Here is a 41,915-nt window from a genome sequence, read left to right as displayed (position 1 = left end):
CGTCGGCCCAGCCGACCAGCGAGGAGTAGGAGGCCGCGGTGCGCCCGTCACTCACCGCGAGCGCCGCCGGGGTGCGCAGCGCGAACTCCCGCACCCGTTGCGGCACCGAGCCGCCCGGTGCGCCGGCCGGTCCGGTGCCGGCCCGCGCCAGGCGGGCGCGTTCGGCGTCGGTGGCCAGGTCCAGGCGGCCCAGCGGGGTGTCCGGGTCGGCGTCGGCCAGGCGGCGCAGGAAGGTGCCGAAGCGGTGCAGGTGGTCGGTGACCTCCTGTGCGCCGTAGAGCGCGGGGTTGCCGTTGAGGTGCAGTTCGACGCCGTCGTCGGGGCCGTCCAGGACGGTGATCATCAGGTCGTCGACGATCCCGGTGGAGAGGTTGTTCAGCCGGGCCTCGCACGGGCCGAGCCGGAACTCCGGGGTCTGCGGGAGCACGTTGACGAACGGGCCGAACGGCCGCCGGTCGTCGGCCCGCAGGCCGATCGCGCGGCGGATCCGGTCGGCCGGGTAGCGCTGGTGGCGCAGCGAGCGGGCCAGTGTCCGGGAGGTGTCGCGGAGCAGTCCGCCCACCGTGGTGGCGGGGCCGACCCGGGCCGGCAGCGGCAGGTAGTTGGCCACCATGCCGGGCACCGAGCGGGCGGTGGCGGTCAGCCGGGCGGTCATCGGCAGGGTGAGCAGCACGTCCGCCAGGCCGGCGGCCTTGCCGGTGTACGCGGCGGCGGCGGCGATCGCGAAGGTCGGCCAGGTCACCTCGGCGGCGCGGGCCGCCGCGCGCAGCGCCCGGGCGGTGGGCGTGTCGAGCGCGAGGCTGCCGCGCAGGAACGCGGTGCCGGGCACCGGTGCGCCCGCGGCCAGGCTGGTGGGCCCGGCCGGGCCGCTCAGGTGGCCCTCCCAGAACGCGCGGTCGCGCTCCACCGCGGCCGACCCCAGGTAGTCGGCCTCCTCGCGCAGGAGCAGTTCCAGTCCGGGCAGCGCGCCGTCCGCGACCGGCTCCCCCGCGGCCCGCGCCCCGTAGACCTCGCTGAGCCTGCGGTAGACCGCGAGGCGGCTGTAGCCGTCGGAGAGCAGGTGGTGCATGGCCAGGTAGAGCAGGGAGCGGTCGGCGGCCACCCGGAACAGGACGGCCCGGAACAGCACGCCGCCGAGCAGGTCGAAGGGCCGGTGCAGGTCCTCGTCCATCAGCCGCAGCGCCTCGCCCACCGGGTCCCGGCGGCCCGCCAGGTCGACGGTGCGCAGCGGGAGTCCGTCCAGCGGTTCGATCCGCTGGACCGGCAGGCCGTCCGCCTCGGAGAACCTCGCCCGGGTGCACTCGGCCTCGTCCGTCACCCGGGTGAGGGCTTCGACGAGCAGCCGGTCGTCCAGCGGGCCCCTGATGTCCAGGTAGTCCGCCATGTTGTAGGCGAGGCGTCCGCTGGCGAGCTGCTCGTCGAACCAGATGCCGGTCTGGGCGCCGGTCAGCGGGAGGGTCGAACGGGTGGGCGAGGTCATGACGTCTCCATCGGGGTACTGCGGGCTGGTGAGGACGGTCCGGACCGGGGTGTCAGCGGGCCTCGGCCCGGAGCGGGTCCTGGAGCACGTCGGGGCCGTACAGGTCCGTCACCCACGTGTCCTGGTAGACGGTGTCCAGGTAGCGGTCGCCCAGGTCGGGTGCGATGGCGACGGCCGACTCGCCGCCGTCCAGCGGGTGTTCGGCCAGGAAGGCGACCGCCCCGCTCACCACCGTCCCGGTGGACCCGCCGAACAGGAAGCCGTGGCGGGCCAGCCGGCGGCAGGCCCGGATGGTGTCGGGCTCCGCCACCATCACCACGTCGTCCACCACGGACTCGTCGAGCAGCGCGGGCCGCACGCCGGTGCCGAGGCCCGGGATGTGCCGCGGCTCGGGCGGGCCGCCGAAGGTGACCGAGCCGACCGCGTCGACCGCCACGATCCGCACCGACGGCTTCTGTTCGCGCAGGTAGCGGGCGCAGCCCATCAGCGTGCCGGTGGTGCCCGCGCCGACGAACAGCACCCCGAGGTCGGGGAAGGCCTTGAGGATCTCCGGGCCGGTCAGCCGGTAGTGGGCCTGCCAGTTGTTCGGGTTGGCGTACTGGTTGAGCCAGAGGAAGCCCTCGTTGTCCGCGCAGAGCCGGCGCACGTGCCGGATGCGCGCCCCCAGCAGCCCGTCGACCCGGTCCGGCTTGGTGATGACGTGCACCTCGCTGCCGAACACCTCCATCAACTGGCGGGCGCCGAGGGTGCAGCGGGAGTCGGTGACGCAGATGAACCGGTAGCCGCGGCTGGCGGCGACCAGGCTCAGCGCCACGCCCAGGTTCCCCGAGGAGCTCTCCACCAGGGTCGACCCGGGCCGCAGCCGGCCCGACCGCTCGGCGGCGCTCACCATCGCGTGCGCGGCCTTGAGTTTGATGGAACCGGCGAAATTGAAGCCCTCGCACTTGAGCATCAGGCGTTGTCCGACGACCGTTTCGAGATTGACGAAAACGTCCTCGGCATTGAATTCGTGCGGAGCGGAGATGACTTGAATGGGACACCGTCCACGTCGATATCGCCGGCGGGATGATTTTCGGGCCGGCTCGGTTACAGCGGTGGATGCCTTCGTCGGTCACGCGTCGTGGAATTCCTTGCAGCGCCTGACCTCACGATCATTTCAAACGGCGCTGACAGGCAGTTGACCAGGCGCTGACCGATTGCGGCTTGCTTGCTTGGCCATGGGGGCATTGCTAGCTTGTGGCCGGAGGGTTTCCGGCCCGGCGGCCGGGACTGACGGGGAGACACGGGGGACCGATCATGCGCCTGGTACTCGCGGAAGACCAGTTCCTGCTCCGTGAGGGCCTGTCCCGGCTGCTCGAACTGAACGGTTTCGACATCGTCGCCGCGGTCGGGTCGGGCCCGGAGCTGACCAGGGCGCTGGCCGAGCACGAGCCCGACGTCGCGCTGGTCGACATCCGGATGCCGCCCACCCACACCGACGAGGGGCTGCGCGCCGTCCTGGAGGGCCGCCGACTGCGGCCAGGACAGCCCTCGTTGCTCCTCTCCCAGTACGTCGACCAGCTCTACGCGCAGGAGTTGCTGGCCGACGGCGACGGCGGGGTCGGCTACCTGCTCAAGGACCGGGTCTTCAACAGCGACCAGTTCATCTCGGCCCTGCACCAGGTCGCCGCCGGCGGCACCGTGATGGACCCGAACGTCGTCTCCCGGATGCTCAGCCACAGCTCGCAGGACCAGCAGATCGCCCGGCTCACCGAGCGCGAGCGCGAGGTGCTCGGCTACATGGCCGAGGGCCGGTCCAACGCCGCCATCGCCGCGGTCCTGGTGATCACCGAGAAGGCCGTCGCCAAGCACATCAACAGCCTGCTCGCCAAGCTCGACCTGCCGCCGTCCAGGGACGACAACCGGCGGGTGATGGCCGTGCTCGCCTACCTCAACCGGGTCTGACCGGGCGGGGTGCGCGCCGCCGCCCGCGCCGCCGGCTCACCCGTCCACCCGGCCCGACAGCAGGCCCTGGAACAGGTTCAGGTGCTGGATGTTGCGGGTGCCCTCCATGAACTCCACCCCGCGCGCGTCGCGCACCAGCTTGTCCAGCAGCGGGTGGGTGGCCCGGGCGGCGGGCGCCAGCAGCTCGGCGGCCTCCAGCGTCACCTCCTCGGCCAGCCGGCAGGCCCGGGCCTTCGCCGCCGAGGCGAGGTACCCGTCGCCGGTGGCGTCCACGGCGGCCGCGGCCCGGTGGACGAGGGCGCGGGTGGCCCCGATCCGCCGGCCGATCCGCTCGATCCGCTCCCGGGCGGCGCCCCGGGCCGCGGCCCGGTGCTCCAGCAGCAGGTCGTGCGCCGCGCCGGCGACGCCCAGCGCGAGGGCCGCCACCGAGGGCCGCAGCCGGTTGAAGACCTGGACGGAGGCCCAGATCCCGCGCCGGGTCGGCGACAGGTGCCGGCCCAGCACCCGCTCCGGGTCGACCCGCACCCGGTCCAGCGTGACGGCGCAGATCCGGGCGCCGCGGACGCCGAGCGAGCCGAGCGGTTCGGCCCGGTAGCCCGGGTCGCCGGTGTCCACCAGGACCGCCGTGACGCCGAGCGGGCCCGGCCGGGTGCGGGCGAAGACAGCGGCGATCCGGGCCCGCGAGGCGTTGCCCACGTACCGCTTGGCGCCGGTCAGTTCGAGCGCGCCGTCCCCGGCCGGGCGCAGCGCGGTGTCCAGGGCCGAGGCGTCGGAGCCCCGGTCGGGTTCGGTCAGGGCGAAGCAGGTCCAGGTGGGCTCCGCGAGCACCCGCCCGTAGAACCACTCCCGCTGGGCCCGGTCGCCGAGCTGTTCGACCAGGACGCCGGACATCGAGGGGCCGGGCGCGGCCAGCGTCATGCCGATGTCGCCGCGGGCCAGTTCCTCCAGCACGACCGCGCGTTCCAGCGCGGTGGTGCCCTCGAACCGGTGCGGTCCGATCCGCAGCGGCGGCCGGCCGAACTCGGCGGGGACGCCGAAGGTGCCCATGAAGCGGACGCCGGGCAGGTCGAGGTGGTCCGCGATCCGGTCGGGGTCGCGGTCCAGGTCGAGCGCGGCCGCCGCGAACCCGGCGCCCCACTCGCGGGCCTGGCCGCGCAGCGCGGCCAGGCGGCCGTCCGGCGCGGTCACCGGTCCTCCTCCGCGGGCAGGTGGACGTCGGCCAGCAGCTCCGAGACGTGCGCGGTGGCGCCGGGCCCGTCGGCCAGGTAGCCGTGGGCGCCCAGCAGCCGCAGCAGGGCCCGGCCGGTGTCGGTGAGCTGGCGGTGCAGGTCCCGCAGCGCGGGGCCGGTCAGGTCCGGCGGCGCGGTGGCGTCCAGCAGCGCGGCGAGCTCCAGCTGGTGCCCGAGCGCCTCGGCCAGCTGGCCCTTGACCAGCTGCTGCATCAGGACGGTGCTCCCGCCGCTGGCCCGGCCGGCCAGGTGCGCCAGGCAGGCGTCGCGCAGGCCCTGGACCAGGCCGAGCCGCAGCCGCAGCAGCGCCGTCCGGTCGACGGCCGCCGCCCCGGCGCGGGCCGCCCGCGGGTCGTGGACCAGGACGACCGCGCCGCCGGGGAGCGGGTAGCGGCGCACCGGGTCCGGGCGGGTGTCCGGGCCGGTGTCCGGGCCGGCGTCCGGGCCGGTGTCCGGCTCGGGCAGCAGCGTGTGGCCGGTCGGCCCGAACGGCGGGGTGCCGCCGTGCGCCTCCAGCAGCAGGCGCAGCGCGGGGAGCAGCCCCTCGGTCCGCGCGACCCGCTGGAGCTCCGGTGCCTGCGCCGGAGCCGGAGCCGGGGCCTGCGCCGCCGGGGCGTGCGCCGTGGCGGTCACGGTGCCGGGGCGGGGTCGACGCGGCACACCGACAGGTCGCCCAGGGCGGGGTCGTACTCGGCCAGCAGGACGGGCGCCCCGGTGGGCAGCCCCTCGGCGAGCAGGCTCAGCGGGGCGGTGCACGGGTAGCCGGCCGGCGCCCGCCGGGCGACGGGTCGGCCGGGGTCGGTTCCGGGGCCGGCGTCGAGGCCGGGTCCGGCCAGCAGCGCCGCGGTGCCCCGCGGGTCCAGTTCGGCGGCCAGTTCGCGCAGCGCCCGGCCGGCCTGCCGCGGGTCCAGTCCGCCGGCCTGGCGCACCCGGTAGCCGTCCGGCCGGCCGGCGTCGACGGCCTCCAGGACCAGGGCGGCCGCGCTGTCGCCGGCCAGGTGCAGCGGTCCGTCGGCCGGGAGCCGGTAGGGCAGCAGCGTCTGGTCGAAGGCCAGCACCAGGGCCCGCCGGAAGCCGTGCCGGTGGGCGTAGCTCTGGGCCAGCGCGAGGGCGCTGAACGGCGCGGAGCGGCCCTGGTCGGTGACCGCGAGCAGCAGCGGGCGGCCGGGGAGCCGCTCGGCGAGGGTGGGCGCGGTCAGGGTGGTGGGGAGCAGGTCCGGGGTGGCGTAGGCCAGGACCATCAGGTCGGTCGCGGGCTGGGGGCCGAGCCGGTCGAGCAGGTCGGCGCCCATGTCCTGGAACCGGTTGCCGGTGGCGCCTTCGAGCACCGCCCGGTCCAGGGCGAGGCCGGCGTGGCCGGTCTGGTCGAGGAGGTACGTCCGGTCGACGGGGCTGTCGAGCCGGGCGGTGCCGGTCGGGAAGAACCCGTGCGCCGCCGCGGTCACCGCGAGGCCCGGGTGCCGGGCCGGGCCGCGCGCGGCGGCACCGGCCCGCTCCGGTGCTGAGACGGACATCCTCAGGCGTCCAGCTCGGCGGTGATGAAGTCGGCCAGCGACCGGACGGTGGCGAAGTGGCTCATCTCCAGCTCGTCGGTGTCGAACTCGCCGTCCAGCAGCTCCTCCAGGCGCAGCAGCAGGTCGAGCACGCCGGTGGAGTCCAGGCCCAGGGTGTCGAAGAGCTTGGTGTCGGGTGCCAGGTCGCCCAGGTCGCGCTGGAGCACGGCGCCGAGCGCCTCGGTGATGGCGGCGACCACTCTGGTGCGGTCGGTGGTCTCGATGGTGTCGGTCATGTGGATCGCGCCCTTTCGTGGCGTGGAGGCGTGGTGGCGTGGTGGCGTCGCGGTGGCGGGCCGCCGGGTCGCGGGTCAGTCCTGCTCGACCAGGCGCTGCTTGCGCAGCAGGTCCTCGGTGCTGTCGGCCTCGCGCACCAGGTGGGCCCGGCCGTCCTGGACGAGCACCTCGGCGGGGTGGCCGTGGCTGAGGAAGAGCACCGGCGAGGCGCTGGGCCCGTAGGCCCCGGAGCGCTCCACCCCGAGCAGGTCGCCGGCCCGCAGGTGCGGCAGGCGGACCTTCTTGCCCAGGGTGTCGTTGGGGGTGCAGAGCGGGCCGGTGACGTTCCAGACCTCGTCGGCCGGCTCGTCGTAGCGGTTGAGCAGCCGGATCGGGAAGTTGCGCTTGACGAAGGAGCCGATGCCGACGGCCGCCATGTGGTGGTTGGTGCCGCCGTCCGCGACCGCGAAGTTCTCGCCCATCGAGGTCTTCGTGTAGCGGACCCGGACCACGTACGTGCCGCTCTCCGCGGTCAGGTAGCGCCCGAGCTCCATGATCATCCGGGTCCGGGGGTGCGCCTCGGCGAACTCCGCCAGCACCGGGTTGACCTCGCGGGCCAGCAGGGCCAGGTCCAGGTCCCGCTCGCCCTCGAAGTAGGAGACGCCGAGGCCGCCGCCGATGTCGACCATGTCGAGCGGGAACTCGTGGTGGGCGGCGATCCGCCGGGCCAGTTCCAGGATGCGGACGGTGTTCTGCACCACCGCGTCCTCGTTCAGGATCCGGGTGCCCATGTAGACCTGGACGCCCATCAGCCGCACGTGCTCGTACTGCTTGCCGAGCGGGGCGCCCTCCAGCAGCCGGGCCTCGTCGATGCCGAACTGGCGCGGCTTGCCGCCCATGGTCAGGCCGGAGCCCTTGACCGCGAAGCTCGGGTTGACCCGCAGGGCCACCGGGGCGACCAGGCCGAGCCCGGCGGCCAGTTCCTCGATCAGCTCCAGTTCGGGCAGCGACTCGCAGATGACCGCGTAGACGCCCTGGGTCAGGCACTCGGTCAGTTCGGCGCGGCTCTTGCCGGGCCCGAGGAAGACGATGTCCCGCGGCGCGACGCCGGCCCGGCGGGCGGTGAGCAGTTCGGCGAGCGAGGAGACCTCGGCCCGGGCGCCGTGGCGGTGCAGCAGCGCGCAGACCGCGATGTTGGGGTTGGACTTCATCGAGAAGAACACCTCCAACCGCGGGTGCAGCAGCGCGCGCAGGTCGGTGATCCGGCGCCGCAGCGCCTCGCCGTCGTACACGTACAGCGGGGTGCCGAACTCCTCGGCGAGGGCGGTGGCGTCCAGGCCCTGGACCTGGAATTCAGCGCTCATGCTGGTCCCTTTCGACTGCGGCCGGGGGCGGGCCCTGGGGCCGGGCGGGGGTGGGGGCGGCGGCCGCGGCGCGGCCGAGCCGCTCGGTGACGGCGGCGTCCAGCGCGGCGAGCTCCGGCGCGGAGCCGCCCATCAGGAGGCCGTAGAGCCGGCCGTTGAACGGCGTGCCCGCGGCGGCGCCGGCGTTGACCGTGGCGAAGTTGTTGACCACCAGGCCGGTCCCGCCGGGTTCCCGGAGCAGCAGCCCGTCCAGCAGGTCGCGGACCGCGCCGAACGGCAGCGGCTCGGTGAGCGTCAGCGGGTAGTGCCGGGCCAGCGCGGTGCGGCCCGGGCCGAGCAGCTGCTCCTGGAGCCGGACCTGGTAGGTGGACATGTTGTTGCGCGCGTTGATCTCGATGACCGGGTAGAGGCCGCCGTCCGGGTCGGTCATCGCGTCCACGCCGACCACGCCGTGGAAGCCGTCGGCGGCGAGCCGGGAGCCGAGCAGTTCGGCGGCGCGGCCGAGTTCGGCGAGCTGTTCGGGGCGGAGGTCCGGCGGGAAGCGGTGGCCCAGGTGGACGCCGTTGGCGGTGATGGCCTCCTTGACGAAGTCCAGGTGGACCGAGCCGTCGCGGCCGATGGTGAACTGGTAGTTGAGGTCGGCGGCCTTGGCCACCCGCTCCTCGATCACGAAGGCGATCCGGTCGGTGCCGGCGGCCCGGGCGGCGTCGGCCACCATCCGCCGGGTGCGCTCCAGCCGCCGGGCGCTCTCGATCACCGCGATGCCCTTGCCGGAGACCCCGAGCGCCTCCTTGAACAGCAGCACGGCGCCCTCGTCCAGCAGCGCCGCCGCGGCGGCGACCGCCTCGTCCAGCTCGGCCGTCGTCCCGCAGGCCCAGCCGCGCGGCTGGCGCAGGCCCAGCTCGTCGGCGATCCGCCGGCTGTGGACCTTGCTGTTGACGGCCTTGCACAGGGCGGCGGGCGGCCCGGCGATCCCGATGCCCGCCTTGGCGGCCAGGTCCTCCTCCAGGGCGGAGACCCCGTGCGGGAGCAGCCGCGCGCCCTGTTCGCCGAGCCGGGCCAGCACGGCGAGCAGCCCGGGGTCGGCCAGCGCGTCCTGGGTGACGGTGTTGCCCGGCAGCTGGTCGGCCACCACGTGGACGGTGGGCAGGCGCAGGCCCAGTTCGCGCAGGTAGTGGAGGTACTCCCGGTCGGGGGCGGTCTTCAGCACCACGTGGTCGTCGGCGCCGCCGAGCAGCAGCGCGAACTCGTCCATCCGGTTGACCACCGCGGTGTTGCCGGCCGAGGTGAGCCGGGGCAGTCCGATCTCGCCGCGCGCCCACTGCTCCTCGACCTCGAAGTTGCCCAGGAACACCAGGGCGGCGCGGCCGTCCTCGGCCACCGCGACCTTCAGCCGCTGGTTGAATCCCGGTTCGGTCATGCCCTGTTCTCCCGTCGCGTTCACGTTCAGTGCTCCACGACCATCGCGGCGAAGCTCGCGCCGACCCCGACCGAGACCATCAGGTAGCGGTCGCCGGGCCGGAGCCGGCCGAGGGCCTGGGCGCTGGCGTAGTTGATGAAGGGGTCCGCGCCGAAGCAGTGGCCGGTCCGCGGGATGTTGTCCAGGAAGATCCGGTCCACCCCGACGCCGAGGCGGTCGCTGAAGCGCACCCAGGCGATCCGGTTGACGTTGTGCGGCAGTACCAGGGCGAGGTCGGCGGTGGTCAGGCCGGCGTCGGCCAGCGCCTCGTCGATGACGCCCATCAGCATGTCGGGGTAGATGTCGCGGAAGGCGGCGAAGCCCTCGTCGGTCATCACCAGGTTGGGGTCGCCGACCGAGACGGTGCGGGTGGCGAAGCCGAGCACCCGGTCGCGGGTGGCCGCGGCGGAGACCAGCACGGCCGCCGTGCCCTCGCCGGTGATGCCCATGCCGGCCAGCACCTGGGCCACCTGGGTGTACGCCTTCTCGCCGACCAGCACCAGGGCCAGCGCCTCCGGGTCGGGGTCCTCCGCCAGCAGCATGCCGGCCACGTCGACGGCCACCAGGCCGGAGGCGCAGGCCTGTTCGGTCAGGGCGAAGGTCTTCGCGTGCCGCAGTCCGGCCTCCCGGCGCACCTCGTGCAGCGGGCTGAGCGGGTACGGCGAGAGGAAGCGCTGGGTCCGCGGCCGGAGCACGTAGCGGACCTTGTCCTCCCGGCCGCGCAGCGCGGTCAGCTTGCCGACGGCGGCCAGCAGGCTCTCGGTCTCGCTCTCGGTCTCGTCCCAGCAGACCTCGGACAGGCCGAACCCCCGTCCGTAGCGCCGCAGTTCGGTGTCTGTCAGGCCCAGCGCCCGCTGGCGGTCCGCGATGGACACCTGGGTGGGCCAGTGGGTGGATACCTCGATCAGTGAGGTCACGGCTAGCCGGCTCCTCTCAGCCGCAGTCGACGGTCCGGCGTGGTGATCCGGGGCGGACACCGTCGTGGGTGCCGGGCGGTCGCCTGGACCGGCACCGGCCGGGTGCCGTGCCCCTGCACGGCTGGTCCCCGGGGCGGTGCGCCCAGGGGGACGGGGATCAAGCTAGTGGACCGAATTGACAAACGACTGACCGAATACTGACCACGCGACGATCGAGGATGACCACGGGGCCGGCCGCCCACCGGGCCGCCGGGGCGAGCTAACGCATCATCAACTCGCTTGCCTGCCAAGGAAGATGATCAGCTAAGCTGCGATGGCTCATCGGACGAGGCGGGCCGGAGCCGCTCGCCGGCGCACGCGCGCCCCCGACCCGGCCACCGACCCGGCCACCGGCCCGGCCACCGACCGGACGCCGCCACGGAGCACCCCACCCCCCCTTCGAACCGAGGAACGCCATGTCCCAAGAGAGCCTGCTCTTCCTCAACCGACCGGCCGTGCTCGCCTGCCTGGAGAAGCTCGACCCGGTCGAGGTGGTGGCGGAGGTCCTGCGCGACCAGGCCGCCGGGCGGACCGAGATCCCCACCGAGGGCTACCTGCCGTGGCACAACAGCAACGGCGCCTACAGCCGGGCCATCGCGATGCTGGGCGCCCTGCACCGCGAGGAGGGCTCGGTCTACGGCATGAAGCTGATCAACGCGGCCGTCGACAACCCGTCCCGGGGCATCGAGCGGGCCGGCGGCCTGAGCTTCGCCTTCGACCCGGAGACCGCCCGGCCCGGGCTGATCGCCGAGGCCGGCTACCTGAGCGCGATCCGGACGGCCGCGTACACCATGGTCAGCCTGCGCGAACTCGGCCCCGAGCGGTGGGACGGCCTCACCCTGCTCGGCACCGGCGCGCTGGCCCGGGCCCACCTGGACCTGCTGGTCCGCACCTTCCCCGAGGCCCGCCGGGTGACGGTGTTCGACCTGTCCGCCGAACGCTCGGCGCAGCTGGTCGCCTGGGCCGCCGAGCGGCACCCGGGGCTGGCCGTCACGGTGGCCGCCACGGCGGCCGAGGCGGTCGCCGCCTCCCCGGTCACCGTCACCCTGACCACCAGCGACGACCCGTACCTGCCGGCCTCCTGGATCCGGCCGGGCAGCTTCCTGGCGCACGTCTCGCTGGGCGACCTGACGGAGGAGGTCTTCCTCGGCGCCGAGGCCGTGTACGGGGACGACCTCGACCTGATCGAGGAGAACCCGCGCCGGATCCTCGGCCGGCTGCTCCAGGAGGGGAGGGTGACCCGGCCGGGCACCGCGTCCGCGCCCGGCACCGGCCCGGGGCGGCCGATCGACGGCACCCTGGGCCAGGTGCTGCTCGGGCGGGTCCCGGCCGTCCGGCCCGGCCCCGGCTACGTGGTCAGCAACCCGTTCGGGATGTCCATCCTGGACGTCGGCATGATCGACGCCGTCCGGCGCACGGCCCTCGAACTCGGCGTCGGGCAGCGGCTCGACCTGCTCTGACGGTACGCCGACACTCCGGCACCCCCGCGTGACGCCGCCTGACGGGGTATCAGGTAGCGTCCGCGGGGCGGGTGTTGGAGGTTTACCGGGCCCCCGGAATCGGCAAGGAATTCGACTGATCGTGTTAGGTTGATCCGGGCCGCATTGCCGACTGCGGTCGGCGCCGGCGGTCGGCCCGCGCCTGCTCACCCAGGAAATACTCGGTACACGTCCGCCCCCTCAGGAAGGGCGCGGGCGATTCGGACGGACACGACGGGGGAATTCGATGATCGACCACTCGGCCCTTTCTCCACCCGGGCGCCCGGGCCGCCCGGTCCCGCTACCGGGGCAGTGTCACCTTCTGCCGTAGCGCTGCGCCACGAAAGCACGCTACGGGCGGGCCATTGGCCCGCCCGTCGGCCTTAGGCCGCATCCCACCGCACACCACCCCATTGACCGGTTGTAGGGATCAGCGCCGCCCAGTGGAGACAGGCCGGGCGACGCATGCGCAGACGTGTCCTTATTGCGGTCAGAGCCTCGGAATCGGGTCGCAGAGAATGAGATATTACCACCCAGTAGAAAGCCGGTTCGACGCCAGGAACCGGGTATCCATCGAAATCCTCGGATCGCTGCGGGTGTCGATCGAGGACCGGCACGACGGCATCGGCGCGAACCGGGTGCGGACCCTGCTCGCGGTGCTGAGCTTCAGCCCGGGCGAGGTCGTCTCGATGGACGTCCTGATCGAGGAGCTCTTCTCCGACCAGGCCTCGAAGAACCCCAAGAACGCCCTCCAGGCGAACATGCGCCGGCTGCGCACCTCCCTGGAGGCGGTCACCGGCGTCCCCGGGAACCTGCTGGTGCCCACCTCGGCCAGCGGGTACCTGCTCGACCTGCCACCGGAGGCGGTCGACGCCCGAAGATTCGACGCGCTGGCCGCCCGCGGCGCCGCACTGCTGCGCGACCAGCCGTACGAGGCGGCGCAGCGGCTGGAGGAGGCGCTGCGGCTCTGGCGCGGACCGGCCCTGCTCGACGTCTCCGGCGGGCTGCGCTGCCACAGCCAGGTCAACCGGCTCAACAGCCGCCGGCTGGACGCCCTGGAGGACCTCTACGAGGCCCGCCTGAGCGTGGGCGCCGAGGGCAACGCGGTCAACGAGCTGGAACAGCTGGCCTGCGAGCATCCGGAACGGGAGCGGATGTCCGAGTTACTGATGCTCGCGCTCTACCGGGCCGGCCGCCAGGGCGAGGCGCTGGCGACGTTCCAGCGGGTCCGTTCCTGGTTGAACAACGAACTCGGACTGGAACCCCGGAAGAAGATGCGCGGTCTCCAGCAGGCCATCCTGGCCCAGGACCCGTCGATCGACGCCGGCCTGGTCTGGGCCGACGCGCGGTGACCGGCTGAGTCCCCCTTCCGTCCGGCGGGCCCCTCCGGCTGCTCCGGCAGCCGGAGTGCTCACGGCACGTCCAGCGGGCCGTCGAGGTCCCACTCGGCCAGTTCGATCCGCCCCGGGGTCTCGACGGCCAGGGCCGCCGCGTACCCGGGGCCGGGACGCAGGTCGGCCAGCGCGATGGCCGGCGCGCCCGCTCCCCCGGCCCCGGGGGCGCCGTCCCAGGACAGCAGCGCCGCGCGCTGCCCGGGCGCGGCCAGGGTGAGGCCGCGCAGCGGCACGGAGAGCCCGCGGCCGACCGCCTTGAGGACCGCCTCCTTCCTGGTCCAGTAGACGTGGTAGGCCGCCGGCCGGTCCTCCGGGCGGATCTCCCGGAAGTCCGCCAGCTCCCGTTCGGAGAGCACCCGGGGCGCCAGCCGGTCCACCTCGCGGGCGGCGACCCGCTCCACGTCCACCCCCGGCTCGGCGTGCTCGGCGACGGCCAGCACCACCCGCCCGCCGGAGTGCGAGAGCGAGAACCGCGCGGCGGCGCCGGGCACCCGCGGTTTGCCGTGCGGGCCGCCGCAGTACCGGCACCGGCGGCTGAACGCCACCGCCCTCGGCGCCACCCCGGTGGCCCGGCCCAGCGCGGTGCGGACCAGGGCCCGGGCGGTGGCGTACCGGGCCCGGTCCTCGGGCGCGGCCAACTGCCCGTACCGGGCCCGTTCCTCGTCGGACATCAGGGCGCGCACCCGGGCCCGGTCGACCACCGGCGACCAGAGCACCCGGCAGCTGACCGCGTTCGGCTGTGCCATCGCGCTACGCGGCCCGGTGGCCGGTGAGTTCCAGGAACACGTCGTCCAGCGAGGGGCGGCGCTGGGCGAGGCCGCTGACCTGGATGCCGGCCGCGTGCAGCGCGGCGGCGGCGGCCGAGACCCCGGCCAGCCCGTCGTTCAACTGCACGCCCAGCACGCCCCTGCGGTCGTCCCGGGTCAGCTCGCCGACCATCAGCGGGTTCAGCGCGGAGAGCGCCGCCGGCAGGTCGGCCGGATCGGCCACGGTGACCTCCAGCCGCTCCTGGCCGACCTTGCGCTTGAGTTCGTCGGCGGTGCCCTCGGCGGCCACCACGCCCTTGTCGATCACCACGATCCGGTCGGCCAGCTCGTCGGCCTCCTCCAGGTACTGGGTGGTCAGCAGGACGGTCACGCCGTCGGCCACCAGGTCGCGCACCACGGACCACAGGACCAGCCGGCTGGACGGGTCGAGCCCGGTGGTCGGCTCGTCCAGGAAGATCACCTCGGGGCCGCCGACCAGCGTGCTCGCCAGGTCCAGCCGGCGGCGCATGCCGCCCGAGTAGGCCCGCAGCGGCTTGTCGCCGGTGTCCGCGAGGTCGAATCGCGCCAGCAGCTCGTCCGCCCTGGCCCGGGCCCCGGCCCGGCCCAGGCGCAGCAGCCGGCCGAGCAGGACCAGGTTCTCGCGGCCCGTCAGCTCCTCGTCCACCGCGGCGTACTGGCCGGACAGCCCGATCCGGCGGCGCACCTCGCGCGGCGCGGCGGCGACGTCGAACCCGGCCACCGCGGCCCGGCCGCCGTCCGGTCCGAGCAGGGTGCTGAGGATGCGGACCGTCGTGGTCTTGCCCGCCCCGTTGGGACCGAGCAGCCCGAGCACGGTGCCCGCCGGGACGTGCAGGTCGATCCCCTTGAGGACCTGCTGGTCCCAGTAGTTCTTGCGGAGGCCCTCCGCCTCGATCGCCGCCTGGGCCGCCACGGCTCAGGCCCCGCGCTCGATCAGGCTGAGCGGCCGCAGGTCGGTCCAGTTCTCGTCGACGAAGCGCACCGCCTCCTCCCGGGGCACCGAGCTGAGCGCCTCGCGCCAGCCCGCCGGGACCTCGGCGAAGGCGGGCCACAGGCTGTGCTGGTTCTCGCCGTTCACCAGTACGTGGAACGTGCCGTCGGGATCGTCGAAGGGGTTGCTCATCGGGGTTCCGTCCTGTCCGTCTTCCAGGGTCAACTCCGTTGACCACTATGCTCCATGGCTGCTGACGCGGAACTGACGAACGGCTGATCGCCGCCGTCCGCCGGAGCCGGGGCGGGGTCCTCGCGACCCCGCCCCCTCCGACGGCCGCCGGGCCGGTCAGACGTCCACCGGCTCCTGGTGCGCCCCGTCGCTGCGCCGCGGCAGGTCCGCGGTGACCGCCCGGCCGGTGCGCGAGGGCCACCAGTTGGCCCGGCCCAGCAGGGTCATCGCGGCCGGCAGGACGAAGATCCGGATCACCGTGGCGTCCAGCACGATGGCCACCGCCAGCCCGACGCCGATCTGCTTCAGCTCGATGAAGGTCAGCGTCCCGAAGGTGGCGAACACCGCCACCATGACCGCGGCCGCGCCGGTCACCACGCCGGCGGTCCTGGTGATGCCGTCCAGCACCGCGTTGCGGGTGGTCATGCCGGCCACCACGCCCTCCCGGATCCGGCTGACCACGAAGACGTGGTAGTCCAGCGACAGGCCCGACAGGATCACGAAGAGCAGCACCGGCACCCAGGAGACCACGTGCCCGGTCGAGTGGTAGTCGAGCAGCCCGTCCGCCCAGGTGTGCTGGAAGACCAGGCACAGGAAGCCGAACGAGGCCGCGACCGAGAGCAGGTTGAGCACCACGGTGGTCAGCGCCACCACCACCGAGCGGAACGCCAGCACGATGATCAGGAAGGTCAGGGCGAACACCACGCCCATCACCATCGGCAGCCGGTCCTTCAGGTTGGCGGTGTAGTCCATGTCGTCCGCCTGGTCGCCGCCGACCGCGTACTCCAGGCCCGGCAGGTCCTTCAGCGCCGCCGGCACCAGCACGTCCCGCAGCCGGTCGACCGAGTCCCGGGCCGGGGAGGTGCCCGGCGGCGTCGGCGTGCCCGCCTCCAGGACGGCGCCGCGCCCGTCCGCCGAGACCCGGACCGTCGGCGGGATGTCCCTGGCGAACAGCGGCTCCCGCCCGAGCTGTTCGGCGAGCTGCTCCAGCCGCCCGCGGACCGCCTCCTGCTGCCCGGCCGGCGTCTTCACCGCCACCACGTCGGTGTTGGCGTTCGACGGGAACGCGGCGAGCAGCCGGTCGTAGCTCTGCATCGTGGCCAGGGTGCGCGGGTAGTCCGCGATCTGGGTGGCCTTCAGGTCCATCCCCAGCGCGGGCAGCGCCAGCGCCACCAGCGCGCCGACCGCGAGCACCAGCGAGACCAGCGGGTGCCTGGTGGCCGGGCGCAGCAGGAAGTTCCAGGCCCGCGGGTTGCTCCGGCTCCGGGTGAGGCGCCACACCAGCGGGATCCGCGGCCGGTCGACCGCCCGGCCCAGCTTGACCAGCAGGGCCGGCAGCACGGTGACGGCCGAGAGCATCGCCACCGCGACCACGATGATCGCGCCGGTGGCCATCGAGGCCAGCATCAGGTCGCCGGCCAGGTAGAGCCCGGCCATCGAGACCAGCACCGCGACGCCGGAGACCACCACCGAGTGGCCGGAGGTCGCCGCGGCGATCTCCACCGCCGAGGTCGCGCCGTAGCCCTTGGCCGTCTCCTCGCGGAAGCGGCGCAGGTAGAAGAGGCAGTAGTCGACGCCGACCGCCAGGCCCATCAGCACGATGACGTCCGTCACCGTGCCCGGGTCGGGCACCACCTGGGAGGCCAGCGCCCACAGGCCCAGGGTGGAGGCCACCGCGGTCAGGCCCAGCAGCACCGGCACGCCGGCCATCACCACGGCGCCGAAGATCAGCGCCAGGATGACCAGGGTGACCGGCACGCTGATGGTGGTCGCCCTCTGCAGGTCCTTGCCGAGCCAGTCCTGGAAGTCGCTCTTGATCGAGGCTTCGCCGACCTCCTCGACCCGCAGGTCGGGGTGCGCCCGCTGGACCGCCCGGGTGGCCGCCAGCAGCGGCGCGACCCGGTCGTTCGCGGTGTCGGGGTCGCCCTTGACGGCGACCTGCAGCAGCAGGACCCGCTGGTCGGCGGAGGGGATCGGGTCGGACACCGAGGCGACCCCGTCGAGCGCGCCGAGCTGCTGCTTCAGCTCGGCGGCGGCCGCGGCGGACGCGTCGTCCAGCCGGCCGTCGAGCGGGCCGACCAGCACGTTCTCGGTGGCCGGGCCGCGCAGGCCGTTCTCGTTGACGATCCGGTCGGCGGTGGCCGCCTGCCCGACCAGGAGTTCCTGGTTGGTGGCCTCCCGGCCCTTCACCACCGTGCCGATGGAGAAGGCGAGCACGGTCAGCAGCAGCCAGATGAGGACGGCCCACCACGGATGGTTGGCGCTCCACCGGCCCATCCGCGAGGCGAAGTGGCGTTTCTTGCCCGTCATGTCGATCGGTCCTTCGTTCAGGGGCGGAAGAGGAGTCGTGCCGTCGGCGGGCGGGGACCGCCCGGCGGGCCGGGGGGAACGGGTGCGGGCCGCTTCCGGGCATGCCGGGGGAAGGGCCGTCGGGCACGCCGGAGGAGGAGCCGCCGGGCATGCCGGAGGAAGGGCTGTCCGGGCATGCCGGAGGAGGGGCCGTCGCGGGGCCCCGCGGCCGGGGAGGGGCGCCGCCGGCCCGCGGCGCCCCCGTGGCCGGTGGCGGGCTAGTCGCCCTGGGTGGTGCCGGTGGTGTCGGGCAGCAGGTCGCAGCCGATGGAGAAGGCCGCCATGGTCGGGCCGCCGGCGGGGCTGTTGATCGCGAGCAGGCCGTCGAAGGCGGCCAGCCGCCGCTCGACCCCGCGCAGCCCGCTGCCGCGCCCGGCGTCGGCGCCGCCGACGCCGTTGTCGTGCACGGAGACCCGCAGTTCGCGGTCGACGTAGTGGATGTCGACCGTCACCTCGGTGGCCTTGCCGTGCTTGGTCACGTTGTTGAGCAGTTCGGCGATCGCGAAGTAGGCCGCCGACTCCACCGGGGCGGGCAGCCGGCCCGGCACCGAGCCGGTCAGCTGGACCCGCTGCGGCAGTTCCAGCGTCAGCGTGCGGACGGCGTCCACCAGGCCGCGGTCGGCCAGCAGCGGCGGGTGCACGCCGTGCACCAGGTCGCGCAGTTCGTTGAGCGCCTTGGCCGAGTTGTCCTTGGCCTCGGCGAGCAGCGCGCGCACCGCCGCCGGGTTCTGCTCGATCAGCGACTCGGCGGCCGAGAGCGTCAGCCCGAGGGCGACCAGCCGGACCTGGGCGCCGTCGTGCAGGTCGCGCTCGATCCGGCGCAGCTCGTTGGCCTGCATGTCCATCGCGTCCGAGCGGGAGTTGGCCAGGTGCTCGACCCGGTTGGTCAGGTCGGCCCGGGTGGAGCCCAGGACCAGCCGCACCCAGCGGCCGTGCAGGCCGAGCATCAGCCTCGGCAGCAGCAGCACGCCCACGGCGAGCTCCACCGCGCCCAGGACGGCGGCCAGGATCGCGGTGCCCTGGCTCCGGACCGGGACGAAGGTGAACCAGATGCCGTCCCAGGACTCGCTCAGCCCCCTCCACGTGAACGGCAGCGCCAGGCCCCAGAGGCCGCCCAGGACCGCGACGGCCGGCAGCAGCGCCAGCACCGGCCCGACTACCGGGTTGACCAGCGTCCAGAGCAGGTCCCGCCAGGTCGCGCGCTCACCGAGCATCCGGTGGGCCCGCCGCAGGCGGGTCCGGGCCGGGCCGTCGGCGGGCTCCGGCGGGTAGGCCGCGTCCACCCGGACGCCGGACCAGCGCAGCGCCAGCCGGCGCTGGAGGCGGGCGTCCGACCGGATCGCGTCCAGCGCGCCGGGCAGCAGCAGCAGGCCGACGCCGACGAAGCTGAGGCACACCACGAGGCAGAACCAGAGCAGCAGCAGCGCCTCCCCGAGGGCGATCCCGGTCAGGGACACCCCGCGGAGCACCAGCGCGGCCGCTCCGCCGAGCTCCGGACGGGTCTTCTCCGTTCCTTCCACACGTGCACTCATGTCCTGGCCCCATTTCGCCTTCACCGAATCACTGTGCTTCCAGCATGACGGTCCGTCAGGCGGATTTCGGGGGTGCTAGTACCCCTCTTGCCCGGGGTACCACCACCCCCGGCGGGGGTACGGCACGGTGCCCCGGACGCCTGGGCGTCCGGGGCACCGTGCCGTGCTCGCGGGGAGGGCGGGTGAGCGCCGGCGGGGTCAGTTGAAGGTGTCCGGGTCCGGTCCGGTGCGCAGGCCCCGGTCGGTGGCCGCGATCGCCGCCAGGTCGTCCTCGGTGAGGGCGAAGTCGAAGACGTCCAGGTTCTGCCGGATCCGGGCCGGGGTGACCGACTTGGGGATCACCAGGTTGCCGAGCTGGAGGTGCCAGCGCAGCACCACCTGGGCGGGGGACTTGCCGGTGCGCTCGGCGATCGCGGTGATCGCCGGGTCGTCCAGCACGGCGCCCTGGGCGAGCGGGCTCCACGCCTCGGTGGCGATGCCGTGCGCGGCGTGGAAGGCGCGCAGTTCGGCCTGCTGGAGGCCGGGGTGCAGCTCGACCTGGTTGACGGCCGGGACGGGGCCGCCGGCCTCGATCAGCCGGGTCAGGTGCGCGGGCTGGAAGTTGGAGACGCCGGCGGCGCGGATCCGGCCCGCGGCGGCGAGCTCCCCGATCGCCCGCCAGGAGTCGGTGTACCGGTCCCGGGCCGGGGTGGGCCAGTGGATCAGGTACAGGTCGGCGTACTCCAGGCCGAGCCGGTCGAGGCTGGCGTCGAAGGCCCGCAGCGTCTCGTCGTGGCCCTGGTCGGCGTTCCACAGCTTGGTGGTGACGAACAGCTCCTCGCGCGGCAGCCCGGACGCGGCCAGCGCCTTCCCGACGCCGTGCTCGTTGCCGTAGACCGCGGCGGTGTCGATGCTGCGGTAGCCGGCCTCCAGGGCGGCGGCGACGGCCGCGGTGGTCTCCTCGTCCGGGACCTGGAAGACGCCGAAGCCGAGCTGCGGCATCTCGACGCCGTTGTTGAGGGTCACATGGGGGACGGTGGTGCTCATGTTCCTTCTCCAGTCGGGGGGTTCGAGGGTTCTCAGTGGTTCAGGGCCGGGACGCGGGCTGCGCCGGGGGCCGGTGCGCGGCGCTCCAGCACCGCCGAGGCCACGGCCAGCAGCAGCGCGGAGCCGGCCAGCAGCGCGCCCACCCAGTTCGGGGCGGTGTAGCCGAACCCGGCGGTGATCACCGCCCCGCCGAGCCAGGCGGCCAGCGCGTTGCCCAGGTTGAATGCTCCGATGTTGACGGCCGAGGCCAGCGTCGGCGCGCCGTGCGCCTGGTCCAGGACCCGCTTCTGCAGCGGCGGCACGGTGGCGAAGCCCAGCGCGCCGATCAGCAGCAGGGTGACGGCGGCGGTGACCCGGTGGTGCGCGGTGACGGTGAACAGGGCGAGCACGACGGTCAGGGCGCCCAGGGTGGTGAACAGCATCGGCATCAGCCGGCGGTCGGCGAACCGCCCGCCCAGCAGGTTGCCCAGGAACATGCCGACCCCGAGCAGCGCCAGCAGCCAGGTCACCCCGCCCTCGGAGAACCCGGCGACCTCGGTCATCATCGGCTTGACGTAGGTGATCGCGGCGAACACCCCGCCGAAGCCGAGCACCGTCATGCCCATCGCCAGCACCACCTGGACGTTCCGGAACGCCGCCAGCTCCCGCCGCAGGTGCGCCCCCTCGGGCCGGGGCAGCTCCGGCACCAGCCGGGCGATGCCGAGCAGCCCGACCACGCCGAGCGCGGCGACGGCGGCGAAGGTGGCCCGCCAGCCGACCTGCTGGCCGACGAAGGTGCCCAGCGGCACGCCGACCACGTTGGCCACCGTCAGCCCGGTGAACATGGTCGCGATCGCCCCGGCCTTCCGCTCCGGCGCGACCAGCTCGGCGGCGACCACCGACCCGATCCCGAAGAACGCGCCGTGCGCGAGCGAGGCGACGATCCGCCCGGCGAGCATCGCCCCGAACCCGGGCGCCAGCGCGGACAGCAGGTTGCCCGCGGTGAACAGCACCATCAGCAGCATCAGCATCCGCTTGCGGCTGATCCGGGTCCCGAGCACGGTCATCAACGGAGCCCCGACCACCACGCCGAACGCGTAGCCGGTGACCAGCAGACCGGCGGTCGGGATGCCCACCCCGAAGTCGGCCGCGACCTCGGGCAGCAGCCCCATGATCACGAACTCGGTGGTGCCGATCCCGAACGCCCCGATGGCCAGGGCGAGAAGCGCGAGGGGCATGACGCGAACCTCCATACAATTGCCAGTGCGCCTTACAAGCTTAGACAATAATTGCACACGCACACACTTGCAAACGCAACGAACCTTGAGCCCGGTCCCACCCCCCGAGCAGCGAGCCCAGGGCACGGCCCCCGACAACCCACCCGGGAGACCACCATCACCCGCCCCGGGGGACGCCGCAGACCCGCCCCGACCCCGCGAAGCCGCCTGCGGCAGGCCGACAGCAGCGGGACGGGCATCCTCAGCCCGCATGTGCCCCACCGCCCGCGACAAGGCTCACCCCGCGCCAGAGAACCGCCCGCGCCTGCCCGGCACCTGCCGCAAGGCCCGCCCCGAACCGGCGAAACCGTCTGCGGCGAGCCCACGGGACACCCGCCGACAGAAACCCGCCCCGGGTCGCCGAAGCCCCCGCCCCGGCGACCCCGCTGCGACCCGTGGCGAGCCCACCGGGCGGCGCTGAACCCGGCCCGTGGAGCGCCGCAGGCCCGTCCTCCCGGCCCGCCCCGGCCCGCAACGCGGAGACCCCGCCACGGCCGGGAGCCGTGGCGGGGTCTTCGGGTGGTGCGGGGTCGGGCGGTCGGGCCGTCGGGCGGTCAGGCGATCAGGCCGGGGATCTCCTGGATCGCGAACCAGAGCAGTTCGTGGTCCTCCGCGCCGTCGACGGTGAACTGCGCGTCCTGGTCGCCGCCGTCCGCGGCGGTGACCGCGCCGGCGGCGGCCGTCACGTCGGCCAGGACGTCCGGGTCGGTGTCGTCGGCGTGGACCGCGGCGGCCTTGGCGAGGCGGATCGGGCCGGCCAGGACGACCCGGCCGAGCGAGGCCTGGTCCTGGTACTCGTCGCCGGGGAACGGCGTCACCGCCGAGTCGGCGACCTCGGCGGCCAGCACCACCCGGCGGCGCGGGGCGTCCGGGTCGGCGGCCAGCAGCCGGACCGAGGAGAGCGCCGCCCGGTTGAGGGCCGCGTACTCCAGCTCCTCCAGGTCGTCGCTGACGTACCACTCGCGCAGCGCGGGCGTCACGGCGTAGGCGACGCTCTGCTCCAGGACGCCCTCGGGGTGCGCCACCGCCAGGTCCTTCAACGTGGTCGGCACGTACACGCGCATCGGGGCACCCTTCTGACGGTCTCACTGTGCGACGGGTCAAGAATACGCAGCCCGCCGGGCGGCCCGCGATGGCCCTCCGGCGCCCGGCCCCTGCGCCGATCAGGTCACGGCCGACGTCCCCCTACGGGCCGTTCCGCTGCCCGAGCCGCCGTCAACTTCGCGCTCCGGCACCGGCCGCGCCACCGTTGCGGCCGACGGGCCGCCACCCGTACGGGTGGATTTCCGGGCGTCGCCGCAGCAGCCGGAAACCCCTTGGCCCGCCCTCCGCCCGCCCGGTAGCAAAGGCCCCGACAGCAGCACCGCCCCCGACACTCCCGCCACCGAGAGGGCCACGATGACCGAGCAGATGACCGAGCAGCAGCTCACCCGGACGCCCGGCCCCCGGATCCGTCCACTGGTCCGCCCCGCGCCCGCCACCCGCCGACCGGTCCGCCACCCCCACCCGCCCCAGGCCCCGACCCCGGCCACGCACCCGCACTCGTACCCGCACCCCCACCCGCCCGGCGACGGCCCCCGCCCGGTCCGCAGCCCCCGCGCGGCCTGCGACGGGCCCCGCCCGCCGTACCGGCCCCGGACGGCCGCGCCCGGCGGCGGCGGGCACGCCGAGCTCGCGGGGCGGTTCGCGCACCGGCTGGTGGAGGTGCTGTGCGGGGCCCGCCCGGTGCACCAGTTGCAGCGGCACACCACCCTGCCGGGCTTCCACCAGCTCGCCGCGCTGGTCCGGACCGGCCCGCTGCGCCCGCGCGGCCGCACCCAGCGCCCGCGGCTGGGCCGGGTGCACGACTGCGCGCCGGGCCCGGGCGCGGTGGAGGCGTGCGTACGGGTGGAGCTCGGTCCCCGGCACCACCTGCTGGCCTTCCGGCTGGAGCGGCACACCCGCACCGGCCAGTGGCAGTGCGCCGCCGTGGAGACCGGATGAGGCCCGGGAACGCGGCGGGGCGCCGCCCCCCGGAGGAAGCGGCGCCCCATTCGGCGGAAGCGGCAGCGGCAGCGGCAGTGGAAACCGTTGCCGGTGCCGGTGCCGGTCCGGGCTCAGGCCTTGCGGCGCCGGCCGCCCTTCGCCGCCTTGGCGGCCTTGCGGCGCTCGGCGCGGGTCAGTCCGTCGCCCTCGTCGAGCGGCCCGTCCTCCTCGAAGTCGCCCTCGATCACGCCGCCGCCGACCTGGTCGGAGGGGGCGATGTAGTGGAGCTTCTTGCGCTCGGGGGCCTCCAGGCCCTTGGCGCGGATCTCCGGGCGGGCGGCCGGGACGGCGGCGTCCTTCTCCAGCTTGTCGAGCAGCACCTGCTCGTCGTCCGGGACCGGGACCTCCTCGACCTGCTGCTCGACCTGGACCTCCAGGTTGAACAGGTAGCCGACGGACTCCTCCTTGATGCCCTCCATCATCGCGGAGAACAGGTCGAAGCCCTCGCGCTGGTACTCGACCAGCGGGTCGCGCTGGGCGTAGGCGCGCAGCGCGATGCCCTCCTGGAGGTAGTCCATCTCGTAGAGGTGCTCGCGCCAGCGGCGGTCCAGCACCGAGAGGACGACCCGGCGCTCCAGCTCGCGCATGATCTGCTCGCCGAGCTGGTCCTCGCGGCGGCCGTACGCGGCGGCGATGTCCTCCTGGATGGCCTTGGTGAGGTACTCGGGGGTGAGACCGCCCTGGTCCGCGGCCTCCTCCTCCAGCTCGTCCAGGTCGAGCGAGACCGGGTAGAGCTGCTTGAGCGCGGTCCACAGCTTGTCGAGGTCCCAGTCGTCCTCGAAGCCCTCGCCGGTGGCGGCGTTGACGTACGCGGCGACGGTGTCGTCCATGAAGTGGCCGACCTGCTCCTGCAGGTCCTCGCCCTCCAGGACGCGGCGGCGCTCGCCGTAGATGACCTCGCGCTGGCGGTTGAGGACCTCGTCGTACTTGAGGACGTTCTTGCGGATCTCGAAGTTCTGCTGCTCGACCTGGGTCTGCGCGGAGGCGATGGCGCGGGTGACCATCTTCGACTCGATCGGCACGTCCTCCGGGACGTTCGCCATCGACAGCACGCGCTCGACCATGCCGGCCTTGAACAGGCGCATCAGGTCGTCGCCCAGCGACAGGTAGAACCGGGACTCGCCCGGGTCGCCCTGGCGGCCGGAGCGGCCGCGCAGCTGGTTGTCGATCCGGCGGGACTCGTGCCGCTCGGTGCCCAGGACGTACAGGCCGCCGATCTCCTGCACCTCCTCCTGCTCCGCCTTGACCGCGGCCTTGGCCTTCTCCATCGCGGCGGGCAGCGCGGCCTCGTACTCCTCCGGGGTCTCCTCCGGGGTGATGCCGCGCTGGGCCAGCTCGGCGGCGGCCAGGTGCTCGGGGTTGCCGCCGAGCATGATGTCGGTGCCGCGGCCGGCCATGTTGGTGGCGACGGTGACGGCGCCCTTGCGGCCGGCCTGCGCGACGATCTGCGCCTCGCGCTCGTGGTGCTTGGCGTTCAGCACCTCGTGCGGGATGCCGCGCTTGCGCAGCTCCTGCGACAGGTACTCGGACTTCTCGACCGAGACGGTGCCGACCAGGACCGGCTGGCCGTCCTCGTGGCGCTTGGCGATGTCCTCGACCACGGCGGCGAACTTGGCCGGCTCGGACTTGTAGATCAGGTCGGGCTGGTCGATCCGCTTGGGGCTCTTGTTGGTCGGGATCGGGACCACGCCGAGCTTGTAGATCTGGTGGAACTCGGCCGCCTCGGTGGTGCCGGTACCGGTCATGCCGGACAGCTTGTCGTACAGGCGGAAGAAGTTCTGCAGGGTGATGGTGGCCAGCGTCTGGTTCTCGTTCTGGACCTCGACGCCTTCCTTGGCCTCGATCGCCTGGTGCATGCCCTCGTTGTAGCGGCGGCCGGCCAGGATGCGGCCGGTGTGCTCGTCGACGATCATGACCTCGCCGTTGATGACGACGTAGTCCTTGTCGACCTTGTAGAGCTCCTTGGCCTTGATGGCGTTGTTCAGGAAGCCGACCAGCGGGGTGTTCACCGACTCGTAGAGGTTGTCGATGCCCAGGTAGTCCTCGACCCGGGAGACGCCCTCCTCCAGGATGCCGACGGTGCGCTTCTTCTCGTCGACCTCGTAGTCGCGGTCGATCTTGAGGCGCTGCACCAGCTTGGCGAAGTCGTTGTACCACTTGGTGGCCTGGTCCGCCGGGCCCGAGATGATCAGCGGGGTGCGGGCCTCGTCGATCAGGATCGAGTCGACCTCGTCGACGATCGCGAAGTTGTGGCCGCGCTGCACCAGTTCGTCCTGCGACCACGCCATGTTGTCGCGCAGGTAGTCGAAGCCGAACTCGTTGTTGGTGCCGTACGTGATGTCCATCCCGTACTGGCGCTTGCGCTCGGCCGGCGACATGTTCGCCAGGATCACGCCGACCTCCAGGCCCAGGAAGCGGTGCACCCGGCCCATCCACTCCGAGTCGCGCTCGGCGAGGTAGTCGTTGACGGTGATCAGGTGCACGCCCTTGCCGGTCAGCGCGTTCAGGTACGCGGGCAGGGTGCCGACCAGGGTCTTGCCCTCGCCGGTGCGCATCTCCGCGACGTGCCCGTGGTGCAGGGCGGCGCCGCCCATGATCTGCACGTCGTAGTGGCGCTGCCCCAGCACGCGCTTGGCGGCCTCGCGGACGGTCGCGAACGCCTCGGGGAGGATGTCGTCGAGGCTCTCGCCGTCGGCCAGGCGGGTCTTGTACTCGTCGGTCAGCGCGCGCAGCTCTTCGTCGGTGAGGTTGACGAAGTCCTCTTCGATCGAGTTGACCTGGGCGGCGATCCGCTGCAGTTTGCGGAGGATCTTGCCCTCGCCTGCGCGCAGGATCTTGTCGAAGACGGACACGTGAGCGGGCTCCTTGCCTCATTCGGCTCTGGATGACTGCCGGTGGGGAGTCCACCCCACCGTACGGGCCATCGTATGCGAGGAGTCCGAGCGGCCGGGAGGTCCGTCAGCACGGTATTCCTGTGTCACCCCTGGGAGCACATCGTCCGATGCCGGGTCCAAACGGTCAAAGCGGTTCGCCGACGGCCGGTTGTCAGTGCCGGCGCCTAGCCTCGCCCCATGGCCGAGACCTTTGCCGAGACGTTCCCCGAAACCTCCGCCGCGGCCGCCGCGACGCCCGGGCCCGCCGTCCGGATCACCGCCGACCACGCCCGTCGGCTCGCGCTGCGCGCCCAGGGCCTGCTCGGCTCCCCCGACCGCCGCTCCGGCCCGCGGGGCGTGCTGCGGCAGCTCGGCGCCGTCCAGCTGGACACCATCTCGGTGCTGGCCCGCTCGCACGAGCTGGTGCCGTACGCCCGGCTCGGCGCGGTCGGCCGCCGCCCGGTCGAGCAGGCGTACTGGGGCCGGGGCACCGCCTTCGAGTACTGGTCGCACGCGGCCTGCGTGCTGCCGATCGAGGAGTGGCCGCTGTTCGCGTTCCGCCGCCGCGCCTACCGGGACGAGGGCCGGGTCTGGGGCCACCGGGTCTCGCCGGAGGCGTACGCCCGGGTGATCGACCAGCTGCGCGCCGAGGGCCCGCTGACCTCCACCGCGCTCGGCGGCGCCAAGCGGACCTCCGAGTGGTGGGACTGGTCCGACACCAAGATCGCCGTGGAACGGGCGCTCGCCTTCGGTGACGTGGTGGTCACCGAGCGGCGCGGCTGGAAGCGGGTCTACGACCTGGCCGAACGGGCCGTCCCCGCCGAGCTGTTCGGGCAGGACCCGACCGACGCCGAGTGCCTGGTGCGGCTGGTGGCGCAGGCCGGGGCCGCGCTGGGCGTGGCCACCCGGGCCGACCTGATGGACTACCACCGCCTCAAGGGCGCCCAACTGGCCGCCGCGCTCCCGGAGTCGGGCCTGGTCCCGGTCGAGGTGGAGGGCTGGGGCGCCCCCGCCTGGGCCGACCCGGCGGCGCTGGCCGCGGAGCCGCGCGGGCGCCACCGCACCACCCTGCTCTCCCCGTTCGACTCGCTGGTCTGGGACCGCCCGCGCACCGAGCGGATCTTCGGCATGAGCCACCGCCTGGAGGCGTACACCCCCAAGCACAAGCGGGTGCACGGCTACTTCGCGATGCCGCTGCTGGCCGCCGGCCGGCTGGTCGGCCGGGTCGACCCGGCCCGCGAGGGCGGCGTCCTGGTGGCCCGTCAGGTCTCGCTGGACGCGCCGAAGTTCGTCCCCGCGCTGGCCGAGGCGCTGCGCGAGGCCGCCGACTGGGTGGGCTGCTCGGACGTCCGGGTGGAGCGGCTGGCGGACGAGTCGCTGCGACCGGAGCTGGAACGGCTGCTGGGCTGAACCGGGGTCGGCCGAGCGGCGGCCGGGCCGAGCCATGCCCGGCCGAGCGGCTGATGGGCCGAACGGCGACGGCCGCCGGGCCCGGTCGGGTCCGACGGCCGTTCCCGGCGCGCGCTCAGCCTATTTCGAGGATCTTCTCACGCATCGCGTACACCACCGCCTCCATCCTGGAGTGCAGTTGGAGCTTTTCCAGGATGTTGCGCACGTGGTTCTTCACCGTGTTCTCGCTGATGAACAGCTCCTTGGCGATCTCCCGGTTGTTCATCCCGGTGGCCACCAGCTTGAGCACCTCCAGCTCCCGGTCGGTCAGCCGGGGCGCGGGCAGCAGCTCCCGGTCGTCCGAGCGGCGCTGGATCATCGACTTGAACTCGGTCAGCAGCTTGGCCGCCATCGACGGGCTGATCTGCGACTGCCCGTCGGCCACCGCGCGGATCGCGGTGGCCACCTCGTCGGTGGAGATCTCCTTCAGCAGGTAACCGGTGGCCCCCGCCTTGATCGCCTCGTAGAGGTCGGCCTCCTCGTCGCTGATCGTCAGCATGATGATCTTGGCGCTGGGCACCACGTCCTTGATCGCGGTGCACGCCTCGATGCCGCTGCGCCGGGGCATCCGGACGTCCATCAGGATGATGTCCGGCAGCAGGTCGGCGGCTTTCAGCACGGCTTCCGCGCCGTCCCCGGCCTCGCCGATCACCCGGATGTCCGGCTCCTCGGCGAGCACGATCTCCAGGCCGCGGCGGAACAGCGCGTGGTCGTCCACCACCAGCACCCGGATCGGCTCCTCCCGGCGCGGCGGGAAGCCGGCGTCCCCGGGCCCCAGCCGCTCGCGCGACAGCTCCGCCATCCGCTCCTCCCCCGCCCTCCGGTCACGTCCGACGCGCCCATCATTCCACGGCCCGGACCCGCCGCGATCACCCTGCGCCGTCGAACCGCCCGGCTGGGTGACCCCGCCCGCCCCGGTCCGTCCCACCCGTCCCGGCAGCCCCACCGTCGGCCCGCGCACGCGCTGGCGGCCCCCGCATACGCCGGTGGCCCCGGCGGCCGGGAGGGCCGCCGGGGCCACCGTGGTGCTCCGGCCGCGGGCGGGGCCCGCCGTCGGTCCCGCCTACTCCTCGTCGGGCCCGTTGATCGCGCCGCCCGCCCCCGCGACGTCCGCGGCGGCGGCCTGGTCCTCCTTGAGGTGGATCACGCCGTAGTGGTAGCCGTGCCGGCGGTAGACCACGCTCGGCAGGCCGCTGTCCTTCTCCTGGAAGAGGTAGAAGTCGTGGCCCACCAGCTCCATCGCGTACAGCGCCTGGTCCAGCGACATCGGCGCCGCGGCGTGCGTCTTCTCGCGGACCACCAGCGGCCCGTCGCCCTCCACCTCCAAGCTGCCCGCCACGGTCCGGCGGGCCGCGCCGTCGGTCTCCGGGGCGGCCTCGGTGGCGGGCAGGTCGGCCAGCGCGGCGGTCGCCGCGGCGACGCTGAGCGGCGTCCGCCCGTTGACCCCGCCCTTGTGCACCCGGCGGCGGTCGGCGGACTTGCGCAGCTGCGCCTCCAGCTTCGCGGAGGCGAGGTCCAGGGCCGCCCACGGGTCGCTGGCGGACGCCTCGGCCCGGATCACCGGGCCCCGGCTGCGGAGGGTGATCTCCACCCGGTCGGCGCGGTCGGCCTGGCGCGGGTTGGGCTCCTTGGACACCTCGACATCCAGGCTGATCGCCTTGGTGTCGAACTTCTGGACCTTCTCCAGCTTCTCGGCCACGTGCTCGCGGAACCTCTTGGGCACCTCGGTCTTGCGGCCCTTGACGACGATGTCCACGCAGAACTCCGATCCCTCGTGCTGACCGGCTCGGAGTGCGTCCCGAACCGGCGTGAGACCCAGCCGGACCAGTCGGCCGCCGCCCGCCCCCCGGAACACCGCCCGGGGAACCCGCGAGGACCGCCGGCCCTTACCTCACTTCCTCCCCACCAGGAGAATTCGAAACCCCTGGAAATCTCATGCAACACCTGACGCGGGGATCTCGCCTCCCCAGTCGGACGACCGTAACGAGGTCCGGCCGGCGGCCCGGCTGTTCCCCCCTGTCTACCCACTTACGGGTGAAACATCGGCGAACGGCTGGACAACACGCCCGGCACCGCCCACCGTATGGCTGATGCCGCCGCCCGGCGGGCGTCCCGGAGGGGTTCCGTGACCAGCCGCAGCACCGCCCACCAGCCCGGATCCGGTCCGGCCCCGGTCCTCGCCGCCCTGCTCGACCTGCTGCTCCCCGCCCGCTGCGCCGGCTGCGGAAGCGGCCTCACCGGCCTGTGCCCGCCCTGCCGCGCGCTGCTGGACGGCGCCGCCGCCGGGCCGGCCGGGCCGCACCGCCCGCCGCCCGGGCTGCCGCCGGTGCACGCCGCCGCCCGCTACGCCGGGCCGGTGCGCCAACTACTGCTCGCCCACAAGGAACGCGGCGCGCTCCGGCTGGCCGCCCCGCTGGGCACCGCGCTGGCCGCCGCCGTGCGCTCCGCGACCGGCGCGGGCGCCGCCCCGCTGCTGCTGGTGCCGGTGCCCTCGGCCCGGGCCGCCACCCGGGCCCGCGGCCACGACCCGACGCTGCGGCTGGCCCGGGCCGCGGCCCGCGAACTGCGCCGCGGCGGCGTCGCCACCCTGGTCGCGCCGGTGCTGCGGCACAGCCGTCCGGTGGCCGACCAGGCGGGCCTGGGCGCCGCCGAGCGCCGCCGCAACCTGGACGGGGCGCTGGCCGTGCCGGCCCGGGACGCCCGGCGGCTGGCCGGGCACCGACTGGTGCTGGTGGACGACCTGGTGACCACCGGGGCGAGCCTGGCCGAGGCGGCCCGGGCGCTGCGCGCGGCGGGCTGCCCGCCGCGGGCGGCCGCCACCGTCGCGGCCGCCGCCCGGCGGGACCGGGGAGGCCGGGGCCGCGGGCGGGCTCAGCCCGGGTAGATGAACGCCGTGGCGGTCTTCCCCTTGGTGGGCACCTCGTGCCACTGGTTGTCCTTGAGCAGCGACAGGCCGCGCTCCGAGGAGGCGAGCACGGCCGAACCGGCCGGACCGCCCGAGCCCGCCGGCCCGCCGGGGCCGGCCGGCAGCCGGGCCTCGGTCGCGGACAGCGCGGTCATCGAATCGCCGCCCTGGAGCGGGGAGTCGGTGGACTGCGAGCCGTCGGTGCCCAGGAAGTGCAGCTGCTGGAGCCGGTCGGCCTCCTTGCCGAGCACCACCAGCTGGTCGGTGTCGCCCCAGGAGACGGCGGCGACCTCGGTCAGCTGCGGCGCGACGTCGCGCAGCGCGGTGATCCGGGCGGTCGGCTGCTGCGCGGTGCCGCCGTGCTGAACCAGGCCGAGCAGCAGGGTGGTCGGGCCGTCGCCGCGGCGGACCAGCAGGGCGATCCGAGTGCCGTCGGAGGAGATCCGCAGCGACTGCACGCTCTGCCCGTTCAGCCCGTCGACCTGCACCGTGGCGACGGTGCGGTCACGCACCATCAGCACCTTGGGCGAGGCCGGGTCGCGGTCGACCAGCCACAGGTCCTGCCGCCCGTCCCAGCTGGGCGAGGCCAGTCCCTGGCCGGGCTGGGGGGCGCGGCTGTGCACGACCGGCTCGCCGTACTTGGCGCCGTCGGCCAGCTCGGCCTCCACCAGGTCGCGGCCGTCGGCACCGACCACCGCGGCGGCGCCGCCGTCCCGGCGGACCGCGACGGCGGCGTTGCCGGGCCGGAACTGGCCGGGCTGCGGGGCCTGCCCGAGCACCCCGGGGACGGGGACCGGGTCGAGGCCGGTGTCCTGGTAGCGGGTGAGCCGGCCGTCGTCCAGCTGGATGTACGCGGCGACGCCGTCGTCGGTGCCGGCCAGCACGCCGGGGGCGACCAGCGCGGCCTCGGCGCTACTGAGCGAGCAGCCACCGCCGCCGGTCATCGACAGGTCGAGCCGGTCCAGTTTGCTCTGCTGGTCGGCCAGGGTCTGGAAGAGCTGCTGGGCCATCTGCTTGCAGGCGGCCGGGTCGCCGCCCTCCAGCCGGACGGTGGCCGTCCGGTTGTCGCCGACCGAGGCGCCGAGCACCCGGACGTCGTCGAGCCTGGAGGTCACCACCGGGCCGAGCCAGCGCGAGGGCCCGTCGGCGGTGGCCTGGGCGGCCTCGGTGAGCGGGTCTATTCGGCGGCGCAGGTAGATCGGGTCGGGCACCAGCACCGGGGAGGTCTGCGAGGGGGCGGCGGAGGGGTCGGCCTGGGCGAAGAAGTAGCGGTGGACCGGCTTGTAGGTGTTCTTGAAGTTGGTCTGGTCGACGATCAGGCCGTCGGGCAGGTCGCTGATCCGCCACTCGCCCTTGTTCGGGCCGTCGGACTCCTTCACGAAGACGAAGGTCCGCTCGTACGGGTCGTTGGAGTGGGCCTGGTAGCTGTGCTTGGCGTCGAGCGCGGCGACCTGCTTGCCCGTGACCTGCAGTTCGACGGAGACGGCGTCCTCCGCGGGGGGCAGCCCGGGGGGCGAGTTCGGGGCGCCGGCCAGCACCACCACGCCCGCGTCGGGCTTCCAGTTCTGGGCCGCGACGGCGGTCAGGTACTGCTTGGCGGTGTCGTAGTCGGCCTGGTCGGCGTTGGAGGAGTCCAGGAAGCCGGCCAGCAGGTCCCGGGGGGTCTCGCCCTTGTGCGGGGCGACGGGGTAGACGTGCACCTGGAGGGCGTCGGCGGCGTTCTGCGAGACCTCCAGGCGCTGCGGGGCGCCGCCCGAGGGCATCGAGACGCAGCCGGTGGCGGCGGTCGCCAGCAGCACCGCCCAGCCCACCGCGAGGGCCCGCCGGTCAGCCGTCCTGTCGGTCCTGCGCACCGGCGGTCCCCTTCTGGTCGGTGTCGGCGCCGTCCGGTGCGGGCGGGCCCGGCTGGGTCGGCCGGGCCCGGTCGACCACGATCTGCGCGCCGGTGGCGCCGTAGCCCGTGACGTCCGACGGGTCGGAGACCGGGGCGGCGGCGGGCCGGCCCAGGCCGGGGCCGATGCTGAGCACGCCGCCGATGCCGGAGCCGAAGGCGTGCCGGTCGGTGTCCGGGGTCTCCGGGACGGCGGTGGACTCGCCGCCGGGCAGCGCGGCCGTGCCGCGCGCGGTGCGGCGGTAGGGGGCGCCGGCCGAGGACATCCCGCGGTTGTAGCGGGAGTCCTCCGGCTCCAGCCGGAACGGGGCCCGGGAGATCTCGCCGCCGCGGGTGCGCGGCAGGGTCAGCCGGAAGTGCGAGCCGCCGCCGGGCTCGCCCCAGGCCTGCAGCCAGCCGCCGTGCAGGTGGGCGTCCTCGACCGCGATGGACAGGCCCAGGCCGGTGCCGCCGGTGGTCCGCACCCGGGACGGGTCGGCCCGCCAGAAGCGGTGGAACACCCGGGACGCCTCGCCCGGCTTGAGGCCGATGCCGTAGTCGCGCACGCCGACGGCGACCGCGCCCTCGGCGGAGCCGAGCCGGATCACCACGTCCCGGCCCTCGCCGTGCTCCAGCGCGTTGACCACCAGGTTGCGCAGGATGCGCTCGATCCGGCGGCCGTCGACCTCGGCGAGCACCGGGTTCTCGGCGCCGCGGATCAGCACCGCGCTGCCCTTGGCCCGGGCCAGCGGGTCGGCGGCCTCCACCACCCGGGTCACGATGTCCCGCAGGTCGACCGGTTCGGCGTCCAGGATCGCCGCGCCCGCGTCGAACCGGCTGATCTCCAGCAGGTCGGCGAGCAGCGACTCGAAGCGGTCCAGCTGGTCCTGGAGCAGCTCGGCGGAGCGGGCCGCCATCGGGTCCAGGTCCTCGCGGCTGTCGTAGATCAGGTCGGCGGCCATCCGGACGGTGGTCAGCGGGGTGCGCAGCTCGTGCGAGACGTCCGAGACGAACCGGCGCTGCACCCGGGACAGCTCCTCCAGCTTGCGGATCTGCGCCTGCAGGCCGTTGGCCATCCGGTTGAACGACTCGCCGAGCCGGGCGATGTCGTCGGTGCCGGTGACCTTCATCCGCTCGTCGAAGTGCCCGGCGGCGAGCCGCTCGGAGATCCCGGCGGCCATCCGCACCGGCGTGACGACCTGGCGGACCACCACCCAGGCGATGCAGCCGAGCAGGATCACCAGGAACAGCCCGGCGGTGGCCAGGGTGCCGATCACCAGGTTGAGGGTGGAGGTCTCCTGGTAGAAGGAGAAGACGTAGTAGAGCTGGTACGGGTTGCCGTCCGGGCCGGTGAACTGCTTGCCGATCGCCAGGCCCTTGTCGTCGTCCGGCTTGGCCTGGCTGTCCGGGGCGCGGTGCAGCCTGACCTGCTGCTCCTGCGGGTTGGCCTGGTCGGCGGCGACCTGGGCGCGCAGCGCGGGGGTGATCGAGTCGGGGAGGATCGAGCCGGAGTAGCGGGCGCCGCGCAGGTCGGCGCTGGAGGCGCTGGCCTGCTGGCCGCCGGGGGCGAGCGCGATCACCGAGTAGACGCCGGCGCCGCCGGAGGCCAGGTCGGAGACCTGCTTGGTCAGCCAGGCGTTGATCTGGTCGCGGGTCGGGTCGACGGTGGCGCCGCCCTTGTTCTGCAGGTTGATCGCTTCGTTGATCTTGTCCTGCTCGATCTGGAAACCGCCGAGGGCCTGCCCGTGGGCGGACTTCTGCTTGGTCTCCAGCAGGCCGGTGCGCACCTGGGCGACCACCACCACGCCGAGCACCAGCACCACCACGAAGGACAGCAGCAGGGTCGTCGCGACCACCCGCAGCTGGATCGAGCGGCGGTACAGCGCCAGCAGCCGGCCCACCGGATGCCGGAACGGGCGGACCACGGGCGCGAACAGCGCCGCCCACCACCGCCGGCGCGGCCGGCCGGTGGTGGAACTCAGCACGTCGCCGCGCACCGCGGGCTCCCCGCCGGAGTGCTCCTCCGCCGGGGAGCCGTCAGCCCTCGCCTCGCTCATCCTCAGCTGGGCCCGGCCTTGTACCCGACGCCGCGCACGGTGACCACGATCTCCGGACGCTCCGGGTCCTTCTCGATCTTGGAGCGCAGGCGCTGCACGTGGACGTTGACCAGCCGGGTGTCGGCCGCGTGCCGGTAGCCCCAGACCTGCTCCAGCAGCACCTCGCGGGTGAACACCTGCCAGGGCTTGCGGGCCAGCGCGACCAGCAGGTCGAACTCCAGCGGGGTCAGCGGGATGCCGCGGCCCTCGCGCTTGACGGAGTGCCCGGCGACGTCGATCACCAGGTCCCCGATGGTCAGCTGCTCCGGGGTGGGCTCCTCGGCCCGGCGCAGCCGGGCCCGCACCCGGGCGACCAGTTCCTTGGGCTTGAACGGCTTGGTCACGTAGTCGTCCGCGCCCGACTCCAGGCCGACCACGATGTCGACCGTGTCGGTCTTCGCGGTCAGCATGACGATCGGGATGCCCGACTCGGCCCGGATCTGCCGGCAGACGTCGATGCCGTCCCGTCCGGGCAGCATCAGGTCCAGCAGGACGAGGTCCGGCTTGGTCTCCCGGAAGGCGGCCAGCGCCTTGTCCCCGTCAGCGACGAAAAACGGCTCAAAACCTTCACCCCGCAGCACGATGCCGAGCATCTCGGCCAGTGCGGTGTCGTCATCGACGACGAGGACGCGTCCCTTCATGTCTCCATCTTCTCATCACCCGAATGTGACCTGCGCCGCACGGCCCCGCCGTACCGCGCCCCGACCCCCCGCCGAAGCAGTCATACCATCGCAAAGGCCGTGACCCGGGGTCCTCGGCCGGACCGTTGTGGATCAGCAACGGGACACCCCTGGGGTGCGCGTGCGCACCGTGGCACGATAAGCACCCCGAAGCACCCGAGCCAGGGTGCCCCGACGAGGAGCCTCGATGACCGAGACCCCGGGCTGGACCCCACCCGGTTCTCCTGAGCCACCGCCCGGCACCGCGGGAACCGGCCACCCGGCCGCCACCGCCGCCCTCGCTCCCGGCGCCCCCGCGACCCCCGCCCCGGCGGAGGCCGCCCCCGCCCTCCCGGGCACCCCGCTGATCCCGCTGCGGCCGCTCGGCTTCGGCGAGCTGATGGACGGTGCGTTCGCGCTGGTCCGCCGCAACTGGCGGGCCGCGTTCGGGCTCGGCCTGGGCCTCGGCGCGGTCGTCGAACTCGTCCAGGCCGGCGTCGACTGGTGGATCCACCTCAACGGCACCGACGTCGAGGCGGCGTTCTCCTCGTTCTTCACCCGCCCGGTCGCCGCCCTGGTCAGCGTCCTGGCCGCCGGACTGCTCGCCCCCGTCGTCGGCAACGCCCTCACCGGCCGGGACACCACGCTCCGGGCGGCCTGGGCCCAGGTCCGCCCCCGGCTCGGCCGGCTGCTCGGCCTGTACCTGCTGGTGGCCGCCGTCCTGATCGGCGCGCTCGCCGTCCCGGTCGGCCTGCTGGCCCTGCTGGCCGCCGCCACCGACCAGCCCGGCTGGCTGGTCCTGCTGGTCCTCGCCCCGCTGCCCGCGGTCTGGCTCTCGGTGCGGCTGCTGCTCGCCCTGCCCGCGCTGATGCTGGAGAAGCAGTCCGTCGGCCACGCCCTCAAGCGCTCCTGGCGGCTGGTCCGCGGCGCCTGGTGGCGGGTCTTCGCCCTGCTGCTGGTGTTCTCGATCTGCCTGTACTTCCTCACCGAGGTGCTGCTCCTCCCCGGCCGGCTGGTCGCCGACCTGGTCGTCGGCCTCTCCGACGGCTTCGGCAGCGACGACACCGACGCCACCGTCGGCATCGCCGTCACCGCGGTCGGCGGCACCCTCGCCCACACCGTCACCGTCCCGCTGGCCGGCGCCCTGTTCGCCCTGGTCTACGCCGACCGGCGGATCCGCCGCGAGGCGCTCGACCTCGAACTCACCGGCGCCGTCGACCGACCCGGCCCCGACCGGGCCGCCGCGCCCGCCCCCTCGGGGGTCTGACCGGATGGGGACCAGGGGGGAGGGGACGCTGCTCGCGGACGGCGCCCCCGTCGACGTACCGCGCGACGCGGCCCGCGACGCCGCGCACGAGGAGCTCCGCAAGGCCGTCTACCACCAGCACGACCCCGGCGTCGTCGAACGCGTCACGGACTGGATCGGCGACCGGATCGGCCGGGCCTTCGACGGCTTCGCCGCACCGCTCGGCGGCGGCGGCAACGCCGCGCTCGTCGTGCTGCTGGTCGTCCTGCTGGCCCTGGCCGGCCTGGCCTGGTGGCGCTACGGCGCGCCCCGCCGGGCGGCCCGCTCCACCGGCACCCTGTTCGCCGGCGCCGAAGGGCCGCGCAGCGCCGCCCGGTACCGCGCCGACGCCGCCGCGCACGCCGCCGCCGGCGCCTGGGCCGACGCCGTCCGCGACCAGATGCGCGCCCTGGTCCGCGGGCTGGAGGAACGCACCGTGCTCTCCCCCCGGCCCGGCCGCACCGCCGGCGAGGCCGCCGCCGAAGCAGGCCGCGCCCTGCCCCGGCACGCCACCGAACTCGCCTCCGCGGCACGGCTGTTCGACGACATCGCGTTCGGCGACCACCCCGCCGACGAACGCGCCTACCGGCTGCTCGCCGACCTCGACCACGCCCTCGGGCGCACCCGCCCCACGCCCGTCCCGGCCGGCGGAGGAACCGCATGACCACCACCGCCCCGCCACCCGCCACCGCCGAGCCCGCCGACGACCCCGCCGCCCCGCCGTCCGCCGGACCGGCCGGGCCGGCCCCCCGCAGCCGCCTGGGCGCGCTGTGGCGGCGCTCCCGCTGGTGGCTGCTGGCCGCCCTGGTCCTGGCCCTGGTCGGCACCCTGGTCGCCGGCATCCCCGGCAGCTCCGCCCACGACCCGCTCGACCCGCGCTCCGGCGACCCCGACGGCACCCGCGCCGCCGACCAGCTGCTGCGGCAGCACGGCATCGACTCCCGCACCGCCGCCGGCCCCGCCGAACTCGCCGCCGCCCTGCGCGCCGACGACACCACCCTCGTTCTCACCCGCCCCGGCGAACTCGCCTACCGCGACCTCGCCGCCCTCGCCGCGCTCACCCCCGGCCGCCGCAGCCGCCTCGTCCTGATCGCCCCCGACCAGCCGGCCCTGAACGCCTTCGCCCCCGGCGTCGACGCGCTCTCCGGCAGCGGCACCACCCTCCCCGTCGCCCCGTCCTGCCCGCTGCCCGAGGCCGCCCGGGCCGGCACCGCCACCCTCGGCGGCCGGAGCTACCAGGGCCGCCCCGGCGACACCGGCTGCTACCCCGCGGCCGGACACCACCTGCTGGTCAGCCGCACCCTCGGCGACCAGCAGGTGATCGCCCTGGGCACCGGCGCCCCGCTCACCAACGGACAGCTCGACCACGAGGGGAACGCCGCCCTCGCCCTCGGCCTGCTCGGCACCGACCCGCACCTGGTCTGGCAGACCCTCGGCCCGAACGACTACGCCGCCCCCGAACAGCCCCGGACCCTGGGCGACTTCATCCCCGCCGGCTGGTACTGGGGCACCCTGCAACTCGCCGTGGCCGGCCTGCTCGCCGCCCTCTGGCGCGGCCGCCGCCTCGGCCCGGTGCTCACCGAACGGCTGCCCGCCGTGGTCCGCGCCTCCGAGACCACCGAGGGCCGCGCCCGGCTCTACCACCGGGCGAACGCCCGCGGCCACGCCGCCGAGACGCTGCGCCGCGCCGCCCGCCACCGGGCCGCCACCGCCCTCGGCCTCCCGCACACCACCGGGGACCCGGACCCGGCCGCCCTCACCGAGGCCGCCGCCGCCCGGCTCGGCCGCCCCGCCGCCGACCTCCAGCACCTGCTGTACGGCCCGGCCCCCACCGACGACGCCGCGCTGCTGCGGCTCGCCGACGACCTCGACGACATGGAATGGCAGGTACGACAGCCGTGACCGAAGCCGTGACCGACCAGCTGCTCAAGACCGTCCCGGACCGGTCCGGCGACGCCCGCGCCGCCCTCACCGGCCTGCGCGAGGAGATCGCCAAGGCCGTGGTCGGCCAGGACGCCGCCGTCACCGGCATCGTCGTGGCCCTGCTCTGCGGCGGCCACGTCCTGCTGGAGGGCGTCCCCGGCGTCGCCAAGACCCTGCTGGTGCGCACCCTGGCCACCGCCCTCGACGTGGGCACCAAGCGCATCCAGTTCACCCCCGACCTGATGCCCGGCGACGTCACCGGCTCCCTGGTCTACGACACCCGCACCGCCGAGTTCTCCTTCCAGCCCGGCCCGGTCTTCACCAACCTGCTGCTCGCCGACGAGATCAACCGCACCCCGCCCAAGACCCAGGCGTCCCTGCTGGAGGCCATGGAGGAGCGCCAGGTCACCGTCGACGGCGAGCCCCGCGCGCTCCCCGAGCCGTTCCTGGTCGCCGCCACCCAGAACCCGGTCGAGTACGAGGGCACCTACCCGCTGCCCGAGGCCCAGCTCGACCGCTTCCTGCTCAAGCTGATCCTCCCGCTGCCCACCCGCGACCAGGAGTTCCAGGTCCTGTCCCGGCACGCCAACGGCTTCGACCCGCGCGACCTCGCCGCGGCCGGCGTCCGCCCCGTCGCCACCGCCGCGCACCTGGCCGCCGCCCGCGCCGAGATCGCCGGGCTGACCGTCTCCCCCGAGGTCCTCGCCTATATCGTCGACCTGGTCCGGGCCACCCGGCAGTCGCCCTCGCTCGCCATGGGCGTCTCCCCGCGCGGCGCCACCGCCCTGCTCAACACCTCCCGGGCCTGGGCCTGGCTGGCCGGCCGCGACTACGTCACCCCCGACGACGTCAAGGCGCTCGCCCTGCCCACCCTGCGCCACCGCGTCCAGCTCCGGGCCGAGGCCGAGATGGAGGGCACCACCGCCGACAGCGTCATCCAGGCCGTCCTCGCCCAGACGCCCGCGCCCCGGTAGCCCGCCCGGGCCGGGCACCACCCCGGCCCACCGCCGCCCCCACCCCCAGAAAGCGAGCCAGCACCCCATGGCCCTGACCGGCCGAACGGCCCTCGTCGCCGCCCTCGGCGCCCTCCTGGTGGGACTGGCCCTGCCCTCCTGGACGGGCATCGGCGCGGTCGTGCTGCCCCTGCTCGCCGCCGTCGCCGCCGACCTGCTGCTCGCCGCCCCGGTCCGCCGCCTGCGCCTGGAACGCTCCGGCGCCCCCACCGTCCGCCTCGGCGAACCCACCAGCGTCGACCTGCTCGTCACCAACCCCTCCGGCCGCCCGCTGCGCGCCCTGGTCCGCGACGCCTGGTACCCCGCCGCCTGGGCCCCCGGCACCGCGTACGCCGCCTCCCGGCACACCGTCACCGTCCCCGCCGGCGAGCGCCGCCGCCTCACCACCCCGCTCGCCCCCACCCGGCGCGGCGACCACCACGCCGGCCAGGTCACCGTCCGCTCCCTCGGCCCGCTCGGCCTGGCCGGCCGCCAGGCCACCCTGGACGCCCCCTGCCGCATCCGCGCCCTGCCGCCCTTCACCAGCCGCAAGCACCTCCCCTCCCGCCTCTCCCGGCTGCGCGAACTCGACGGCCGCACCTCCGTCCTGACCCGCGGCCAGGGCACCGAGTTCGACTCCCTGCGCGAGTACCTCCCCGGCGACGACGTCCGCTCCATCGACTGGCGGGCCAGCGCCCGCCGCAGCACCGTCGCCGTCCGCACCTGGCGCCCCGAACGCGACCGGCACGTCCTGATCGTCCTCGACACCGGCCGCACCTCCGCCGGCCGGGTCGGCGACGCCCCCCGCCTGGACGCCGCCCTGGACGCCGCCCTGCTGCTCACCGCCCTCGCCACCAAGGCCGGCGACCGGGTCGACCTGCTCGCCCACGACCGCCACCGCCGCGCCGCCGTCGCCGGACGCTCCCCCGCCGAGGTGCTCCCCGCCTTCACCGAGGCGATGGCCCTGCTCGAACCCGCCCTGATCGAGACCGACCTGCGCGCCCTCACCTCCACCGCCCTGCGGATGGCCCCGCAGCGCTCCCTGATCGTCCTGCTCACCGGCCTCGACGCGCACCAGATCCAGGAGTCGCTGCTCCCCCGACTCCCCCTCCTCACCAAGCGCCACGAGGTCGTCCTCGCCTCCGTCGCCGACCCCCGCCTGGACGAACTCGCCCGCGCCCCCCGCACCACCGTCCGCGACGTCTACGGCGCCGCCGCCGCCGAACAGACCCGCGCCGACCGCCGCCGCACCGCCGACCTCCTCACCCGCCGCGGCGTCACCGTCCTGGACGCCCCACCCGAGACCGTCGCCCCCGCCCTCGCCGACGCCTACCTCGCCCTCAAGGCCGCCGGCCGCCTCTGACCACCCGTCTCCCCCGCCTCCGTCGAAAACCGCGTTGCCGTCCCCGCCCGCGGTTGCTTGGATGCCCGGGTGCTGTACCAAGAAGAACTGATCGCCCGCGTCCGCACCGCCTGCGAAACCGACCGCGGCCTGGACGCCGCCCTGATGTACGGCTCGTTCGCCGCCGGCGAGGCGGACGCCCACAGCGACATCGAGTTCTGGCTGTTCTTCACCCCGCGCCGCCGCGCCGAGATCGACCCGGCCGCGTGGTGCGCCGCGATCGCGCCGACCAGCCACGTCCTGCTCAACGAGTTCGGCTCCCACGTGGCCTTCTTCCCCGGCCTGGTCCGCGGCGAGTTCCACTTCGCCACCGCCGACGACATCCCCACCGTCGCCACCTGGCCCGCCCGCGGCGCCGCCGTCGACCGCATGCTCCTGGTCGACCGCAGCGGCGCCCTGGCCCCCGTCCTCGCGGCCCTCCCCCGGCACCGCGCCCCCGCCCTCGACGACCCCGACGTCCTCACCCGCCACTGCGACCCGCTCGTCAACTGGCTGGTCCTCGCCCACCACCTGACCGCCCGCGGCGAACACCTCCGCGCCTGGGACGCCCTCGGCCACGCCCACCGCCACCTCCTCTGGATGGCCCGCCTCGCCGAGAACTCCACCGCCCACTGGCTGACCCCGTCCCGCGCCGCCGAACACGAGCTCTCCCCCACCACCACGGCCGCCCTCCGCGCGGCCACCGCCCCCGCCGACGCCCACGCCCTCACCACCGCCCTACGCGCCGCCAGCACCCTCGGCCAGCGCCTCTGGACCACCCTCGCCACCCGCCACGGCCAGTCCCTCCCCACCGCCCTCTTCGCCGAACTCGACGCCGCCCTCGACACCCTCCCCACCCGATGAACCACCTCGCCTTCCGCCGGGTGAAGTGCCCTGCCCCGGACATGCAGAAAGGGCCCCAGCCGTGAGGCTGGGGCCCTTTCTTTGAAAGATTGTTCGGCGGCGTCCTACTCTCCCACAGGGTCCCCCCTGCAGTACCATCGGCGCTGTGAGGCTTAGCTTCCGGGTTCGGAATGTAACCGGGCGTTTCCCTCACGCTATGACCACCGAAACACGGTGAAACTGTGCACCGCCCACCCGTGGCGGGGTGGGGGTCGTTGTTTCAGAACAACACAGTGGACGCGAGCAACTGAGGACAAGCCCTCGGCCTATTAGTACCGGTCAACTCCACCCCTCACAGGGCTTCCATATCCGGCCTATCAACCCAGTCGTCTACTGGGAGCCTTACCCTCTCAAGGAGGTGGGAGTGCTCA

Annotated in this window: 35 protein-coding genes and 1 rRNA gene; 12 read left to right on the top strand and 24 right to left on the bottom strand. The window is 74.4% G+C overall.

Annotation, left to right across the window (positions count from 1 at the left end; all coding sequences use genetic code 11):
* Together K353_RS10330 and sbnA are read right to left on the bottom strand one after the other, a co-directional pair.
* The coding region (locus K353_RS10330; RefSeq protein WP_233533494.1) for a condensation domain-containing protein at positions 1–1,480 on the bottom strand (1,480 nt) is incomplete at its 3' end.
* 52 nt (positions 1,481–1,532) lie between these two features.
* Positions 1,533–2,513 carry a 2,3-diaminopropionate biosynthesis protein SbnA gene (gene sbnA / locus K353_RS10325; protein WP_111553290.1) on the bottom strand — a complete coding sequence of 327 codons (981 nt, stop codon included), beginning with the start codon at positions 2,511–2,513 and terminating at the stop codon, positions 1,533–1,535.
* Positions 2,514–2,776: 263 nt separating this feature from the next.
* On the opposite strand from sbnA, the gene K353_RS10320 reads away from it, so the two are divergent.
* A complete protein-coding gene (locus tag K353_RS10320) occupies positions 2,777–3,424 on the top strand; it encodes a response regulator transcription factor (RefSeq protein ID WP_111553289.1) in 648 nt (215 codons plus the stop codon).
* A 36-nt stretch (positions 3,425–3,460) separates the two neighbouring features.
* On the opposite strand, the gene K353_RS10315 is transcribed toward K353_RS10320, so the two are convergent.
* The 7 genes from K353_RS10315 to K353_RS10285 form a co-directional block, all read right to left on the bottom strand.
* On the bottom strand, positions 3,461–4,612 hold the full coding sequence (locus tag K353_RS10315) for an acyl-CoA dehydrogenase family protein (RefSeq protein WP_111553288.1): 1,152 nt from the start codon (positions 4,610–4,612) through the stop codon (positions 3,461–3,463).
* Positions 4,609–5,286, bottom strand: coding sequence for a hypothetical protein (locus K353_RS10310; RefSeq protein ID WP_233533493.1), 678 nt, complete (start codon positions 5,284–5,286; stop codon positions 4,609–4,611). The genes K353_RS10315 and K353_RS10310 overlap by 4 nt, the downstream gene beginning before the upstream one ends.
* On the bottom strand, positions 5,283–6,167 hold the full coding sequence (locus K353_RS10305) for a hypothetical protein (protein ID WP_111553287.1): 885 nt from the start codon (positions 6,165–6,167) through the stop codon (positions 5,283–5,285). The genes K353_RS10310 and K353_RS10305 overlap by 4 nt, the downstream gene beginning before the upstream one ends.
* Positions 6,168–6,169: 2 nt before the next feature.
* Positions 6,170–6,442 (bottom strand): phosphopantetheine-binding protein, encoded by a 273-nt coding sequence (locus K353_RS10300; RefSeq protein ID WP_100838045.1) that lies wholly within the window; start codon positions 6,440–6,442, stop codon positions 6,170–6,172.
* A 75-nt stretch (positions 6,443–6,517) separates the two neighbouring features.
* On the bottom strand, positions 6,518–7,786 hold the full coding sequence (locus tag K353_RS10295; RefSeq protein ID WP_111553286.1) for a type III PLP-dependent enzyme: 1,269 nt from the start codon (positions 7,784–7,786) through the stop codon (positions 6,518–6,520).
* Positions 7,776–9,206: a hypothetical protein gene (locus tag K353_RS10290; RefSeq protein WP_199528059.1), complete on the bottom strand. Its 1,431-nt coding sequence runs from the start codon at positions 9,204–9,206 to the stop codon at positions 7,776–7,778. Before K353_RS10290 ends, K353_RS10295 begins: the two co-directional genes overlap by 11 nt.
* Before the next feature lie 26 nt (positions 9,207–9,232).
* Positions 9,233–10,162 carry a 3-oxoacyl-[acyl-carrier-protein] synthase III C-terminal domain-containing protein gene (locus tag K353_RS10285; protein WP_111553285.1) on the bottom strand — a complete coding sequence of 310 codons (930 nt, stop codon included), beginning with the start codon at positions 10,160–10,162 and terminating at the stop codon, positions 9,233–9,235.
* A 455-nt stretch (positions 10,163–10,617) separates the two neighbouring features.
* On the opposite strand from K353_RS10285, the gene K353_RS10280 reads away from it, so the two are divergent.
* Both K353_RS10280 and K353_RS10275 read left to right on the top strand, forming a co-directional pair.
* The gene (locus K353_RS10280) at positions 10,618–11,661 is read left to right on the top strand and encodes an ornithine cyclodeaminase (RefSeq protein WP_111553284.1); all 1,044 of its coding nucleotides are present in this window, start codon (positions 10,618–10,620) and stop codon (positions 11,659–11,661) included.
* A gap of 614 nt (positions 11,662–12,275) precedes the next feature.
* On the top strand, positions 12,276–13,031 hold the full coding sequence (locus K353_RS10275; protein ID WP_233533492.1) for an AfsR/SARP family transcriptional regulator: 756 nt from the start codon (positions 12,276–12,278) through the stop codon (positions 13,029–13,031).
* Positions 13,032–13,090: 59 nt separating this feature from the next.
* On the opposite strand, the gene K353_RS10270 is transcribed toward K353_RS10275, so the two are convergent.
* The 8 genes from K353_RS10270 to K353_RS10235 all read right to left on the bottom strand — a co-directional run bounded on the left by K353_RS10270 (position 13,091) and on the right by K353_RS10235 (position 22,247).
* A complete protein-coding gene (locus K353_RS10270; protein ID WP_111553283.1) occupies positions 13,091–13,819 on the bottom strand; it encodes a 4'-phosphopantetheinyl transferase superfamily protein in 729 nt (242 codons plus the stop codon).
* A gap of 4 nt (positions 13,820–13,823) precedes the next feature.
* A complete protein-coding gene (locus K353_RS10265) occupies positions 13,824–14,771 on the bottom strand; it encodes an ATP-binding cassette domain-containing protein (protein ID WP_111553282.1) in 948 nt (315 codons plus the stop codon).
* A gap of 3 nt (positions 14,772–14,774) precedes the next feature.
* Complete coding sequence (locus tag K353_RS10260) at positions 14,775–14,981, bottom strand: MbtH family protein (RefSeq protein WP_100838039.1); 207 nt, start codon at positions 14,979–14,981, stop codon at positions 14,775–14,777.
* A 156-nt stretch (positions 14,982–15,137) separates the two neighbouring features.
* Positions 15,138–17,330 (bottom strand): MMPL family transporter, encoded by a 2,193-nt coding sequence (locus tag K353_RS10255; protein WP_111553281.1) that lies wholly within the window; start codon positions 17,328–17,330, stop codon positions 15,138–15,140.
* Between the two features lie 257 nt (positions 17,331–17,587).
* Positions 17,588–18,901, bottom strand: coding sequence for a sensor histidine kinase (locus K353_RS10250; RefSeq protein ID WP_111553280.1), 1,314 nt, complete (start codon positions 18,899–18,901; stop codon positions 17,588–17,590).
* Positions 18,902–19,099: 198 nt separating this feature from the next.
* Positions 19,100–19,927, bottom strand: a complete 828-nt coding sequence (locus K353_RS10245) for an aldo/keto reductase (protein ID WP_111553279.1) — start codon at positions 19,925–19,927, stop codon at positions 19,100–19,102.
* A gap of 32 nt (positions 19,928–19,959) precedes the next feature.
* Entirely contained in the window at positions 19,960–21,144 is a 1,185-nt protein-coding gene (locus K353_RS10240; RefSeq protein WP_111553278.1) for an MFS transporter, read from the bottom strand.
* Positions 21,145–21,737: 593 nt separating this feature from the next.
* Positions 21,738–22,247: a hypothetical protein gene (locus K353_RS10235; RefSeq protein ID WP_111553277.1), complete on the bottom strand. Its 510-nt coding sequence runs from the start codon at positions 22,245–22,247 to the stop codon at positions 21,738–21,740.
* A 334-nt stretch (positions 22,248–22,581) separates the two neighbouring features.
* On the opposite strand from K353_RS10235, the gene K353_RS10230 reads away from it, so the two are divergent.
* Positions 22,582–23,166 (top strand): Rv3235 family protein, encoded by a 585-nt coding sequence (locus K353_RS10230; protein ID WP_111553276.1) that lies wholly within the window; start codon positions 22,582–22,584, stop codon positions 23,164–23,166.
* Positions 23,167–23,279: 113 nt separating this feature from the next.
* On the opposite strand, the gene secA is transcribed toward K353_RS10230, so the two are convergent.
* A complete protein-coding gene (gene secA, locus K353_RS10225; protein ID WP_111553275.1) occupies positions 23,280–26,060 on the bottom strand; it encodes a preprotein translocase subunit SecA in 2,781 nt (926 codons plus the stop codon).
* Between the two features lie 219 nt (positions 26,061–26,279).
* Between secA and K353_RS10220 the strand changes: the two genes are divergently transcribed.
* Positions 26,280–27,491 (top strand): winged helix-turn-helix domain-containing protein, encoded by a 1,212-nt coding sequence (locus K353_RS10220; protein WP_111553274.1) that lies wholly within the window; start codon positions 26,280–26,282, stop codon positions 27,489–27,491.
* Between the two features lie 115 nt (positions 27,492–27,606).
* Here K353_RS10220 and K353_RS10215 read toward each other — a convergent pair whose 3' ends face one another.
* Together K353_RS10215 and hpf are read right to left on the bottom strand one after the other, a co-directional pair.
* Complete coding sequence (locus K353_RS10215) at positions 27,607–28,332, bottom strand: response regulator transcription factor (protein WP_111553273.1); 726 nt, start codon at positions 28,330–28,332, stop codon at positions 27,607–27,609.
* Between the two features lie 261 nt (positions 28,333–28,593).
* Complete coding sequence (gene hpf / locus K353_RS10210) at positions 28,594–29,286, bottom strand: ribosome hibernation-promoting factor, HPF/YfiA family (protein ID WP_111553272.1); 693 nt, start codon at positions 29,284–29,286, stop codon at positions 28,594–28,596.
* Between the two features lie 369 nt (positions 29,287–29,655).
* On the opposite strand from hpf, the gene K353_RS10205 reads away from it, so the two are divergent.
* Positions 29,656–30,414 carry a ComF family protein gene (locus K353_RS10205; RefSeq protein ID WP_111553271.1) on the top strand — a complete coding sequence of 253 codons (759 nt, stop codon included), beginning with the start codon at positions 29,656–29,658 and terminating at the stop codon, positions 30,412–30,414.
* Here the strand turns inward: K353_RS10205 and K353_RS10200 are convergent.
* From K353_RS10200 to mtrA, 3 genes are read right to left on the bottom strand one after another with little or no spacing between them, the layout of a single operon-like run.
* Positions 30,402–32,288, bottom strand: a complete 1,887-nt coding sequence (locus tag K353_RS10200; RefSeq protein ID WP_146616435.1) for an LpqB family beta-propeller domain-containing protein — start codon at positions 32,286–32,288, stop codon at positions 30,402–30,404. The genes K353_RS10205 and K353_RS10200 overlap by 13 nt on opposite strands.
* The gene (gene mtrB / locus K353_RS10195) at positions 32,263–34,362 is read right to left on the bottom strand and encodes an MtrAB system histidine kinase MtrB (RefSeq protein WP_111553269.1); all 2,100 of its coding nucleotides are present in this window, start codon (positions 34,360–34,362) and stop codon (positions 32,263–32,265) included. The genes K353_RS10200 and mtrB overlap by 26 nt, the downstream gene beginning before the upstream one ends.
* Before the next feature lie 2 nt (positions 34,363–34,364).
* Positions 34,365–35,042, bottom strand: coding sequence for an MtrAB system response regulator MtrA (gene mtrA, locus K353_RS10190; protein ID WP_030459579.1), 678 nt, complete (start codon positions 35,040–35,042; stop codon positions 34,365–34,367).
* Positions 35,043–35,268: 226 nt separating this feature from the next.
* On the opposite strand from mtrA, the gene K353_RS10185 reads away from it, so the two are divergent.
* From K353_RS10185 to K353_RS36495, 6 genes are all read left to right on the top strand, one after another.
* Positions 35,269–36,327 (top strand): glycerophosphoryl diester phosphodiesterase membrane domain-containing protein, encoded by a 1,059-nt coding sequence (locus tag K353_RS10185; RefSeq protein WP_111553268.1) that lies wholly within the window; start codon positions 35,269–35,271, stop codon positions 36,325–36,327.
* Positions 36,328–36,331: 4 nt separating this feature from the next.
* Entirely contained in the window at positions 36,332–37,009 is a 678-nt protein-coding gene (locus tag K353_RS10180) for a DUF4129 domain-containing protein (protein WP_111553267.1), read from the top strand.
* Positions 37,006–38,247 carry a DUF4350 domain-containing protein gene (locus K353_RS10175; protein WP_111553266.1) on the top strand — a complete coding sequence of 414 codons (1,242 nt, stop codon included), beginning with the start codon at positions 37,006–37,008 and terminating at the stop codon, positions 38,245–38,247. The genes K353_RS10180 and K353_RS10175 overlap by 4 nt, the downstream gene beginning before the upstream one ends.
* Positions 38,226–39,242 carry an AAA family ATPase gene (locus tag K353_RS10170; RefSeq protein WP_370447583.1) on the top strand — a complete coding sequence of 339 codons (1,017 nt, stop codon included), beginning with the start codon at positions 38,226–38,228 and terminating at the stop codon, positions 39,240–39,242. The genes K353_RS10175 and K353_RS10170 overlap by 22 nt, the downstream gene beginning before the upstream one ends.
* Positions 39,243–39,309: 67 nt before the next feature.
* Positions 39,310–40,623: a DUF58 domain-containing protein gene (locus K353_RS10165; RefSeq protein ID WP_111553264.1), complete on the top strand. Its 1,314-nt coding sequence runs from the start codon at positions 39,310–39,312 to the stop codon at positions 40,621–40,623.
* A gap of 69 nt (positions 40,624–40,692) precedes the next feature.
* Positions 40,693–41,505, top strand: coding sequence for a nucleotidyltransferase domain-containing protein (locus K353_RS36495; protein WP_111553263.1), 813 nt, complete (start codon positions 40,693–40,695; stop codon positions 41,503–41,505).
* A 91-nt stretch (positions 41,506–41,596) separates the two neighbouring features.
* Here K353_RS36495 and rrf read toward each other — a convergent pair.
* A 5S ribosomal RNA gene (gene rrf, locus K353_RS10155) occupies positions 41,597–41,713 on the bottom strand.
* Positions 41,714–41,915 lie beyond the last annotated feature (202 nt).

Origin of the sequence: Kitasatospora sp. SolWspMP-SS2h (assembly GCF_003259315.1) — a bacterium.
GTDB lineage: Bacteria > Actinomycetota > Actinomycetes > Streptomycetales > Streptomycetaceae > Kitasatospora > Kitasatospora fiedleri.
Note: the sequence above shows the minus strand (reverse complement) of the source record. Positions and strands in the feature narration are given on the sequence as shown.

Excerpts from the sequence above, each read along its gene's own strand:
- K353_RS10165 (WP_111553264.1), top strand. The coding sequence starts at position 39,310 with ATGGCCCTGACCGGCCGAACGGCCCTCGTCGCCGCCCTCGGCGCCCTC.
- K353_RS10280 (WP_111553284.1), top strand. The coding sequence starts at position 10,618 with ATGTCCCAAGAGAGCCTGCTCTTCCTCAACCGACCGGCCGTGCTCGCC.
- K353_RS10290 (WP_199528059.1), bottom strand. The coding sequence starts at position 9,206 with ATGACCGAACCGGGATTCAACCAGCGGCTGAAGGTCGCGGTGGCCGAG.
- K353_RS10245 (WP_111553279.1), bottom strand. The coding sequence starts at position 19,927 with ATGAGCACCACCGTCCCCCATGTGACCCTCAACAACGGCGTCGAGATG.
- K353_RS10260 (WP_100838039.1), bottom strand. The coding sequence starts at position 14,981 with ATGAGCAACCCCTTCGACGATCCCGACGGCACGTTCCACGTACTGGTG.
- mtrB (WP_111553269.1), bottom strand. The coding sequence starts at position 34,362 with ATGAGCGAGGCGAGGGCTGACGGCTCCCCGGCGGAGGAGCACTCCGGC.
- K353_RS10175 (WP_111553266.1), top strand. The coding sequence starts at position 37,006 with ATGACCACCACCGCCCCGCCACCCGCCACCGCCGAGCCCGCCGACGAC.
- K353_RS10255 (WP_111553281.1), bottom strand. The coding sequence starts at position 17,330 with ATGACGGGCAAGAAACGCCACTTCGCCTCGCGGATGGGCCGGTGGAGC.
- K353_RS10230 (WP_111553276.1), top strand. The coding sequence starts at position 22,582 with ATGACCGAGCAGATGACCGAGCAGCAGCTCACCCGGACGCCCGGCCCC.
- K353_RS10180 (WP_111553267.1), top strand. The coding sequence starts at position 36,332 with ATGGGGACCAGGGGGGAGGGGACGCTGCTCGCGGACGGCGCCCCCGTC.
- K353_RS10305 (WP_111553287.1), bottom strand. The coding sequence starts at position 6,167 with ATGTCCGTCTCAGCACCGGAGCGGGCCGGTGCCGCCGCGCGCGGCCCG.
- K353_RS10215 (WP_111553273.1), bottom strand. The coding sequence starts at position 28,332 with ATGGCGGAGCTGTCGCGCGAGCGGCTGGGGCCCGGGGACGCCGGCTTC.
- K353_RS10320 (WP_111553289.1), top strand. The coding sequence starts at position 2,777 with ATGCGCCTGGTACTCGCGGAAGACCAGTTCCTGCTCCGTGAGGGCCTG.
- K353_RS10250 (WP_111553280.1), bottom strand. The coding sequence starts at position 18,901 with ATGAGTGCACGTGTGGAAGGAACGGAGAAGACCCGTCCGGAGCTCGGC.
- K353_RS10270 (WP_111553283.1), bottom strand. The coding sequence starts at position 13,819 with ATGGCACAGCCGAACGCGGTCAGCTGCCGGGTGCTCTGGTCGCCGGTG.
- K353_RS10170 (WP_370447583.1), top strand. The coding sequence starts at position 38,226 with ATGGCAGGTACGACAGCCGTGACCGAAGCCGTGACCGACCAGCTGCTC.
- K353_RS10300 (WP_100838045.1), bottom strand. The coding sequence starts at position 6,442 with ATGACCGACACCATCGAGACCACCGACCGCACCAGAGTGGTCGCCGCC.
- K353_RS10240 (WP_111553278.1), bottom strand. The coding sequence starts at position 21,144 with ATGCCCCTCGCGCTTCTCGCCCTGGCCATCGGGGCGTTCGGGATCGGC.
- K353_RS10295 (WP_111553286.1), bottom strand. The coding sequence starts at position 7,786 with ATGAGCGCTGAATTCCAGGTCCAGGGCCTGGACGCCACCGCCCTCGCC.
- mtrA (WP_030459579.1), bottom strand. The coding sequence starts at position 35,042 with ATGAAGGGACGCGTCCTCGTCGTCGATGACGACACCGCACTGGCCGAG.
- K353_RS10235 (WP_111553277.1), bottom strand. The coding sequence starts at position 22,247 with ATGCGCGTGTACGTGCCGACCACGTTGAAGGACCTGGCGGTGGCGCAC.
- K353_RS10185 (WP_111553268.1), top strand. The coding sequence starts at position 35,269 with ATGACCGAGACCCCGGGCTGGACCCCACCCGGTTCTCCTGAGCCACCG.
- K353_RS10220 (WP_111553274.1), top strand. The coding sequence starts at position 26,280 with ATGGCCGAGACCTTTGCCGAGACGTTCCCCGAAACCTCCGCCGCGGCC.